The 56,950-nt window shown below is 65.0% G+C and carries 49 protein-coding genes (2 of these 49 running past the window's edge); 19 read left to right on the top strand and 30 right to left on the bottom strand.

The genetic code is table 11. The annotated features are described in order from the left end of the window. Positions 1 to 1,023, bottom strand: the 5' portion of a protein-coding gene (locus tag ACVI1L_RS16455) for an acyl-CoA dehydrogenase family protein (RefSeq protein ID WP_229193342.1). Its footprint begins 759 nt before the window's first position; only the first 1,023 of its 1,782 coding nucleotides appear in the window; its start codon is at positions 1,021 to 1,023; the stop codon falls past the left edge of the window. Positions 1,024 to 1,094: 71 nt separating this feature from the next. Between ACVI1L_RS16455 and ACVI1L_RS16450 the strand changes: the two genes are divergently transcribed. Continuing rightward, positions 1,095 to 1,796 (top strand): SDR family NAD(P)-dependent oxidoreductase, encoded by a 702-nt coding sequence (locus tag ACVI1L_RS16450; RefSeq protein WP_316397494.1) that lies wholly within the window; start codon positions 1,095 to 1,097, stop codon positions 1,794 to 1,796. A 237-nt stretch (positions 1,797 to 2,033) separates the two neighbouring features. Beyond that, positions 2,034 to 2,864 carry an enoyl-CoA hydratase gene (locus ACVI1L_RS16445; protein WP_057020172.1) on the top strand — a complete coding sequence of 277 codons (831 nt, stop codon included), beginning with the start codon at positions 2,034 to 2,036 and terminating at the stop codon, positions 2,862 to 2,864. Between the two features lie 172 nt (positions 2,865 to 3,036). On the opposite strand, the gene ACVI1L_RS16440 is transcribed toward ACVI1L_RS16445, so the two are convergent. After that, the gene (locus tag ACVI1L_RS16440) at positions 3,037 to 3,660 is read right to left on the bottom strand and encodes a GNAT family N-acetyltransferase (RefSeq protein ID WP_253625125.1); all 624 of its coding nucleotides are present in this window, start codon (positions 3,658 to 3,660) and stop codon (positions 3,037 to 3,039) included. 70 nt (positions 3,661 to 3,730) lie between these two features. Beyond that, positions 3,731 to 3,925, bottom strand: coding sequence for a DUF1127 domain-containing protein (locus tag ACVI1L_RS16435; RefSeq protein ID WP_092085443.1), 195 nt, complete (start codon positions 3,923 to 3,925; stop codon positions 3,731 to 3,733). A gap of 142 nt (positions 3,926 to 4,067) precedes the next feature. Between ACVI1L_RS16435 and ACVI1L_RS16430 the strand changes: the two genes are divergently transcribed. From ACVI1L_RS16430 to tcuB, 4 genes are all read left to right on the top strand, one after another. After that, the gene (locus ACVI1L_RS16430; protein WP_028336584.1) at positions 4,068 to 4,967 is read left to right on the top strand and encodes a transcriptional regulator GcvA; all 900 of its coding nucleotides are present in this window, start codon (positions 4,068 to 4,070) and stop codon (positions 4,965 to 4,967) included. 278 nt (positions 4,968 to 5,245) lie between these two features. Beyond that, positions 5,246 to 6,556: an MFS transporter gene (gene tcuC, locus ACVI1L_RS16425; RefSeq protein ID WP_076832572.1), complete on the top strand. Its 1,311-nt coding sequence runs from the start codon at positions 5,246 to 5,248 to the stop codon at positions 6,554 to 6,556. Positions 6,557 to 6,684: 128 nt separating this feature from the next. Continuing rightward, positions 6,685 to 8,085, top strand: coding sequence for an FAD-dependent tricarballylate dehydrogenase TcuA (gene tcuA, locus ACVI1L_RS16420; protein WP_456783305.1), 1,401 nt, complete (start codon positions 6,685 to 6,687; stop codon positions 8,083 to 8,085). Between the two features lie 16 nt (positions 8,086 to 8,101). Then, the gene (gene tcuB, locus ACVI1L_RS16415; RefSeq protein ID WP_456783304.1) at positions 8,102 to 9,205 is read left to right on the top strand and encodes a tricarballylate utilization 4Fe-4S protein TcuB; all 1,104 of its coding nucleotides are present in this window, start codon (positions 8,102 to 8,104) and stop codon (positions 9,203 to 9,205) included. Positions 9,206 to 9,244: 39 nt separating this feature from the next. Here tcuB and ACVI1L_RS16410 read toward each other — a convergent pair whose 3' ends face one another. From ACVI1L_RS16410 to ACVI1L_RS16395, 4 genes are read right to left on the bottom strand one after another with little or no spacing between them, the layout of a single operon-like run. After that, on the bottom strand, positions 9,245 to 9,829 hold the full coding sequence (locus ACVI1L_RS16410) for a class I SAM-dependent methyltransferase (RefSeq protein ID WP_210263000.1): 585 nt from the start codon (positions 9,827 to 9,829) through the stop codon (positions 9,245 to 9,247). 42 nt (positions 9,830 to 9,871) lie between these two features. Then, positions 9,872 to 10,285, bottom strand: a complete 414-nt coding sequence (locus ACVI1L_RS16405; RefSeq protein ID WP_076832577.1) for a Rieske (2Fe-2S) protein — start codon at positions 10,283 to 10,285, stop codon at positions 9,872 to 9,874. Positions 10,286 to 10,338: 53 nt separating this feature from the next. After that, a complete protein-coding gene (locus ACVI1L_RS16400) occupies positions 10,339 to 11,448 on the bottom strand; it encodes an amidohydrolase family protein (protein WP_456783303.1) in 1,110 nt (369 codons plus the stop codon). Then, the gene (locus tag ACVI1L_RS16395) at positions 11,445 to 12,521 is read right to left on the bottom strand and encodes an amidohydrolase family protein (RefSeq protein ID WP_076832583.1); all 1,077 of its coding nucleotides are present in this window, start codon (positions 12,519 to 12,521) and stop codon (positions 11,445 to 11,447) included. The genes ACVI1L_RS16400 and ACVI1L_RS16395 overlap by 4 nt, the downstream gene beginning before the upstream one ends. 173 nt (positions 12,522 to 12,694) lie before the next feature. Here ACVI1L_RS16395 and ACVI1L_RS16390 point away from each other — a divergent pair, with 173 nt between their 5' ends. After that, positions 12,695 to 13,177: a CinA family protein gene (locus ACVI1L_RS16390; RefSeq protein ID WP_253604962.1), complete on the top strand. Its 483-nt coding sequence runs from the start codon at positions 12,695 to 12,697 to the stop codon at positions 13,175 to 13,177. Between the two features lie 313 nt (positions 13,178 to 13,490). Here the strand turns inward: ACVI1L_RS16390 and ACVI1L_RS16385 are convergent, their stop codons facing one another. The 3 genes from ACVI1L_RS16385 to ACVI1L_RS16375 form a co-directional block, all read right to left on the bottom strand. Next, positions 13,491 to 14,801: an HlyD family type I secretion periplasmic adaptor subunit gene (locus ACVI1L_RS16385; RefSeq protein ID WP_076832588.1), complete on the bottom strand. Its 1,311-nt coding sequence runs from the start codon at positions 14,799 to 14,801 to the stop codon at positions 13,491 to 13,493. Then, the gene (locus tag ACVI1L_RS16380; RefSeq protein WP_456783302.1) at positions 14,798 to 16,549 is read right to left on the bottom strand and encodes a type I secretion system permease/ATPase; all 1,752 of its coding nucleotides are present in this window, start codon (positions 16,547 to 16,549) and stop codon (positions 14,798 to 14,800) included. The genes ACVI1L_RS16385 and ACVI1L_RS16380 overlap by 4 nt, the downstream gene beginning before the upstream one ends. A gap of 168 nt (positions 16,550 to 16,717) precedes the next feature. Continuing rightward, a complete protein-coding gene (locus ACVI1L_RS16375) occupies positions 16,718 to 17,494 on the bottom strand; it encodes an acyl-CoA thioesterase domain-containing protein (protein WP_456783301.1) in 777 nt (258 codons plus the stop codon). Positions 17,495 to 17,604: 110 nt separating this feature from the next. Here ACVI1L_RS16375 and ACVI1L_RS16370 point away from each other — a divergent pair, with 110 nt between their 5' ends. After that, positions 17,605 to 18,513, top strand: coding sequence for a LysR substrate-binding domain-containing protein (locus ACVI1L_RS16370; protein WP_253625134.1), 909 nt, complete (start codon positions 17,605 to 17,607; stop codon positions 18,511 to 18,513). Here the strand turns inward: ACVI1L_RS16370 and ACVI1L_RS16365 are convergent. The 7 genes from ACVI1L_RS16365 to ACVI1L_RS16335 form a co-directional block, all read right to left on the bottom strand. Next, positions 18,510 to 19,487 carry an ABC transporter ATP-binding protein gene (locus ACVI1L_RS16365; RefSeq protein WP_229190236.1) on the bottom strand — a complete coding sequence of 326 codons (978 nt, stop codon included), beginning with the start codon at positions 19,485 to 19,487 and terminating at the stop codon, positions 18,510 to 18,512. The genes ACVI1L_RS16370 and ACVI1L_RS16365 overlap by 4 nt on opposite strands. Then, positions 19,484 to 20,896, bottom strand: coding sequence for an amidase (locus ACVI1L_RS16360; protein WP_456783300.1), 1,413 nt, complete (start codon positions 20,894 to 20,896; stop codon positions 19,484 to 19,486). Before ACVI1L_RS16360 ends, ACVI1L_RS16365 begins: the two co-directional genes overlap by 4 nt. Then, complete coding sequence (locus ACVI1L_RS16355) at positions 20,893 to 21,102, bottom strand: hypothetical protein (RefSeq protein ID WP_076832604.1); 210 nt, start codon at positions 21,100 to 21,102, stop codon at positions 20,893 to 20,895. The genes ACVI1L_RS16360 and ACVI1L_RS16355 overlap by 4 nt, the downstream gene beginning before the upstream one ends. Beyond that, positions 21,099 to 22,172: an ABC transporter ATP-binding protein gene (locus ACVI1L_RS16350; protein ID WP_057020086.1), complete on the bottom strand. Its 1,074-nt coding sequence runs from the start codon at positions 22,170 to 22,172 to the stop codon at positions 21,099 to 21,101. The genes ACVI1L_RS16355 and ACVI1L_RS16350 overlap by 4 nt, the downstream gene beginning before the upstream one ends. A gap of 3 nt (positions 22,173 to 22,175) precedes the next feature. Further along, entirely contained in the window at positions 22,176 to 23,063 is an 888-nt protein-coding gene (locus ACVI1L_RS16345; RefSeq protein ID WP_156436506.1) for an ABC transporter permease, read from the bottom strand. A 2-nt stretch (positions 23,064 to 23,065) separates the two neighbouring features. Next, on the bottom strand, positions 23,066 to 24,019 hold the full coding sequence (locus ACVI1L_RS16340; RefSeq protein WP_050382524.1) for an ABC transporter permease: 954 nt from the start codon (positions 24,017 to 24,019) through the stop codon (positions 23,066 to 23,068). Positions 24,020 to 24,218: 199 nt separating this feature from the next. Further along, positions 24,219 to 25,871 carry an ABC transporter substrate-binding protein gene (locus ACVI1L_RS16335; RefSeq protein WP_456783299.1) on the bottom strand — a complete coding sequence of 551 codons (1,653 nt, stop codon included), beginning with the start codon at positions 25,869 to 25,871 and terminating at the stop codon, positions 24,219 to 24,221. Positions 25,872 to 26,080: 209 nt separating this feature from the next. Here ACVI1L_RS16335 and ACVI1L_RS16330 point away from each other — a divergent pair, with 209 nt between their 5' ends. Next, entirely contained in the window at positions 26,081 to 27,688 is a 1,608-nt protein-coding gene (locus ACVI1L_RS16330; protein WP_057020088.1) for an ABC transporter substrate-binding protein, read from the top strand. A gap of 162 nt (positions 27,689 to 27,850) precedes the next feature. Here ACVI1L_RS16330 and ACVI1L_RS16325 read toward each other — a convergent pair whose 3' ends face one another. Continuing rightward, a complete protein-coding gene (locus ACVI1L_RS16325; protein ID WP_057020089.1) occupies positions 27,851 to 30,085 on the bottom strand; it encodes a CHASE2 domain-containing protein in 2,235 nt (744 codons plus the stop codon). 100 nt (positions 30,086 to 30,185) lie between these two features. Continuing rightward, the gene (locus ACVI1L_RS16320; protein WP_456783298.1) at positions 30,186 to 34,352 is read right to left on the bottom strand and encodes a VCBS domain-containing protein; all 4,167 of its coding nucleotides are present in this window, start codon (positions 34,350 to 34,352) and stop codon (positions 30,186 to 30,188) included. Positions 34,353 to 34,947: 595 nt separating this feature from the next. Here ACVI1L_RS16320 and ACVI1L_RS16315 point away from each other — a divergent pair. Next, positions 34,948 to 35,700 carry a transglutaminase-like cysteine peptidase gene (locus ACVI1L_RS16315; RefSeq protein ID WP_456783297.1) on the top strand — a complete coding sequence of 251 codons (753 nt, stop codon included), beginning with the start codon at positions 34,948 to 34,950 and terminating at the stop codon, positions 35,698 to 35,700. 126 nt (positions 35,701 to 35,826) lie between these two features. Here the strand turns inward: ACVI1L_RS16315 and ACVI1L_RS16310 are convergent, their stop codons facing one another. The 6 genes from ACVI1L_RS16310 to ACVI1L_RS16285 form a co-directional block, all read right to left on the bottom strand. Beyond that, on the bottom strand, positions 35,827 to 37,026 hold the full coding sequence (locus ACVI1L_RS16310; RefSeq protein ID WP_456783296.1) for an ABC transporter substrate-binding protein: 1,200 nt from the start codon (positions 37,024 to 37,026) through the stop codon (positions 35,827 to 35,829). 79 nt (positions 37,027 to 37,105) lie between these two features. Beyond that, entirely contained in the window at positions 37,106 to 38,944 is a 1,839-nt protein-coding gene (locus tag ACVI1L_RS16305) for an AMP-dependent synthetase/ligase (protein ID WP_057020092.1), read from the bottom strand. A gap of 139 nt (positions 38,945 to 39,083) precedes the next feature. Further along, positions 39,084 to 39,863 (bottom strand): ABC transporter ATP-binding protein, encoded by a 780-nt coding sequence (locus tag ACVI1L_RS16300; protein ID WP_076832616.1) that lies wholly within the window; start codon positions 39,861 to 39,863, stop codon positions 39,084 to 39,086. Between the two features lie 10 nt (positions 39,864 to 39,873). Next, positions 39,874 to 40,632 (bottom strand): ABC transporter ATP-binding protein, encoded by a 759-nt coding sequence (locus ACVI1L_RS16295; protein WP_028336610.1) that lies wholly within the window; start codon positions 40,630 to 40,632, stop codon positions 39,874 to 39,876. Then, a complete protein-coding gene (locus tag ACVI1L_RS16290; protein ID WP_229190245.1) occupies positions 40,629 to 41,780 on the bottom strand; it encodes a branched-chain amino acid ABC transporter permease in 1,152 nt (383 codons plus the stop codon). The genes ACVI1L_RS16295 and ACVI1L_RS16290 overlap by 4 nt, the downstream gene beginning before the upstream one ends. A 10-nt stretch (positions 41,781 to 41,790) precedes the next feature. Continuing rightward, positions 41,791 to 42,666 (bottom strand): branched-chain amino acid ABC transporter permease, encoded by an 876-nt coding sequence (locus ACVI1L_RS16285; protein WP_028336612.1) that lies wholly within the window; start codon positions 42,664 to 42,666, stop codon positions 41,791 to 41,793. A gap of 295 nt (positions 42,667 to 42,961) precedes the next feature. Between ACVI1L_RS16285 and ACVI1L_RS16280 the strand changes: the two genes are divergently transcribed. Further along, the gene (locus tag ACVI1L_RS16280; protein ID WP_456783295.1) at positions 42,962 to 43,714 is read left to right on the top strand and encodes an ABC transporter ATP-binding protein; all 753 of its coding nucleotides are present in this window, start codon (positions 42,962 to 42,964) and stop codon (positions 43,712 to 43,714) included. Continuing rightward, positions 43,711 to 45,228: a permease gene (locus tag ACVI1L_RS16275; protein WP_456783294.1), complete on the top strand. Its 1,518-nt coding sequence runs from the start codon at positions 43,711 to 43,713 to the stop codon at positions 45,226 to 45,228. The genes ACVI1L_RS16280 and ACVI1L_RS16275 overlap by 4 nt, the downstream gene beginning before the upstream one ends. Here the strand turns inward: ACVI1L_RS16275 and ACVI1L_RS16270 are convergent. Next, positions 45,212 to 46,162, bottom strand: coding sequence for an alpha/beta fold hydrolase (locus tag ACVI1L_RS16270; protein WP_057020095.1), 951 nt, complete (start codon positions 46,160 to 46,162; stop codon positions 45,212 to 45,214). The two genes, ACVI1L_RS16275 and ACVI1L_RS16270, sit on opposite strands and share 17 nt — an antisense overlap. A 174-nt stretch (positions 46,163 to 46,336) precedes the next feature. Between ACVI1L_RS16270 and ACVI1L_RS16265 the strand changes: the two genes are divergently transcribed. Then, a complete protein-coding gene (locus tag ACVI1L_RS16265) occupies positions 46,337 to 47,164 on the top strand; it encodes an MBL fold metallo-hydrolase (RefSeq protein WP_456783293.1) in 828 nt (275 codons plus the stop codon). A 12-nt stretch (positions 47,165 to 47,176) separates the two neighbouring features. Here the strand turns inward: ACVI1L_RS16265 and ACVI1L_RS16260 are convergent, their stop codons facing one another. After that, a complete protein-coding gene (locus ACVI1L_RS16260; RefSeq protein WP_456783292.1) occupies positions 47,177 to 47,800 on the bottom strand; it encodes a CGNR zinc finger domain-containing protein in 624 nt (207 codons plus the stop codon). Between the two features lie 90 nt (positions 47,801 to 47,890). On the opposite strand from ACVI1L_RS16260, the gene ACVI1L_RS16255 reads away from it, so the two are divergent. The 3 genes from ACVI1L_RS16255 to ACVI1L_RS16245 all read left to right on the top strand — a co-directional run bounded on the left by ACVI1L_RS16255 (position 47,891) and on the right by ACVI1L_RS16245 (position 50,962). Further along, positions 47,891 to 48,835: an EamA family transporter gene (locus ACVI1L_RS16255; RefSeq protein WP_456783291.1), complete on the top strand. Its 945-nt coding sequence runs from the start codon at positions 47,891 to 47,893 to the stop codon at positions 48,833 to 48,835. A gap of 133 nt (positions 48,836 to 48,968) precedes the next feature. After that, positions 48,969 to 50,018, top strand: coding sequence for an amidohydrolase family protein (locus ACVI1L_RS16250; RefSeq protein ID WP_456783290.1), 1,050 nt, complete (start codon positions 48,969 to 48,971; stop codon positions 50,016 to 50,018). An 11-nt stretch (positions 50,019 to 50,029) separates the two neighbouring features. Beyond that, positions 50,030 to 50,962, top strand: coding sequence for a GNAT family N-acetyltransferase (locus tag ACVI1L_RS16245; RefSeq protein WP_168858229.1), 933 nt, complete (start codon positions 50,030 to 50,032; stop codon positions 50,960 to 50,962). A gap of 211 nt (positions 50,963 to 51,173) precedes the next feature. Here the strand turns inward: ACVI1L_RS16245 and ACVI1L_RS16240 are convergent, their stop codons facing one another. The 3 genes from ACVI1L_RS16240 to ACVI1L_RS16230 all read right to left on the bottom strand — a co-directional run bounded on the left by ACVI1L_RS16240 (position 51,174) and on the right by ACVI1L_RS16230 (position 54,356). Continuing rightward, a complete protein-coding gene (locus ACVI1L_RS16240; RefSeq protein ID WP_253625146.1) occupies positions 51,174 to 52,430 on the bottom strand; it encodes an aminopeptidase in 1,257 nt (418 codons plus the stop codon). 114 nt (positions 52,431 to 52,544) lie between these two features. Then, positions 52,545 to 53,906 (bottom strand): class-II fumarase/aspartase family protein, encoded by a 1,362-nt coding sequence (locus ACVI1L_RS16235; protein ID WP_456783289.1) that lies wholly within the window; start codon positions 53,904 to 53,906, stop codon positions 52,545 to 52,547. A 60-nt stretch (positions 53,907 to 53,966) separates the two neighbouring features. After that, positions 53,967 to 54,356 carry a carboxymuconolactone decarboxylase family protein gene (locus ACVI1L_RS16230; protein WP_057020100.1) on the bottom strand — a complete coding sequence of 130 codons (390 nt, stop codon included), beginning with the start codon at positions 54,354 to 54,356 and terminating at the stop codon, positions 53,967 to 53,969. 136 nt (positions 54,357 to 54,492) lie between these two features. Between ACVI1L_RS16230 and ACVI1L_RS16225 the strand changes: the two genes are divergently transcribed. The 3 genes in view from ACVI1L_RS16225 to ACVI1L_RS16215 are tightly spaced (at most 19 nt apart) and all read left to right on the top strand, a layout consistent with a single transcriptional unit that may run on beyond the window. Then, positions 54,493 to 55,449, top strand: a complete 957-nt coding sequence (locus ACVI1L_RS16225) for a Bug family tripartite tricarboxylate transporter substrate binding protein (RefSeq protein WP_456783288.1) — start codon at positions 54,493 to 54,495, stop codon at positions 55,447 to 55,449. Between the two features lie 19 nt (positions 55,450 to 55,468). Next, positions 55,469 to 56,356: an NAD(P)-dependent oxidoreductase gene (locus tag ACVI1L_RS16220; protein ID WP_456783287.1), complete on the top strand. Its 888-nt coding sequence runs from the start codon at positions 55,469 to 55,471 to the stop codon at positions 56,354 to 56,356. Next, positions 56,353 to 56,950: the 5' portion of a Gfo/Idh/MocA family protein gene (locus tag ACVI1L_RS16215; protein ID WP_456783286.1), read on the top strand. The gene runs 383 nt beyond the window's last position; the window shows 598 of its 981 coding nt (coding positions 1–598); the start codon lies at positions 56,353 to 56,355; its stop codon lies off the right edge, out of view. Before ACVI1L_RS16220 ends, ACVI1L_RS16215 begins: the two co-directional genes overlap by 4 nt.

Here is a 56,950-nt window from a genome sequence, read left to right as displayed (position 1 = left end):
GCCGAACACCACGCGGCCACGCGCCACTGTCATCGCGTCGTGCCAGGCGCGGCGCATCAGCGCAGTCGATTTCACGCCGTTGGAGAGCCGCGACGAGTTCACCATCTCGGCCATCTGCACGAAGCCGCGGTCGAGCTTGCCGACGGCGTAGGCGATCGCGCCGTCGAACTTGATCTCGCCCGAGGCCATCGAGCGGGTGCCGAGCTTGTCCTTCAACCGCACGATCCGGTAATGGTTCTGCGAACCGTCGTCGAGGAAACGCGGCATCAGGAACAGGCCGACGCCGCGGGTGCCCGGCCCGGCGCCTTCCGGCCGCGCCAGCAGCATCACCACCTTGGCATCGGCGTTGGAGCAGAACCACTTCTCGCCATAGAGCCGCCAGTGGTCGCCCTCCTGCACGGCGCGCGTGGTCAGCGTGCCGACATCGGAGCCGCCCTCCTTCTCGGTCATGAACTGGCCGCCCTGCGTCAGCTTGCTCATGTCGGTCTGGGTCAGGCCGTCGAGATATTTCGCCTTCAATGCCTCGCTGCCGAAATTTGCCAGCAGCTTGGCGCACCCGTCGGTGACGTTGATCGGGCAGCCCATGCCGAATTCGGTCTGGTTGAACAGGAAGGTGAAGGCGTGCTTGGCGACGACAGGATACTTGTCGGGCCAGCCCATGATGCCCTTGCGGAGCGACAGCGCGTGAATGCCGAACTCGCCGAACGCGGCCTTCTCGATCTCGCGATAGGCCGGATGATATTCGATGTGCTGCACGTCGCGGCCGAACTTGTCGCGCTGGTGCAACACCGGCGTATGCCGGTCGGCAAGCCGCGCGCATTCGTCGAGATAGCCTCCGGCCAATCCACCGAGGCGGTCGAGATGCGGCTCGATATGGCGGAACAATGCATCGGGCAAATGCAGCTTCAGAAGATCGGTCAGCGCCGGATCGGCCCGGTAGAAATTCATTCCCGTCGTGTCGGGCGCCAGCAGGCCCGGCTGGCTGGCGGCTGACGTTTTCGGATCCTGCTTGTGCGGCTGCATTGAATTCCCGGCTTCGGTGCTCATTTGTTTGGGCACGACTATCCTCCTCCGGCCGAGCAAAGGAAAGCCCAATGGATATTCCAAAATACAAGATCGCCCTGATCGTCGGCGCCGGCGAGGGCCTCAGCGCCTCGCTGACGCGGCTATTTTCGCGGGAGGGAATTCGTGTGGCACTCGGCGCCCGCAGCATCGAGAAGCTCGGCGCGCTCTGCACCGAAACAGGCGCGCGGGCCTACGCCTGCGACGCCACCAAGGCCGAGGATGTCGAACGTCTTTTTGGTCTGGTCGAGCGCGAGATCGGAACGCCTGATCTCGTGGTCTACAACGCCTCCGGCCGCTCGCGCGGGCCCTTCGTCGAACTGGTCCCTTCAGAGGTCGAACAGGCGATCGCGGTCTCGGCGTTCGGCGGATTCCTGGTGGCGCAGGAGGCGGCGAAGCGCATGCTGCCCAACAAGAAGGGCGCAATCCTGTTCACCGGCGCCTCCGCCAGCGTGAAGGGCTATGCGCAATCGGCGCCGTTCGCGATGGGCAAGTTCGCCTTGCGCGGCCTCGCGCAGAGCATGGCGCGCGAACTGTCGCCGCAGGGTATTCACGTCGCGCATTTCGTGATCGACGGCGGCATCCGCAGCGCTGCCCGCGCCGAGCCCGCCGACCGGCCGGACTCGATGCTCGATCCCGACGCGATTGCACTGAGCTACTGGAGCGTGCTGCAGCAGCCGCGCAGTGCCTGGACCTGGGAGCTGGAATTGCGGCCCTGGGTTGAGAAGTTTTGAGATGACGAAGATCATGTAAGCAGCGTAGGCTGGACGAAACGCCAACGTGATCAAGATCGCGAGCAAGCTGTGAGGCGGTGCGCACGAGGCTTGGCGCCTTTTGCTCACCGCGTGAAGTAACTTTCACCGTCATTCCGGGATGGTGCGCTATCACCAGACCCGGAATCTCGAGATTCCGGTCTGGTGCTAGCGCACCATCCCGGAATGACGAAACAAACAGACATGGGGAGCGACGACATGACCGCTGAAATCAAGATCGAGACCGGCACCGACGAACTGCTCTGCGTGATCCGCGATCGCGTCGCCGTCATCACGCTGAATCGCCCGGACGCCCGCAACTCGCTGTCGGACACACTGACGCCGGCGCTGCGCACGATGATCAAGACCTGCGGCGAGAACCCCGAGGTCGGCGTGCTGCTCGTCACCGGCGCCGGCAAGGCGTTCTGCGCCGGCGGCAACGTCAAGGGCATGGGCGCGCATCGCGACAAAAAGAAGCTCGAAATGTCCTATGAGGACAAGGTCGCGGATTTGCAGGAGCGCCAGCGCCTGCTCACCGGCTCGCTGGCCTCGGTGCGCAAGCCGACCATTGCTGCCCTTCCCGGTCCCGCGGTCGGCGCCGGCCTTGCGATCGCGATGGCCTGCGACATCCGGATCGCGGCGCAATCCGCCTTCATCTCGACCGGTTACTTGCGCGTGGCGCTGAGCGGCGATTACGGCATGGCATGGCTGTTGACGCGGCTGGTCGGCACCTCGCGCGCCCGCGAGCTGATGTTCACCTCGGAGAAGGTCGACGCCACGAGATGCGAGCAGATCGGTCTCGTCAATCGCGTGGTGCCGGACGAAACGCTGCAGGACGACGCCTTTGCGCTGGCGAAGTCCATCGCCGAAGGCCCGACGCTGGCGCTGCGCTACATGAAGGACAATCTCGACGAGGCGCTGCAGTTCGACTTCGCCACCGCACGCGACCACGAGGCCGAGCGGCTAATCCGCCTCACCACGACTGCCGATCACAAGGAGGCGGTGCAGGCCTTCATCGAGAAGCGCAAGCCGGTGTTTCGGGGGAGTTGATCCCAGTTCGGTGTCCCGTCATTGCCGGGCCTGACCCGGCAATCCATCGAAAGAAACGCTTTCGCTCAATGGATGCGCGGGTCAAGCCCGCGCATGACGAGTAGCAGTCGCGGCACCGGTTGGGAAAAGAAAAGGGCCCGGTTCTGGAGGGGCCAGAACCGGGCCTAGTCAGTCAAACCGCAAGCGAGGACATCGCGGCCAAGCGGGAAGTGGCGGCAAGCCGCCAGCTGGCACAGGGAATGTCTTGCGGTTCGACGTGGATCTCTTTCACGAAGCGTACCAGCTTCCAGTCGCCGGGGCTCTGGGTGAAGGCGTAGCCCGACTTGCGGGCGAGGCCGATCATCGTCGCATTGGAACGCAGCGTGTCGCCGAAGATGCGTTCGGCTCCGAAGGACGCCGCACGGCATTCGAGATTCCTGAGCAGCGCCTTGCCAATGCCGTGGCCCTGCCACCGATCATCGATCGACAGGCCGAACTCGACGCTCGACGTATCGGCATGGAAGGCGTAGCGGGCTTCGCCGACGATGGTCTCAAAGCCATCGACCGGCATCGTCGCGACCACCGTGAACCGGTCAGCCTCGCCGACATGGATGAAACGTTCGAGCTCCGTCTTCGGCAGCTCGCTCAACGCGCCCAGGAAGCGGTTGTAACGGGACACCGCGGAGAGCGAGCGGATGTAGCTCTGCAGCTCTTCGCGGTCGCGCGGCTCGACGAAGCGCACCTTGACCTCGCTGCCGTTCTTGGCGCGCAGCACGTCAGAGTATTGCTTGAGATCGTCGAGATGCAGCGCAACCATGACACGCTCCTCGGGTGAAGAAATTAGCCGGCGTCCCTCGATCGAGGCGACGCCAGCGGTGGCGTCCTTCTCAGGCCCGCCAGAACGGCTTCTCGGTCTCGAACACGATGTCGCTGCGGGACATGCCGATGTCGTGCAGGTCGCGCTCGGTCCACTGCGACAGCTCGCGGCGGCGCTCGTAGCGCTCCCACCAGACATGCAGCGTCTCGCCGACCTGGTTCAGCAGGCCCGATGCGTGATGATTTGGCGTATGATGATTTGTCATCGGTTCATGGGTGAAAATGGACATCTGCGGCTCCTGTCGGTAACCTGTTGGCGGTAATATCGGGGCTATTCGGCCCGCTCACAAACGACACTTTGTACCGTTTCGCATGAATTAAAGTCATGTATTTGGAGACGCCCCAGAGATGACCAGCCGCCTGCCTTCGCTGAATGGCCTGAGGGCGTTCGAGGCCGCCGCGCGGCATATGAGCTTCACGCTGGCGGCGTCCGAACTGAACGTGACGCAGACCGCGATCAGCCATCAGATCCGGCGGCTTGAGGAGGAGCTCGGCGTCCGCCTGTTCGTCCGCCAAAACCGCTCGCTGAGCCTGACGCCGGAGGCTGCCGAATACCTTCCCGGCGTCCGGGCCGCCTTCAACGACCTCAGGCTCGCCACCGATCGCCTGCTACGCCGGGACGACGATCACGTGCTGACGGTCTCGACGCTGGCATCGCTTGCCGCCAAATGGCTACTGCCGCGGCTGTCGGCCTTCCAGGAGGCGCATTCCGGCATCGACGTTCGCATCACCACCTCGACCAGCCTGGTCGACTTCCAGCGCGACAAGGTCGACGCGGCGATCCGCTATGGCCGCGGCCAATGGGCGGGCCTGCGTGCCGATTGGTTGATGGCGGATGAGCTGTTTCCGGTGTGCAGCCCGTCGCTGCTGCAGGGAACCAGGCCGCTGAAATGCCCTGAAGACCTCAGGGATCACACGCTCCTGCACACCAGCAACGCCAACAGCGACGACTGGCGGCTGTGGCTGACCGCGGCGGGGCTGCCGACCGATATTTCCAAGCAGCCCGGCGTCACCTTCGACCTGCTGTTCGTGACGATCCAGGCCGCGATCGACGGCATCGGCATCGCGATGGGCCGCACCTCCTATGTGCAGGACGACATCGCCAAGGGTCGCCTCGTGGTTCCCTTCAAGATCGCGCTACCGGCCGACGCCGGCTTCTACCTGGTTTCGCCGCAGGGACGCGCCGATACGCCAAAGCTCTCCGCGTTCCGGAGCTGGCTCGGCACAACGGCGCACGCCGCGCCTTGATGCGGCGCACGCGCCGGCCGGAGCTTCGGTTCTGATTGAACCTGGGCTGAAGCGCCAGATCGTTGTTTTGACGAGGTTTCTTCGCGCGAACCGGTATCCCCTTCGCTCGAAAAGCTCCCTGCGATTTCCACCTACGGCTTTTTTCCCATAGCCCCCCGCGTGATTCCGGGTTGGTCGCGCCGGACAGCCGTGCCAAATTGCCGCACATGGCAGTTAACTGCTTTGGCCGGCGAGACAATTTGCGCCGGCCGTTTTTGTCACGGGGAGGAAAGGGCGTTATGTCGCAGTCGAGTTCATCGCAAGTCCCGCAGATCAAATCGCGTCTTGGAGCCATCCTGCGCGCGACCAGCGGCAATTTCCTCGAGCAGTTCGACTTCTTCCTGTTCGGCTTCTATGCCCAGGCGATTGCGAAGGCCTTCTTCCCCTCCGAGAACGAGACCGCGGCGCTGCTCAACGCGTTCGGCGTGTTCTGGCTCGGCGCCCTGATGCGCCCGGTCGGCGCCGTCGTGCTCGGCGCGTATATCGACCGCATCGGCCGCCGCAAGGGCCTGATCGTGACGCTGTCGATCATGGCTATCGGCACCGTGGTGATCGCGCTCTGCCCGAGCTATTCGACCATCGGCATTGCGGCGCCGATCATCGTGCTGATCGCGCGCCTGCTGCAGGGCTTCTCCGCAGGCGTCGAGCTCGGCGGCGTCTCGGTCTATCTCGCGGAGATCGCCACGCCCGGCAATCGCGGCTTCTACACCTCGTTCCAGTCGGCGAGCCAGCAGGTCGCGATCTTCGTCGCCTCGATCCTCGGCTTCGTCCTCAGCGAGAGCATGCCGGCCGCGACCGTGGCCTCCTGGGGCTGGCGCATCCCGTTCTTCGTCGGCTGCCTGATCATCCCGGTGATCTTCTTCCTGCGCCGGACGCTGGAGGAGACCCCGGCGTTCCTCGCGATGAAGAAGCATCCGACCGCAAGCGAGGTGTTCGCCTCGGCGATCGCGAACTGGCGCATCGTCGTGCTCGGCATGATGATCGCGGTGCTGACCACCACCACCTTTTACTTCGTCACCGTCTATACGCCGACCTTCGGCAAGACCGTGCTGAAGCTCTCGACCCAGGATGCGCTGCTGGTGACGCTGCTGGTTGCGGTGACCAATTTCATCTGGAATCCGGTCGGCGGCGCGGTGTCCGACCGGATCGGCCGCAAGCCGGTGCTGCTGGCGATCGCCGGCCTGTCCCTCATCACGGCCTATCCGGCGTTGCACTGGCTGGTGACCAATCCCTCGTTCGGCAAGATGCTGGCGGTCGAGATGATGTTCTCGTTCTATTTCGGCGTCTACAGCGGCACCATGCTGGGCTGCTTGGTCGAGATCGTGCCGGCGCATGTCCGCACCACCTGCTTCTCGCTGGCCTTTGCATTGGCGGCCGGGCTGTTCGGCACCTTCACGCCGTTCGCCTCGACCTGGCTGATCCAGCAAACTGGCGACAAGGCTTCGCCCGGCTACTGGCTGATGTGCGCCGCAGCTCTCGGCATCGTCGCCGCGCTGATCGTCTATCGTGGCGGCCAGACCATCGAGCAGCGCGAGACGGTTGCGGCCTGATATTCCACTTCGCGGCCGGGCGGGCTCGCTGGGCATGACTTCCCCGGAAAATCGCGACACGCTTTTCCGGATCATGCTCATGCGTCCGGCCGTGTTGCTTTCCATGCCAACAACGATAACAAGAGCGCATGGTTGATCTGACGCGCAGGTTCGACGTGCTGGTGATCGGCGGCGGCAACGCCGCGCTCTGCGCTGCGATCAGCGCACGGCGCGCCAGCGCTTCCGTCCTGGTGCTGGAAGGCGCCCCGAAATTCTATCGCGGCGGCAACACCCGCCACACCCGCAACATGCGCTGCGCCCATGACGCGGCGACCGAGATCCTCACCGGTCCCTACACCGAGGAGGAGTTCTGGAAGGATTTGCTGCTGGTGACCGGCGGCCAGACCGACGAGGAACTGGCCCGCTTCATGATCCACGAGTCCAAGGACATCCTGAACTGGATCGTCGAGCAGGGCGTGCGCTGGCAGCCGTCGCTCGGCGGCACGCTGAGCCTTGGCCGCACCAACTCGTTCTTCCTCGGCGGCGGCCGCGCGATGCTGAACGCGCTCTATCGCACCGCCGAGGAGCTCGGCGTCGACATCCTCTACGATGCCGAGGTCATCGATCTCATGGTCGAGGACGGCATGTTCCTTTCGGCGCAGCTGAAGCAGCCGGTCGGCGGCAAGACCGAAGTCCGCGCCTCGACCCTGGTTGCGGCCGCCGGCGGCTTCGAGGCCAACATCGAATGGCTGAAGGAATCCTGGGGCGATGCGGCCGACAATTTCCTGATCCGCGGCACGCCCTATAATAGCGGCGCGATCCTCAAGATGCTGCTCGCGAAGGGCGTTCAGGAGATCGGCGATCCGACGCAATGCCATGCGGTGGCGATCGACGCCCGCGCACCGAAATTCGACGGCGGCATCATCACCCGTCACGATTCGGTCGTGTTCGGCATCGTCGTCAACAGGCATGCCGAGCGCTTCTACGACGAGGGCGAGGACATCTGGCCCAAGCGCTATGCGATCTGGGGCCGGCTGGTCGCCGCGCAGCCGGACCAGATCGCCTACATCATCTTCGACTCGACCGTGGTGACGAGCTTCATGCCGACGCTGTTTCCGCCGATCGCGGGTGCGACGATTGCCGAGCTCGCCGGCAAGCTCGAGCTCGACGCGGCCGCGCTGGAAAAGACCATCACCGAGTTCAACGCCGCGGTGCAGCCCGGCACCTTCGACCACACCATCCTCGACGACTGCGCTACCCAAGGCATCACGCCGCCGAAGACGCATTGGGCGCGCCGGATCGAGACGCCGCCCTATCTCGCCTATCCGGTGCGGCCCGGCATCACCTTCACCTATCTCGGCACCCGCGTGAACAGGGAGGCGCGGATACTGATGAAGGACGGCAAGCCGTCCGCCAACATGTTCGCCGCCGGCGAGATCATGGCCGGCAACGTGCTCGGCAAGGGCTATGCCGCCGGCATCGGCATGACCATCGGCAGCGTGTTCGGCCGCGTCGCCGGCCGGGAAGCAGCCAAGAATGCGCGGAACTGAAGGCGGGACTGACGCGATGCACGGGACGAGTATCTTGCAGGAAGCCGACCGTCTGATGACGGTGTGCAATTCCTGCCGCTATTGCGAGGGCCTGTGCGCGGTGTTTCCCGCGATGGAGATGCGCCGCGCCTTCTCCGACGGCGATCTCAACTACCTCGCCAACCTCTGCCATAGCTGCGGCGCCTGCTACACCGACTGCCAGTTCTCGCCGCCGCACGAATTCAACGTCAATGTGCCGAAGACGCTGGCGGTCGCGCGCGCCGAATCCTATGCCGCCTATGCCTGGCCGCGCGCCTTTGCCGGCGCATTCGCGCGCAACGGCCTCGTCATCAGCCTGATCGCAGCGCTCAGCGTCGCCGCCTTCATCTTCGGCTTCGCCGCGGTCAATGATCGCGGCGTCCTCACCGGCATCCACACCGGTCCCGGCGCGTTCTACAAACTGATGCCGCACAATGCGATGGCGCTGCTGTTCGGCGCCGCCCTGCTCTACGCGATCCTGGCGCTGGTGATGGGCGTGCGCGCCTTCTGGCGCGACATCGGCGAGCCGGTCGGCATGACGACGGATGCGAAGGCGCTGTTGCAGGCGGTCCGCGACGCCGGCGAGCTGCGCTATCTCGACGGCGGCGGTGTCGGCTGCTTCAACGAGGACGACCAGCCGACCGACCGCCGCAAGCTGTATCACCACTTCACCTTCTATGGCTTCGCGCTGTGCTTCGCCGCGACCTGCGTCGGCACGCTGTATCACTACCTCCTGGCGCGCGAGGCACCCTATGCGTGGTGGGACCTGCCCGTCGTGCTCGGCACGCTGGGCGGCATTGGGCTCGTGGTCGGCCCGCTCGGCCTGCTCGGCGAGAAATGGAAGCGCGACCGCGTGCTGGTCGACGAGCAGCGCATGGGCATGGACACCGCGTTCATCCTGATGCTGTTCCTGACCAGCATCACCGGCCTCGCCTTGCTGCTGTGGCGCGAGACCGCCGCGATGGGCCCGCTGCTGGCGCTGCATCTGGGCGTGGTGTTCGCGCTGTTCATCACCATGCCCTACGGCAAATTCGTGCACGGTATCTACCGCTTTGTCGCGCTGGTGCGCTATGCGCGCGAACGGCAGATGATGGCGGAATGAATGGTGGTGGGTTAGCGCAGCGTAGCCCGGCTTACGAACTCATCTTGCATCGGGCTTTGTCGCCAGCGCACAGAACCACTCATTTGTCTCGACCAGCTGAGCCTGCGTGAAGCCGGCCGCTGCCAGCTTTTCCGTCACCCCTTCCTTGGGCTGTCCGGAGTAGCGCGTAAAGCCGAGTGCGATCCTGCCGCTCGGCTTCATCACGCGACGGACCTCACGTAGCCCGGCGACGGCATCCGGCCAGACCTGCATCGAGTTGATCGCCAGCGCCGCGTCGAAGCTATTCGCATCGAATGGCATGCGTTCCACGGAGCCAAGCCGAAGCTCGACACGACCATCCTCGATCGCGGCCGCGTTCCGGGCGCGAGCTTGCCCGACCATCTCCTGCGACGGATCAATGCCCGCGATGCGTCCGACCGGCACCAATGTCGACAGGCGATGAATGACGGCGCCCGGACCAAACCCGACTTCGAGCACGCTGTCATCAGGTCCTACCTCTAGGCGATCTGCGACCCACGCGCCGCAATCTGCATTGGTGCGCGCCATGATCATGCCGCCGAGCCTCCCCAGCAGGCCCCGGGGGCGGCCAAACGCACGCAAGAGGATGCTTTGCACGACGCTCACCGATTGCCATCTCCGGTGAACAGGATTTCGGGACGGTCGCGGCTACAAATCCACCACCACGTAGTCACTCTCCACCGCGACCTTGATGGTCTCGGCGACATACGGTCCCTTCACCACATTGGTGCCCGGCTCGACGCTGACCGGATAGGCGCGCACGCGGAAGCGGCGCGGGTCGCAATAGGACTGCCCGGTGCGGATGTCGAACTCCCAGCCGTGCCAGGGGCAGCGCAGGATCTCGCCGAGCTTGGTGTATTCGATTTCGCCGGGGTCCGACGACGACGCGAGCCCGATCAGCGGCCCCTCACACAGCGCCGCGCCCTGATGCGGGCAGCGGTTCAGCAGGCCGAAGAACTCGCCCTTGACGTTGAAGACCGCGATCGGCCGTCCGTCGATCTCGAGAAATTTTCGCGAACCCGGCGGCAGCTCGTCCACCGGGGCTATCACATGCCGCGTCATCAATCGTTCTCACGCATGATCTGATTCGAAAAACCGGTTCCCACTTTTTCGGATCATGCGATACCGTACAGCTGCTTGGCGTTGTCGAGATAGAACGCCTGGCGATTGGCATCGCTGACGCCGGCCGGCAGCACGCGCGACGGCTCGTCGTAATCCCAATGCGGGTAATCGGTCGCGAACAGCAGCCTGTCCCAGCCGATCCACTCGATGGTCTGGAACAGATGGTCGCGGCTCTCCGGATCCTCCATCGGCTGCGTCGTCCACCAGATGTGGTCGCGGATATATTCCGACGGCTTGCGCTTCAGATGCGGCACCTCGGCATGCAGCCGCGAAAACACCTTGTCGAGCCGCCAGGCCAGCGACGGCGCCCAACCGAAGCCGGCCTCGACCATCACCATCTTCAGTTTCGGGAAGCGCTCGAACACGCCCTCGAGCACGAGGCTCGCCAGCGCGGTCTGCTGGCACTGCGAATGCCCGACCATCTCCTCGATATAGTAGCTCGGCCAGCCCGACGCGGTGATCGGGTTGCCGCCGAAGCCGAATGCGTGCACGCCGATCGGAAGGCCGGCTTCCTGTGCCGCCTCATAGATCGGCCAGTAGCGGCGCTGGCCGAGCGGCTCGACATTGCGGCTCAGCAGCAGCACCTGGACGAAATTTGTGTCGCCTGCGCGCTTGCGGATTTCGGCGGCGGCCGACATGCCATCCTCATTGGCGACGACGACCGAGCCTTTCAGCCGGGTATCCTTGCTGGTCCATTTCTCGATTTGCCAGTCGTTGATTGCCGAACAGATCGCGCCGGCGAGATCCTGATTGCGGATACCTTGCCCGGTGTTGAGCGGGTTGAGCACGCCAAGCGCGACATTGTTGGGATCGAGATGCTGCCTCTGCATGAAGGACAGCGACGAGCCCTGCGGGCCGCCTTCCGGCGGATAGGCATCGCGGCGCGACGCATTCGGCTGCGCCTTCGGATAGGGCGGGCCTCCCATCATGCCCTGATAGGCATGGACGCCGAAGGTCTCGAGATGCGCATGCCAGCGCTTTTCGAGATAAGGATACAATTCATCCTTGGTGGCGCGGGCCGGATGGATGTCGCAGTCGGCGATCGCGGTCTTGATGCTGGTCGGCAATGCGGTTTCGGGACGCTCGCGGAGCTGGATGTTCATGGCGTCTTCTCCTTCACCTTGAGCCGGCCATAGGTCGCATGCGGATTATCGATCATGATCTTGCGTACCAGATCCTGCGACAACCCGTGCGGCAGCACCTCGTCACCGTCGAACTGCCAATGCGGATAATCTGACGAGAATAGGATCAATTCGTCCGACTGCATATGGTCGAACAGGCGGTTCAGCGTGTCTCCGTCCGGCGGCGCATCGACCGGCTGCAGCGAGAAGCGGATGTTGCTGCGCACAATCTCCAGCGGCGCGCGGTCGACCCACGGGGTCTCCATGCGCACGCCGCGCCAGAACTTGTGCAGCCGCCACAGGAATGGCGGCAGCCAGGTGAAGCCGGACTCCAGCATCACCATTTTCAGGTTCGGATGGCGCGCGAACACGCCCTCGACGATCAGGCTGGTGAGCTGGGTCTGGAACGCCTGCGCCTGCGCAACATAATCCTCGATGTGATAGGAGCCCCAGCCGACCGAGGTCGGCGGATTGTGATAGGCGCTGCCGGCATGGATGCCGACCGGCAGGCCGAGCCGTTCCGCCGCGGCGTAGATCGGCCAGTAGTGCCGCTTGCCAAGCGGCATGTCGCCCATCACCAGCATCAACACCTGCACGAAGCGCTTGTCCTGCGCACAGCGCTCGATCTCGGCGACCGCCTTCTCGATGCTCTGCACCGGGATCACGATCGAGCCGCGCAGGCGATCGTCCTTGTCGAGCCATTCCTTGACCAGCCAGTCGTTCAGCGCGCGGCAGAACGCATCGGCCATGTCCTCGGAGAACACCATCTGCACGCCGTAGAGCGGATTGCAGATGCCGTAGGCCGTGCCGAACTGGTCGAGCGCCTGCCGCTGCATGTCCGCAAGGCTCGAGCCCGGCTTGCCTTGCGCTGGACGCCAGTCCGGCCGCGACGAGATCGGCGAATTGGTCGGATAGGATTGCGAGATCAGGTCGGTCATGCCGCGCGTCGTCACCTGGTCGCGCCAGTAGTCGTTCATGTACGGCAGCAGGCTGGTGAGGTGAGGCACGGCGGGATGCAGATCGCAATCCACGCCGCCCGCGATCGGCGACGTCATGATGTTTCCTCCGCGCACGCTCTCACGACAAGCTTGTCGGGCGGCGCCTGGTTCTTGTCTTGCATTCAATCAGGCCATGCCGCGGCCTGCAACTCGGCAAAGGGCTGCGTGGTGTGCTAGGAGGGCAGGACGCCCCACGGGATTTTCATGGCAAGCAACGAGAAAGAAGGCCGATGAACGCGCTCACATCCATCGCCGAACAGGTCGCCGCAAAACTGATCGCGAACAAGCAGACGATTGCGGTCGCGGAATCCTCAACCGGCGGACTGATCTCCGCATCGCTGCTCGCGGTTCCCGGCGCGTCGGCCTATTTCCTCGGCGGCGGCGTGATCTACACCCGCGACGCGCGGCGCGCGCTGATGGACATTCCCGACGACGCCATGCGTGGGCTCCGCTCGGCGTCGGAACCTTACGCGCAATTGCTGGCGCGGCAGATCCGCGAGCGCCTCGCGACCGACTGGGGATTGTCGGAGACCGGTGCCGCCGGCCCGACCGGCAACCGCTACGGCGATGCCGCCGGCCACAGCTGCATGGCGGTCGCAGGCCCCCACCAGCAGGTGATCACGCTGGAGACCGCGAGCGGCGACCGGCAGGCGAACATGCAGGCATTTGCGAAGGCGGCGCTGGAGCTGTTGTTGAAGAATCTGGAACGGTAATTTTTCCCTGTCGTCCCGGGCAAGCGACTTGTCTCACCGAAGCTCGAAGAGCGGAGGCGGAAGCGCGACCCGGGACCCATAATCACCGATGGCAATTGACGATGGTCCGCTGGAGCCACAGCCTGCTTCAACAACTCGATCCTGTGGTTATGGGTCCTGGTTTCGCAGGGACGACTTGGGGAAAGAGCCTGCAATCTAACGAGGACTGCGTAGACCGGATGAAGCGAAGCGCAATCCGGGACGACTTCATCCGCTGAGCGACTGTTCCCGGATTTCGCTGCGCTTCATCCGGGCTACAAGAGCAGCGCGCGGCTCACTTCTCGCGGAACGAGCGCATGAACTGGTCGCTCATCGGCTTCATCAGATAGGACAGCATGGTGCGGTCGCCGGTCTGGACGAAGGCTTCCACCGGCATGCCCGGGATGATCTTCACCTCGCTGCCGAGGCGCGCCACTTCTTCCGGCGGCATCGAGACGCGGATGGTGTAATAGCTCTGCCCGGTGCGCTGGTCGGTGGTGACGTCGGCGGAGACGCGGGTGACGACGCCGTTCAGCTCCGGCGTGGTGCGCTGGTTGAAGGCGGAGAGCCGCAGCACTGTCTTCTGTCCGACCTGCAGCTTGTCGATGTCCTGCGGATTGACCTTGGCCTCGACCGACAGATCGTCGGCCTTCGGCACGATCATCATGATGGCATCGCCCGCGGTAATGACGCCGCCGACGGTGTGCACGGTCGATTGCAGCACGACGCCGTCCTGCGGCGCGCGGATGTCGATGCGGCGGAGCTGGTCCTCTGCGGTGACCTTGCGCTCGACGAACTCGCCGATCTTGTCGTTGGTCTCGCGCAGGTCCTTCGAGACCTCCGCCAGCATGTCCTTGTCGACCTGGATGATCTGCAGCTCGGTCTCGGTGATCTTGCCCTTGGCCTGCGCGCGCGAGGCGATGTACTGCGCGCGCTCGCCGGAGAGCCGCGCCGCGTCGCGCTCGAGCGTGGTCAGGCGCGTCAGCTGCACCAGATGCTGCTCATAGAGCTGGCGGACGCCGACCAGCTCCTGCTGCACCAGCGCGATCTCCTTGTCCTTGGCGCTCTCCTGCGCCTGCAGGCCGGAGATCTCCTCGTTGAGCTGGGTGACGCGCTCGCGCAGCTGCGCCTTCTGGCCGGTGCGGCCGTTGACGCGAACCTCGAACAGCTTGGTTTCGCTCGCCATGATGTCGCGAACGTCCGGATCCTTGGCCTGCTCGAGCAGCTGCGGCGGGAAGGTGATCTTGTCGCGGCCCTGCTGCTCGGCCTCGAGCCGGGCCGCGCGCGCATAAAGACCGTTCAGCGTCTTGACCACGATCGCAAGGCTGGCCTTCACGACGGTCTCGTCGAGGCGCACGACGATGTCGCCCGCCTTGACCACGTCGCCGTCGCGCACCCGCACCTCGCCGACCACGCCGCCGGTCGGATGCTGCACCTTCTTGACGTTGGATTCGACCACCACCGAGCCCGGCGCGATCAGCGCACCCGAGATCGGCACCGTTGCGGCCCAGCCGCCGACGCCCCCGCCGAGAACCAGAACCACGGCGAGGCCGACGATCAGATGCTTGCGGATCGAGCGATGTGCGTTGCGCGGTTGATCGGTCATGACTTTGCGGCTCCCGCATCCGCGACGATCTTGATCGGCGTCGGCACCGGCGGCGCGGCACGCTGCAGCACCTGCGCGAGCACAGCCTCCTTCGGCCCGAAGGTCTGCATGCGGCCGTCCTTCAGCACCAGCAGATGGTCGACGCCCTCGATGCCGATCGGCCGGTGCGCAACCACGACGACGACCGCGCCGCGCTCGCGGGCGCCGCGCACCGCGCGGGTCAGCGCCTCGTCGCCTTCGCTGTCGAGATTGGAGTTCGGCTCATCCAGCACGATCAGGAACGGGTTGCCGTACAGCGCCCGCGCCAGCGCCACGCGCTGCGCCTGGCCCGCGGAGAGCGCGGTGCCCTGCTCGCCGACCTGGGTGTCGTAGCCCTCGCGCATCTTGATGATCATCTCATGCACGCCGGCCTCCTTGGCCGCCGCGATGATGCCGTCGGACTTGGCGTCGGGATCGAACCGGCAGATGTTCTGGGCGACCGTACCGGCAAACAGTTCGACGTCCTGCGGCAAATAGCCGACGTGGCGCCCCAGTTGGTCGGACGACCATTGGTCGAGCGCGGCGCCGTCGAGCCGTACCTTGCCCCGCGCCGGCATCCAGACGCCGACCAGCGCCCGGATCAGCGACGACTTGCCGGAGCCGCTCGGGCCGATCACGCCGACGCCGCTGCCGGCTTCGACGGCGAAGGTGATGTCCTGCACGATGGCGCGCTGGTCGCCCGGCGCGACCATAGTCACGGCCTCGACCGAAAGCTTCTTCTCCGGCGCCTGCAACAGCGTCTGCTCGGGGCGCGCCGGCATCTGCTGCAGCAGGCGGTTGAGCCGCTGCCAGCTCTGCCGCGCGGCGACGAAGCCCTTCCAATGCGCGATCGCGAGATCGACCGGCGCCAGTGCCCGCGCGCTCAGGATCGAGCCGGCGATGATGATGCCGCCGGTGGCCTCCTGATGGATCACGAGATAGGCGCCGACCGCGAGCACGGCGGACTGCAGCATCATGCGCAGCACCTTGGCGACCGCGCCGAGCCCGCCGGTGACGTCGCTCGCACGCTGGTTGCCGGACAGATATTCCTCGTTGGCCTCGTTCCAGCGCCTGTTCATGCGGCCGGCCATGCCCATCGCCACCAGCACCTCGGCGTTGCGGCGGCTGGAGGCGGCAAGATCGTTGCGCCGCGCCGCGAGCGTCATCGCTTCCTTGGCCGGCGTGCGCGACAAGTATTCGGTGATCAGCGTCAGCGTCACCAGGATGATCGCGCCGACCAGCGCCGTGACGCCAAGCAGCCAATGGAAGGCAAAGCAGATCACCATGTAGAACGGCAGCCATGGCAGATCGAAGAACGCGCCGGGACCCATGCTGCCGAGGAAGGAGCGCACATTGTCGAGGTCGCGCAGCGGCTGCAGGCCTTCGCTGCGATTGCCGGCCATCAGCGGCAGCCGAACGACGGTGTCGAACACCCGCGCATTGAGCGCTTCGTCGAGCGAGGTGCCGACGCGGCCGAGGATCCGTCCGCGCAGCAGGTCGAGCACGCCCTGAGCCATGTAGAGGACCGCGGCGATGACCACGAGGCCGACCAGGGTCGGAACGCTGCGGCTCGGCAGCACCCGGTCGTAGACTTGCAGCATGAACATCGAACCTGTCAGGTAGAGCAGGTTGATCATGCAACTGATGAGGCCGACGCCGATAAAGGCGCTGCGGCAAGCGCGCAGCGCCTCAGCCAGTTCGGAACGCCGGACAGCGGGCGCGGCTGCCATAAAAACTGATCTCTGCAAAACAAAAGAGTTACGTGATCACCACGTTGTATAGACGTTTGCGACCACCGTCCATTTTAAGTCGCGTGAACCAAAGCATGGTTCGCGGCCTCATTTTGTGATCGCACCGACAGTTGACGGAATAAATCAGGGTTAACCGGCGGCGGAACCCTAGCCTCGCGCGGGCGCGCTTCCCGGAAGCGGCACGAGAATGACCGACATCGAGACCCGGCCGATCTCGCCATCCACATCGAGCAACACCCCGCTGCCGACACCGAGCCCCGCCTCCGGGCGCCAGCGCGCATCGGCGCGAACGCCGATCCAGGCGCCCCGCGGCGACCGGAACAGCTGCACCGCAAGGTTCGGATTGGGGTCTGCCACCACGTTCTGGACCGGCCGCGCGATGCCGTGGGTCCAGTCAGCCGGGCCGAGCACCCGCGCCAATGGGCCGGCGTCCGCAATGACGGCGTGATGCAAGCGAAACCAGGCGGTATCGCCGCCGGCACGGGCTTCCATCGCATCCATGAACCAGCTGCGGCCATGGACGGCGTGTAGGTTGCGCAACGGAAATGCCGTGGGATCCACCGGATCGGCTGCGCTCCCGTAAAACCCCGGGACCTCGACGGCACGCTCGCGCGACAGCGTCACGCGCACCGTCGCGCAGGGTCGCTCCTCACCGGCCGGCCAGAGCGTGTTGTCGACGACGCTGACCCGGCCGCCTTCGGTCACCACGGTAACGTGCGTGCGCAGTTCCGCCATTGGCGTCGGCCGCAGGAACCAGGCCGTCGCCGAGATCGCGGTGCCCCAATTGCGCGCACCGGCCATGGCCTCGACCTCGCCGGTCAGCAGGCTTGCGACCGCCCCGCCCTGAAGGCCGGTGAACGGCCCGGCCGCCAGCGCCGCGGGCTCCCAGTGATGGGGCGTGGCGAGCGGTTCGAAGATGGCCAAGGCGAATGGTCCCTTGAGATGAACAGGATTGAGCGTTCAGCCAATCTGATCCAAGAATAGCGGCCATGACAAAAGGCCATTCATCACTTCAGGTGAGCAAGATTCACCCATTGGATGCCCCCGATCCGCGGGTGATTCCGCCGCTGCCGGCGCTGCTCGCCTTCGAGCGCGCGGCCACCCAACTCAGCTTCCGGCGCGCCGCGCGAGACCTGTCGCTGAGCCCGTCGGCGATCAGCCACCAGATCCGCGGGCTGGAAGAGCAGTTCGGCACCAAACTGTTCGTCCGCGGCGCGCGCCAGGTGCGGTTGACCGACGACGGCGAGCGCTACCTTGCAAAAGTGTCGGCCGCGCTGGCGACGCTGCAGGAGGCGAGCCGTGACATGCTGCGGCGACGCGGTGAGGCCGGCAGCGAGCTCTGGATCAGCTCATTGCCGTTCTTCACCAGTGCCGTGCTGCTGCCGGCGCTGCCGGATTTCAAGCGGCGCCATCCGCAACTGACGCTGCGGATCGAGGCCACCCACCAATATGCCGACTTCAACGGATCACGCGTCGATGTCGCGATCCGTTACGGGCGGGAACATGCCACCGGGCTGAAAGTCGAGCCGCTGGTACAGGTCAAAGGATTGCCGGTCTGTACGCCGGCGCTGGTCAAGGCAGGTCTTCGGACCCCAGCGGACCTGTCGCGCGAGGTGCTGATCCATGTCACGACGCAGCCGCGGGCGTGGCCGGCCTGGCTGAGGGAGGCCGGGCTGCCGAATCTCGCTCCGCGCGGACATCTGTGGCTCGACAGCGTGCCGGCGATGCTGGAGGCCGCCGAACACGGACTCGGCGTCGCGATTGCGATCGCGCCGCTGATCAAGGCGCGGCCTGGCTTCGGCAAGCGGCTCGTGGCGCCGTTTGCGTTCGAGGCGGCGCACAGCGAGACGATCTACCTGGTCTCCCGCACCGAGCAGGCGCGGGACCGCCGCATCGCGGCGGTGCGGCGCTGGATCACGGACGCCGTCGCGCGGGCGAGCTAGGCCGTGGCGGGCGCCGGCTCGGCCAGGATGCACCGTGCCAAACGGCCGGGAGCGACCTGCACGACCGGCGGCAAGCGCTCGCTGCAGCGCGGCTCGGCGAACTTGCAACGCGGTGCAAAGGAGCAACTGGCCGGCGCATGATCGAGCGAGGGCGGGGTGCCCGGAATGGTTTCCAGCCGCTGGCCGCGCATCGCGCCGTGAATGGTCGAGGCCAGCAGGCCCTTGGCATAGGGATGCACCGGTGAGCGCACGATATCGCGCAAGGCGCCCTGCTCCACGATCTGGCCGGCATACATCACCGCAACGCGGTCGCAGATCTCGATCGCGACACCGATGTCGTGAGTGACGAAGATGACCGACATGCCGAACTCGCGCTGCAATTCGCGCAGCAGCAGCAGGATCTGGATCTGCACGGTGGCATCGAGCGCCGTGGTCGGCTCGTCCGCGAGCAGGATCTTCGGCTTGCAGGCCAGCGCCAGCGCGATCATCGCACGCTGGCGCATGCCGCCCGACATTTCGTGCGGATAGGAGTCCAGCCGCCGCTTCGCGGAGGGGATCCGCACCACCTCGAGCATTTCAAGCGCACGCGCGGTAGCCTCGCGCTCGCTCTTGCCCTCGTGGCGCATCACCGTCTCCGCGATCTGGCGGCCGATGGTGTAGACCGGATCGAGCGCCAGCGCCGGCTCCTGGAAGATCATCGAGACGGTCTGGCCGCGGAACGCGGACAGCGCCTCATCGTCCATCGCCAGCACCTCTTGTCCCAGCACCTTGACGCTGCCGGAGATCTGCGTGCGTTTCTTCGGCAACAGCCGCATCAACGCGCGCAGCGTCACGCTCTTGCCCGAGCCGGACTCGCCGAGCAGCCCCAACACCTCGCCCTCGCCGAGCTGCAGGCTGAGATCGTTCACGGCATGGACCGTGCGATCGCCGGTGAAGCGGATATTGAGGTTGTTGATCTCGACGAGGTTGGTCATGCGAGCTTGGGCACCCTGGCGTGGAAATCGGTGGCACGCTGGAACGCGGCGCCGATCCGGAGCAGAACCGCTTCCTCGAAGGAGCGACCAATCAGCTGCATGCCGACCGGTAGACCCGTCTTGGTGAAGCCGGAGGGAATCGAGAGCGACGGCAGGCCGAGATAGTTGACCGGGCGGGTGAACCGCGTCAGCCGCTGCAGCACCGCGTCGGCGCCCGGACCATTGCCGACATCACTCTCGGCAATCGTGGGCGCCGGCACCGGCGACGACGGTGCGATCACCGCATCGACCCCGTTGACCGCCGCGTTGTGCGCGGCGAGCGCGGGGCCACGCCAGCGCATCGCCTCGAGATAGGTGACCGCCGGAATGGTCAGGCCGTTCTGCAGCCGCATCAGGACCTGCGCGCCGTAATCCTGCGGCCGCTCGATCATCCAGCGCTTGTGGAAGGCGGCAGCCTCGACCGCGAGCACCAGCTGCGATGCCGAGGAGAGCTGGCGCTGATCGGGCAGCTCGACCTTGACGATCTCGGCGCCCTCTTTCTTCAAGGTGGCGATAGTCTCGTCGAGGATACGCGCCACCTCAGGGTCGAGGTCGTCGACATAGAACGCCGTCGGCACGCCGATCTTCAGGCCCTTCAGCGACTGTTTGGTCGCGGCCATATAGTCCGGGACCGGCTGCGTCGACGCTGTCAGGTCCTCCGGGTCCGCCCCGGCCATCAGGCCGAGCAGCAGCGCGCAGTCCTCCGCGGTCTGCGCCAGTGGGCCGACCGTATCGAGCGACTGCGACAGCGGCATCGCACCGGCGCGGCTGACGCGGCCGACCGTCGTCTTCAGGCCGGTGACGCCACAGAAATGCGCCGGCATGCGCACCGAGCCGCCGGTGTCGGAGCCGAGCGCCGCGAAGGTGAGCCGCGCGGCGACCGCCGAGCCCGAGCCCGACGACGAGCCGCCGGTGATGTGCTCGGTGTTCCAGGGATTGCGCACCGCGCCGTAATGCACGTTGTGGCCGGTCGGCCCATAGGCGAACTCGACCATTTGCAACGAGCCGAGGCGGACCTGTCCGGCATCCTTCAGCCGCTGCAGGGCGGTCGCGGTCGTCTTCGGCGCGAAGTCGCGGCGAATCAGCGAGCCGCAGGTCACGACCTTGCCGGCATCATAATACATGTCCTTGTGCGCCAGCGGCACGCCGTGCAGCGCACCGCGACTATTGCCCCTGGCAAGCGCGGTATCGGCCTCGGTGGCGGCGGCCAGCGCCTGCTCGGATTCGACCGCCATATAGGCGTTGAGGCGCGGCTGCCATTCCGCAACGCGATGCAGCACGGCGCGCGTCACCTCATGCGAGGAAACTTTCTTGTCGGCAATCGCCTTGGCGACCGCGGTCAGCGTCATCAGGGCCGGATCAGAACTCATTTCGACACCTTCTCGATCTTCTGCGCGATCTGCGCCAGCAGGAAGCTCGCGGGTTCGAGATCGAAGGGCAGCGTACCGGAGATCGGTGCAAAGCCGTCGAATGCCGGCCCGATCGAATTGGCGATCCGGGTGGCGACTTCGTCGTCGGCGGGCACGTCAGCGACGTGCGCGATCACCTTGACATCCTTGGGTGTGGGTCTAGTCATGCCGCGTTTTCTCCTTTTGCTTTTGCCGGCGCGCGGCTGTGCCCCGAGCCAGGAATGGCCATGTAGCACGCCGCTTGATGGCCCATTGTATCGAGATCGCTGAGTTTTGGCGTGTCGTTTGCGCAGAGCGGCTCCGCAAACGGACAACGGGTGTGAAACCGGCAGCCCGATGGCGGATCGATCGGATTGGGCGGATCGCCCGAGATCGGCGGCACCTCGGTGCGCCTGTCGGGATCGGATGACGGCATCGCCGCCAGCAGTGCGCGGGTATAGGGATGCGCCGGCGCGTCCCAGACCGCATCGACCGGGCCGAGTTCGACGACCTCGCCGAGATACATCACCAGCACGCGGTCGGAGATGTAGCGGACGACGTTGAGATCGTGGCTGATGAACAGATAGGTCAGGCCGAATTCCCGCTTCAGGTCGGCGAGCAGATTGAGCACCTGCGCCTCGACCGATTTGTCGAGCGCGGACACCGCTTCATCGAGGATCACGAGCCGCGGCGACAGCGCGAGCGCACGCGCGATATTGACGCGTTGACGTTGGCCGCCGGACACTTCGTGCGGATAGCGGTTGGCGAAAATCTCCGGCCGCAAGCCGACCTTACCGAGCAATTCGCGCGCCAGCGTCCGCGCCGTGTCGTCGGCCATGCCGTGGACCTTTGGCCCGAAGGCGATCGATTCCTCGATGGTGAGGCGCGGATTGAGCGAGGCGTAGCTGTCCTGGAACACCATCTGCACGCCGCGCCGCAAATCGCGCAGCGAGAGCGACGGGCCGACCTGCCTTCCGTCATAGATGATATCGCCGGCATCGCGTGCCATCAGGTGCATCAACAGCCGCGCGGTGGTCGATTTGCCGCAGCCGGATTCGCCGACAATGCCGACGGTCTCGCCCTTCATGACCGCGAAGGTGACGTCGTCGACGGCGCGCACGGTCTTGCGCGGACTGAACAGGCCGCCGCGCACCGGGAAGTGCTTGGTCAGTCCCTTGACCTGCAGCAGCGGCTGCGCGGCGCCGCCGATGTCGGCGACCGGCTCCAGCATATCGACGGAGAGATTGGCGTCGCTCATGCTCTAATTCCTGATGTCCATGGCGCTGCGCATGCCGTCGCTCAGCAGATTGAAGCAGATCGAGACCGCGAAGATCATCGCGCCCGGCAGCGCCGCGACCCACGGATTGACGTAGATCGCAGTACGCAGCGTGTTCAGCATCAAGCCCCACTCCGGCTCCGGCGGCTTGGTGCCGAGCCCGAGGAACGACAGACCGGCGGCGAGGATCATCGACACCGAGATAAGGCCAGTGGCGTAGACGAAGATCGGGCCGAGCACATTGCCGAGCATGTGGACGCGCATGATGGTGAAGGGCCCGGCGCCGGACGCGCGCGCCGCCTCGACGAAATCCATGTTGCGCACGCCCGTGGTGACGCTTTCGGCGACGCGGGTGATCTGCGGCACGAACACGATGGTCAGCGACACGATCGAATTGGTGATGCCGGCGCCGAGCGCTCCCGAGATCGCGATCGCCAGCAGCACCGACGGGAAGGCGTAGAACACGTCGACCGTGCGCATGATCGCGGTGTTGAGCTTGCCGCCGACATAGCCGGCGACGAGGCCGAGCGAGGTGCCGATCACGAAGGCGAAGATCACCGGCAGAATGCCGATGACCAGCGACAGCCGTCCGCCATAGATCAGCCGCGCCAGCATGTCGCGGCCGAGCTCGTCGGTGCCGAGCGGATAGCCCGGCGTGCCGATATGGCGGAGACGGCGGATCATCGAGCCCTGATAGGGATCGGCAAGATGCAGCCATGGTGCCAGCAGCGCCGAGGCAAAGATCAGCACCAGGATGATGGCGCAAGCCATGCTGACCTTGTCGCGCCTGATGCGGCGGCCAACCGTCGCCCAATAGCCACGCGCCTTGGTCGCGGGGACGGCCTGCAATGCGGTATCCAACATCGCACTCATGGCTAGCTCCGCTTGATGCGCGGATCGATCGCGGCCTGCGCGATGTCGACCAGGAGGTTGAGCAGCACGAAGAACAGCGCCAGCACCAGGATCGTGCCCTGCAGCAGCGGCAGATCGCGCTGGAAGATCGCCGAGTTCAACAGCAGGCCCGAACCCGGCCAGGAGAACACGGTCTCGATCAGGATCGAGCCGCCCAGCATGTAGCCGAGCTGCAGGCCCATCACCGCGAGCGCGGTCGGCGCCGCATTCTTGATGACGTGGCGAAACACCTCGGTCTCGCGCAGGCCTTTTGCGCGCAGCGCCTCGACGAAATCCTGGCTCAGGATGTCGCCGGTCAGCGCGCGCACCGTGCGGGTGACGATGCCCATCGGGATCACCGAGGTGGTGATCGCCGGCAGCACCAGATAACGCAGATGCTCCCAGTCCCACGCCCAGGCGCCGGAGCCGCCGGGACCTGCGCCGACCGCGGGCAGCCAGTTGAGCTGCACCGAGAAGATGATGACCAGCACCATGCCGAGCCAGTAATGCGGCAGCGACACGCCGGCTATCGCAACCGAGGTCGCGACCTTGTCGACCCAGGTGTCGCGGAAATAGCCGGCGATCAGGCCGAACAGCAGGCCGAGCGTAAAGCCGATCATCGCGGCCGCGATCGCCAGCATCACGGTGTTGCCGACGGCACGCATCACCTCGGTCAGGACGGGCCGCCCGGTCGCGATCGAATTGCCGAGATCGCCATGGATCGCGCGCCACAGCCACAGGCCGAATTGCACCGGCAATGGGCGATCGAAGCCGTAGGCCGTGCGCAATTGCGCGGCGAGCTCCTGCGAGGCATCGGCGGGCAGCACCGCGACCAAGGGGTCGCCGGGCGTGATGTGCACCAAGAGGAAGCACACCAGCGCCACGCTGAGCACGATCGGAATGACGTAGACGATCCGTCTGGACGTATAGGCGAACACGTTGCGTTCTTTCTTCCTTCTCACCTTGTGGGAGAAGGTGGCGCGCCGAGCGCGCCGGATGAGGGGTTTCTATCCGCGGATACAGTCATTTCAGATCGGAGAGGAGCGCCCGCGGAGACAACCCCTCACCCGGCTTCGCTTTCGCGAAGCCACCCTCTCCCACAAGGGGAGAGGGTACACCTATTGCGCGGCTAGCGCCTCACGGCGCGACCGTGACCGGCGAGAAGTCGACGAACCAGCTCTTCGGCTGCACAAATCCCTTGATCTTCGGGCTCATCGCGCGCGGTGCGACGTCGTGGGCGACATAGAGGAAGGCCGCGTCGTCGACCGAGGCCGCATGCAGCTCGGCCAGCGCGGCGTCGCGCGCCGCCGGCTCGAAGGTCTGGCGGGCCTTCTTCACCAGCTCGTCGAACTTCGGGTTGTTGTTGAAGCCCCAATTGTTCGACACCGGCGGCGCCATGCCCGACTGCAGGAAGCGCACCAGCGCGAAGAACGGATCCATCGCCGCATAGGTGACGTTGATGGCGTTCGAGCCGTTGGCGGTCGGATCCTTGGTGCCGCGCCGCCAATTGGTGAACAGCGTGTTCCACTCGATGACGTCGAGCTGCACATCGAAGTAGCATTCGGCCAACGCCTGTTGCAGATACTCGTTCATCGGCAGCGGCAGCATCTGGCCCGAGCCCGATGCCGAGGTCTGGATCTTGACCGTCAGCTTCTTGTTCGGACCGAAGCCCGCCTCCTGCATCAGCTTCTGCGCGGCCGGCTTGTCGTACTTGATCTGGAAGGTCGGGTTGCCGCGCCAGGGATGGCCGGGCTCGAACGTGCCGGTCGCCGGCACCATCAGGCCGGCAAGCAGGCCGTCACGCAGCCCTTCGCGATCGATGCAGAGATTGGCCGCCTTGCGGACGCGGATATCATTCCACGGCGAGCCCTCGACGCGCGAGAACTGCCACGGCCAGACGTGCGGCTCCTCGTTGGAATAGAGGTTGAAGCCACGCTGCTTGATCTCGGGCAGCGCGTCCGGCGCCGGCGCCTCGATCCAGTTGACCTGCCCCGACAGCAGCGCCGCCGTCCGGGCATTGGCTTCCGGCATCGGCAACAGCACCATCTTGTCAGCCTTGGGCACGCGCGCCTTGTCCCAGTAGTTCTCGTTCTTCACCAGCTCGAGCCGCTCGCGCGGGGTGAAGCTCGACATCTTCCAGGGGCCGGTGCCCGACGCGTCCTTGGCGAATGCGGCCCACGCGGCCTGCGACTTCGCCTTGGCGTCGGCGCCTTCGGCCTTTTCGTAGAATTTCTGCCACTTGGCCGGGCTCGCCATGAACAAATTGGTGAGGTTGATCGGCAGGAAGCTGTCCGGCTCCTTGGTGGTCAGCTCCACCGTCATGTCGTCAATCTTGCGCGCCGAGACCAGCGTCGGCATGCGCGAGGCGGTGACGCCGACCTGGCTCGCATCGTATTGCGGCGCGTCCTGCTTCAAGACCTTGTCGACGTTCCAGACTACGGCGTCGGCATTGAACGGCGAGCCGTCATGAAAGGTGACGCCGGAGCGCAGCTTGAAAATCCACTTGGTCTTGTCGGCATCGTCGACCTTCCACTCTGTCGCAAGGCCGGGGATCATCGCGCTCGCCTTGTCCGACGACGACAGGTCCCACATCGTCAGCGCGTCATACATCGTAAGCCCAGTGAAGCGATTGCCCTCAAAGCCCTGGTCGGGCTGACCGAGCGTGCGCGGAATATCGGCAGCGGTCATGCCAATGCGCAGCACAGTCTCGGCGCTGGCGATCGCCGGCACGCCTGTGGCTATCGCAAGCGCCAGCATGATCGCCGTCGCATTGGTTTTCCTGTTACGCATCTGAGCAGCCCCTTCGAGTCTGGTGACGTTTTGGTGATTATTTCTTGGGCAAGCGTATGCAATGCCTGTGCCAAGGGGAATAGTTCATCAGCAAATAACCGCCGGGCGCGTCATTTCTTCCCACCTCGGGCCTGAACGGAGCGAAGATGCCTATTCTGGCATCATGCTTGCAGGATTTGGCTCCAACGTCTTTCCAACGGAGCCTTCATATGCGTGCGCGCAATTCGATCCTGATGGCGGCAATGGCGCTTGCCTTGACCGCGGGCTGGCCGGCCATGTCGGCGCAAGCCGAGTCCATTGTGCGCTACGGCATTTCGATGGCCGACATTCCGCTGACCACCGGCCAGCCCGATCGCGGCGCGGGCGCCTATCAGTTCACCGCCTACACGATCTACGATCCGCTGGTTGCCTGGGAGATGGATGTTGCCGACCGGCCGGGCAAGCTGGTGCCCGGGCTTGCGACCGAATGGAAGGTCGACGACAACGACAAGACCAAATGGCGCTTCACGCTGCGCAAGGGCGTCAAATTCCACGACGGCAGCGACTTCAATGCCGACGCGGTGATCTGGAATCTCGACAAGGTGCTGAACGACAAGGCACCGCAATTCGACAAGCGGCAGAGCGCGCAGGTCAAGACCCGCCTGCCTTCGGTTGCGAGCTACGCCAAGGTCGACGATTTCACCATCGAGATCACCACCAAGACGGTCGACTCCTTCTTCCCCTATCAGATGCTCTGGTTCCTGGTCTCCAGCCCCGCGCAATATGAAAAGCTCGGCAAGGACTGGGACAAGTTCGCCAGTCAGCCCTCCGGCACCGGTCCGTTCAAGTTGACCAAGCTGGTGCCGCGTGAGCTCGCCGAACTGACGAAGAACCCGGACTATTGGGACAAGAAGCGGCTTGCGAAGGTCGACAAGATGATCCTGATTCCGATGCCGGAGGCGCTGACCCGGACCAACGCGCTGCTGGCCGGCCAGGTCGACCTGATCGAAACGCCGGCGCCCGACGCCGTGCCGCAGCTCAAGGCCGCCGGCATGCGGATCGTCGACAACGTGACGCCGCATGTCTGGAACTATCACTTGAGCGTGCTGCCGGGCTCGCCATGGACCGACATCCGCCTGCGCAAGGCGCTCAACCTCGCGATCGACCGCGACGCGGTGGTTGGACTGATGAACGGCCTCGCCAAGCCCGCCAAGGGCCAGGTCGATCCGTCGAGCCCGTGGTTCGGCAAGCCGACGTTCGAACTGAAATACGACCTCGCGGCCGCGAAGAAGCTGGTGGAGGAAGCCGGCTATTCGAAGGATAAGCCGCTGAAGACGACGTTCATCATCGCCCAGGGCGGCACCGGGCAGATGCTGTCGCTGCCGATGAACGAGTTCCTGCAGCAGAGCTTCAAGGAGATCGGCATCGACATCGACTTCAAGGTGGTCGAGCTCGAGACATTATATACGCACTGGCGCAAGGGCGCGGCGGACGAGATGAATGCCGGCATCACCGCCAACAACATCGCCTATGTCACGTCGGATCCGCTCTACGCCATCGTGCGGTTCTTCCACTCCGGCCAGGTGGCGCCGGTCGGCGTCAACTGGGGCGGCTACAAGAACCCGAAGGTCGATGCGCTGATCGACGAGGCCAAGCAGACCTTCGATTCCGCCAAACAGGATGCGCTGCTGGCGCAGGCGCACGCGCTGATCGTCGACGATGCCGCGCTGGTGTGGGTGGTGCACGACACCAATCCGCACGCGCTGTCGCCGAAGGTGAAGACCTTCGTGCAGGCGCAGCACTGGTTCCAGGATCTGACCCAGATCGGGCTGGAATAGACATTCCATCGTCGTCCCGGCCTAGTGCGCAATTGCGCACGGGAGCCGGGACCCATACGCCGCGGCCGCCGCAATGGGCACGCGGCGAGACGATCTTCCGTCAACGACCATTCGTGGTTATGGGTCCCGGCCTTCGCCGGGACGACAGCGGGCTTGCGGCGTCTATTTCGTCGTCAACGCGAATGCGCCGTTCCAGTCGTCGGGCGGCGGCTCCTTCTGGAAGGCGTGGATGCGCGCCTCGTAGAGGCGGTAGAGATGTTGCAGCGTCTGCGCCTCGTCGGTCTTGCGGCCGCGTTCGATCGCGCCGAGCGCGCCGTCCCAATCGCGGCCGCGGTAGCACGCGAGCATCTCGATGGTCAGGTTGCGCAGCCGCTGGAAACGGCCGGAGCTCGCGACATCCTCGCGGCCGGCAATCGCATAGATCACCTCGGGCTCCTTCTTGCCCTTGACCATGATGAAATCGAGCTCGAGGATCGCAAACTTCTCCTTCACCGCAAGCGCAGTCTTCGATCCCACGATGATCGGGAAGCCGTATTCCTTGGACTGTCCCTCGAGCCGCGAGGCCAGATTGACGCTGTCGCCGAACACCGAATAGTCGAAGCGCACATCGGAGCCCATATTACCGACCACGCAGGAGCCGGTGTTGAGACCGACACCGATGTTGAGCGGCACATAGACGTGGCCGCCGTCCTTCGCTTCCTGCTCGCGCTCACGGTTGAGGTCGTCGACGCGCTCCAGCATGTCGAGCGCCGCATCGCAGGCGTTGAGCTGGTGCTGCTTGTCATCGAGCGGCGCGTTCCAGAACGCCATGATGGCGTCGCCCATATATTTGTCGATGGTGCCCTTGCGGGCGAGGATCGCGTTGGAAAGCGGAGTAAGGAAGCGGTTCATCAGCGCCGTGAGGCCCTGCGGATTGCTCTTGTAGGTTTCCGAGATCGAGGTGAAGCCGCGCATGTCCGAGAACATGATGGTCATCTCGCGTTCCTCGCCGCCGAGCACCAGCCGCTCTGGCGACTGCGCCAGCTGCTCGACCAGCGCCGGCGACATGTACTGCACGAATTGCGACCTGATCTGTCGACGCTGCTGCTGCTCGCGCACGAAGGCGGAGAAGATCAGCGTGAGATAGATCGCCGTGGTCGACATCAGCGGATAGGTGAAGTCGATCAGCAGCCGGTGCTGGGAATAGAAATACCAGGAGGTGCCGATCAGCACTGAGGCAAACATTCCGCCGACGGCGACCAACGTGATCGGACCGAACTTCGGCGCGAAGGCGATGACAAGGAGCCCCATGATCAGCGCGGCGAAGAACTCGATGCCGATGCCGTAATTCGGCTGCGAAACGACATCGCCGGTCAGCGCGCTCTCCAGCACCTGGGCGTGAACCTCGACACCGGGCATCGCCGGCGTCACCGGCGTCGTCTTGATGTCGTTCAGCCCGGTTGCTGAGGTGCCGATCACGATCAGCTTGCCGGCAATTCGGTCCGGTGAGACGCGCCCGTCCAGCACATCGACCGCCGAGACATAGATCGAGGGATCGCGACGGGCGTAGTGGATCCAGAGTTGGCCGTGGAGATCGGTCGGGATCGCAAAGCCCTTGAGACCCAGGCTCTTGATACCGGCCTTGTCGGCCTTGATCAGGATCGTGCCGGAGCCGCTCGCCACCCGCAGCATCTCGAAGCTCAGCGACGGCATGGTGATGCCCTGCGCCACCATGATCATCGGCACGCGCCTGACGATGCCGTCGCGCTCCGGCCTGATCGTGAACAGGCCGCGCCCGGCAGCAGCCTCCTCGAGCACCGGCACGTTGCGCAGCAACCCCGGGAACATGTACATGAAAGGCTGCGGCTCCTCACCGAGCATCGCAAGTCCGGTGACCGGAAGCTTTTCGTTGAGGTCGGCGCGCACGTTGGGCCCGCCGGATTCGCCGAGCACCACCCGCGAGTTCTTGATGGCTTCGGCCATGATGCTGTCGTTGCTCGGCAGCTGCCGCAGCCTGGCGCGCATCTCCTCATCGAGGCTGCTGAACGTATCGGCGGCGATATCGGGGTTGAGACGATCCGGCTCGGAGAACACCGCGTCGAACGCGATCACCACGGCGCCGAGCCGGGTGAGATTGGTGACGATGTCGGCGAGCCGGGTCCGCGGCCACGGCCACTGTCCGAGCCGGGGATCGGCGAGGCTCTTTTCATCGATGTCGACAATGGTGACCGGCCGCGCCGTCTTCTGGCGCGGTTGCAGCGCCTGGAATGTGTCAAACGTCCTGACGCGAAGCTCCTGGACTGGAGCCGGATCCACGATCCGCAGCGCAGCAATGCCGATCAACAGCGCCACGCAGACCAGCCGCGCATAGCCGAAGCGCCGTGCGAACCACCTGCGTATCGCCTTCAGCCGTTTCATGCCATCTGGATATCACGCGCGCAGAATTGTTCCAATCGAGCAAGCATGCGCAGTGCACAATCAGCCGGACCGGCCCCCCGGCGGCACGGCCGGGCGTCCGTCACGTAAAATGAATAATGAAGTCGTTCTGGGACAGGCTCGCCTTCGCGACATTGTGCAATGTGATCGTGTCTGCGCTGTCGATCGTGATCAGCGTGTCCTCTGAATTGGTCGGCGATGTCGCAACATGCTGATCGAACCAGGTGCTGAAGGTGCTTGCCGAGACGACCGTGGACAGGTCGATCTGGTCCTGGCCTGGCGTGAAGTTCAGGATCGTGTCGTGGTTGAAGTTCGGCGCAAACACGAACTTGTCCTGATAACCCGACCCGAAGAACACGTCCTTGTCGCTGGTCCCGGTCAGCATCACGGGCTCGGGCCGATCCTGTTGGACGTTGAAGATCAGGTTGACCGTATCGGTTGCGCCATGGCCGTCGGTCACGGAAAGCGCGATCGTGTCGGTCGCTGGAGCTGTCTGGCCGGGGTTGTAAACGAGGCCCGACGATCCAAGCGCGGTGTTGATGCTGGAGAGAAGCCCCTCCTGCGACGAAGGCGCAACGCTGCTGCCCGCACCGGGCGTCGTCGCCGCGGCCATGGTGAAGGTCTCGTCGGCCGTCACATCGGCGTCCGTCACGGTCAGGCCGGAGATCGTCTCGGTCCCGTTGGGATGTTCGGTGATACTGACGTTGTCGGTGTGGATCACGGGCGCGTCGTTGGCGCCGATCACGTCGATCGTCAGCTTCGCGGTCCCGACGGCGCCATGCGCGTCGATCGTCTCCACATCGAACGTGTCGGCATAGGTGCCCTTGCCCAAGGCGTTGATCGCGGCAGCATCGGGAACATAGCTGTAGGTGCCGTCCGGGTTGACGGTCAGCGAGCCGTAGAGGCCCGCGATCTGCGTGACCGCAGTGTGGTCCGAATTGAGCGCGGCATAAGTCAGCGTCGCGGTTTCGCCATGGTCGACGTCGTTGCCATGGAGCGTGCCGGTCAGCGTGCCGAAAGTGTCGTTATCGGCGGTATCGGTGAGCGTGCCGGCATTGACGTCGGCGAGTATCGGCGCGTCGTTGGCGCCGTTGATCGTGATCGTCACAGGCTCGTTGATGACGCCGCCATGGTGGTCGTCGATCTGGATCGTGTAGGTCAGCGTCAGCGTCTCGCCGAGGGCGAGATAGTCGAAATTCTGGTCCGCGGCCGAGAACGTCCAGGTCGACGATCCGGTTGAACCGCCGGTCGCGTCCGTCAACGTCCCCAGCGACAGCCAGTTCAGGATCGTGGCCTCGTCGGGCAGGCCCGTGGTCGCCCCGGATTCGGCGACGCCGGTGATGGTCATGGTGTGGGTGTCGCTGAGATCCACATCGGTGAAGGTCACGGTGCCGGATGCGCTGTCCAGCGTCGATGAACCGGTCGTATCGGGTTGTTCGGGGATGATGGCCGCCTGAGGCGCCGACGTGACGATCGGCGCGTCATTGCTGCCGGTAATCGTGATCGTCACCGGTTGGCTGATCACGCCGCCATGATGGTCATTGACCTCGACCGTATAGGTCAGCGTCAGTGCCTCACCGTCGGCAAGAAAATCGAAATTGCGGTCGGCGGCCGAGAAGGTCCAGGCCTGGGATCCGGCAACCCCGCCGGTCGAATCGGTCAGCGTCCCCAGCGAGAGCCAGTTCAGAATCGTGGACTCGTCCTCAGGCAGGCCTGTGGTCGTTCCGGATTCCGCGACGCCGGTGATGGACACGATGTGGGTGTCGCCGAGATCGACGTCGGCAAATGTCACCGCGCCCTGGGCCACGTCGAGCTTGATCGATCCGGTCTCGCCGATCATCTCGGGGACCGTGGCGGTCGGCGGCTCCGACGTGAACGTCGGCACGTCGTTGGTGCCCGTGATGGTGATGGTGACGGGCTGGGTGACGACACCGCCGTGGTGGTCGTCGACCTGGATCAGGTAAGTCAGCGTCAACGTCTCGCCGACAGCGAGATAGTCGAAATTCCTGTCGGCGGCCGAGAAAGTCCAGGCGCGCGATCCGGTTACGCCGCCGGTCGAATCCGTCAGCGTGCCGAGCGACATCCAGCCCAGTATCGTCGCCTGATCGGGAAGCCCCGTGGTCACGCCCGTTTCGGTGACGCCGGCAACGGTGACGCTGTGGGTGTCGCTGAGATCGACATCGACGAAGGTCACGGTACCGGATGCGGTATCCGGCACGACCGAGCCGGTCGTCTCCTCGGCTTCAGTGATGGCGGCCGCCTGGGTCGGCGAGGTGATCACCGGCCTGTCGTCGGTGCCGACGATCGTGATGGTGACCGGCAGCGTGACGACGCCGCCCTGATGGTCGTCGATCTCGACCGTGTAGGTCAGCGTCAGCGTCTCGCCGGTGGCGAGATAGTCGAAGCTCCTGTCGGCGGCCGAGAACGTCCAGGAGCGCAATCCCGTCACGCCATCGGTCGAATCCGTCAGCGCGCCCAACGACAGCCAGCTCAGCACGGTGGCATGGCTGGCAAGTCCGGTGGTGACGCCGGCCTCGGTGACGCCGGTGATGGTGACCGTATGCGTGTCGGTCAGATCCGCATCGGTAAATGTCAGCGTGCCGTGCGCCGTATCAGGCTGGGCGGAATTCGTCGTTGCTGGGAGTTCGGTGATCGAACCGGCCTGCGCCGAGGACGTCACCACCGGGGAGTCGTTGGTGCCGGTGATCGTGATCGTGAAGGTCTTGAACGTGGTCTCGTTGTTCGGTGCGAAATTGTTATCGACGCGCGCGACATAGGCCAGCGTCAGCGTTTCTCCGGCAGCCAGGAAGTCGAACGCGCTGTCGGCAAGGTTGTAGGTCCAGGTCGCCGAACCGGCATTCTTGTTGTTCGGATCGGGCTCGAGCAGCAACGGGATCTCGACGGTCTTGATGGCCGCAAGCTGCGCTGCCGTCAGCGATGAGGTCACGTCGCTGCCGTTGGCGTCCCGGTAGCTGAACGCGGAATAGTCGACCTTCGCACTCGGTATGTCACCGACATTGAGGTCCAGCCATTTGATCTGGCCCGTCGCGGTGTCGAACAGCCCGCTTTGGGTCAGCCCCGGCCGCTCGGTAAACGCCGCGTCCTGGGTCACGACCTGCGGCGGCCCCGGGATGTGCTCGATCCTGCTGTTGGGAACGCCGCCGGCCTGAGGGCCGGTCGTGTTGACGAAGGTCAGCAGAATGATGATCGGCGCGCCACTGTCGCTGCTGGTGAGCTTGAAGCTGCTCGAGACCGGGACGACGCTGTCCGTGAAGTTGGTGGTGAGCTTGGTGTTGGGATTGTTGTTGTCCGTGAACTTCAGCGCAAAGACGTCGGAGATCAGCTTCTGCGCATCGGTCGACAGTTGCGCCGACGAGACGAAGCTGACGCTGCCCTGGCCGTTGACAATGGTCTGGGTGCCGGCCTGATCGACGGTCGCGATCGGATTGAGCGTCGTCTTGTCGAACAGGATGTAGGAGCCGGTGCTGCCATCGGGCTCGACCAGCACCTGGAATTTGGCCGGCGGCACGCCGCCGGTGCCCTGCACGTCGAAATCGATCTCGACCAGCACCGCGGTGCCGCGGATGCCCATGGTCGCGACCGGCGTATCGACCTTCATGTCGCCGTGCTTGGCGGTCGCGCCGGCCACGAAGGAGATCGTGCCCGAGACCAGACTCATCAGCGACGTATTGCTCGACCCGTTCGGGTCGTAGATCATTTCGTTCAGCACCATCTTGGCGTTCGGGCCGAGACCGAACACGGTGCCGTCGATGAAGGTGATGCCGAGCGTCGAGTCGCCGCCGGATTGCACCACGTCACCCTTGTTGACGTTATCGCCCTGGTTCAGGACGATCGCGACGCCGTTGCGGATGGCCGTCGCGTTCCCGGTCAGCTTGGTGACATGGCCGATGACCTTGGCCGGCTCCGCCGCGCCGCCGGCCTGGGCATATTGAGTATAGCCGGTGAGTGCGCTGACGAGATCGCCGGTGAGATGCGCGCCGTCAGGCGACGCCAGCGGCGCGCGCTTCTCGCCCTTGAAATAGTCGTGCAGGACGAGTTCCCGATCGTCCTTCGCGATGACGAGGTCGAGCCCGGCCCGCTTGAAGTCGCCGGTGAACAGCAATTGCCCGTCGTCGACGATGATCGCGCCGGGCGGAGCATGCGTGGAAACGCTGTCGACGTGCACGTATCCACGGGCATAAGCGTCCGTGTTCGGCAACAGGCCGTCGAATTTCTCGACAAAGTTCACTGCGGATCACCGCACGAGAGTTAATATTGTTAAAATATCCGAATGATTATGTCTGCATATCATCGGATAAAGCTTGGCGAAACCACTCTGTGCTTGCGCAAGGTGGCCCTGTTGTGCGGTTTGACTGGATGTGACTTGGCTCACGCTGTGAAGAGCCGTGTAGTTCGGATTCGTTTGACGGTACCATAAGGTGGGATTCAAGCCAAGATACGTACTGAGCCACGTATTCGTGGTATTGATTGGCATTTCTGTACTTGCCTCTATTTCCCCTTAGCCCAGAGCGGGCATTTGACCCCAATTTCCCGGCCAAAGCTGTGACTTAGCTTACAAATCACAGCAGTCCCGTGCGCGGACCGGCCGGGTTAACCAGAGGGCAAGGATGAGTTGCAAAGCAGTGGAAAAAGGTTCGCCGCTTCCTTTCACAAACCGGTAAAGTTTTCGGAACCCCAAGCAGGCGCCCTTTAGCCTCTTCCCCTGATTCCCCACATCTTAAGTCGATTCGAAGGGATCGTTCGCCATGCTGCCCGGCATGAAACGATCCGGTCGCGTGCGCGGCGCAATGTCCACCCGCCGAAGAGCGGATAGGGGGTGTCAGATGAGATTCTCGCTTCGCCCGCTTGCGCTGCGCGCCGTCATGCTGGGCTTCGGCCTGGCCCTGGCCGCGCCGGTTGCCGAGCTCAATGCCGCTTCGCTGCTTTCGCCCGGTCCGGCGACGCTGATCAGAAAATCGACCGAGCCGTTCGGCCTGACGACCAGCCTGCTTGCCGACGGCGGCCTGCACGACAAATGGCTCGGCGTGCAGCGCCAGCTCGCCGACGAATTGGAGCAACTGGCAGCCTGCGAGAGCGACCGCGCCGGCTGCGCGTCGCCGGCGGCGCTGCGATTCCTGGCGATCATCGATGCCGGACGGGCGCGTCAGGGTCGCGCCCGGCTCGGCGAGATCAACCGCGCGATCAACCTTGCGATCCGTCCGGGCAGCGATCTTGCGGCCTATGGCGAGCCCGACGTCTGGGCGACGCCGCTCGCCACCTTCGCCCGCGGCAGCGGCGACTGCGAGGACTATGCGATCGCGAAACTCGTGGCGCTGCGCAAGGCCGGCGTGGCGCCGGAAGATCTGCGGATCGTCGTCCTGCATGACCTCGTCGGCGGCGAAGACCATGCGGTGCTCGCCGCGCGGCTCGACGGCCGCTGGCTGACGCTCGACAACCGCCGCATGGCGATGATCGAGGACAGCGACATCAGGAGTTTTCGGCCGACCTTCGTGATCGACCAGCACGGCGTCAGCCGCTATGTCGATGCCCCGCTCGTCGCCGAGGCCGCTTGGCGGCCGGCGGCGCGTACGAACTAAGAGCCGGCCAGACATACTTTCCGTCATTGCGAGCGAAGCGAAGCAATCCATCCCTCCGCGGAAAGATGGATTGCTTCGTCGCTCGCTCCTCGCAATGACGAGTGAATCCAGATGAGCGACTACCCTTCAGAACATCAGATTATCCTTCACCAGCACCCAGCGGCCGCCCTTGACCTGCTGCACCTGGGTGATGGTGTTGGCGAGATGATCCGTCTTGGAGAACTTGGTCGGCGGCGAGCTGAAGATGTCGAGGAATTTGTCGCCTGACTCCAGCGAGTCCAGCATCTTCTGGCCGGAGAGATCCTTGCCCGCCTTCTGGGCGTAGAAGGCGAAGGTCATCACCGCGTTGTAGCCGATGATCGCCTGGGTGTTGGCGTCGGTGTTGAACATCTTCTTGTAGTTCACCAGCCAGTCCTTCACCTTGCCCTTGGCCGTGTCCTCGTAGGGAATCTCGAAGCCCGAGGCCGCATAGAGCCCTTCGACGGCTTCCTTGCCGAGCGCCGGCACTTCGAGCACGTTGGTCGGGGTGGCGCCGAGGAAGGTCACGTCCCAGCCGAGCTTCTTGGCCTCGTTCATCGCGCCGATGGTCTCGCGGATCACGGTGCCGAGCACCACGAGGTCGCAGCCGTCGGCCTTCATCTTGGCGACCTGCGCCGAGAAGTCGGAGGCGCCGCGCTTGTAGCTCGTGACCGAGGCCGGCTGCACCTTCATCGCGCCAAGCTGCTGGGTAAAGCCTTCGAGCACGTTTTTGCCGTACTCGTCATCCTGATGCATGATGCAGGGCTTCTTGAAGTTCTTCCACTCCATCATGTATTTGAGCGCGGCGCGCGTGCTCTCGACATAGGGCAGGAGGTTGTTGAACTTCAGCCGCTCCTGCGGCTTGGCGGGATCGAACTTGAAGGTGAATTCGGCGGCCGTCAGCGGGAACAGCTGCAGCACGCCGGCGTCGAACAGGACGTCCTGCGCGGCGAGCACGGTCGGCGAGCCCATCGGGCCGATCATCGCGAACACCTTGTCGCGCTCGACCATCTTCTGCGAGGCCAGCACCGCCTTCTTCGGATCGTAGCCGTTGTCCTCCAGGATCATCTTGATCTTGCGGCCGTTGATGCCGCCGCCGGCGTTGATCTCCTCAACCGCCATCTTCATGCCGTTGGACACCGGAACGCCCCAGACCTTGATCGGGCCGGACAAGTCCTGATGCGTTCCGATCACGATCTCGGTCGGCGAGATGCCTTCATTGGTGACCTTGGTCTGGGCTGCGGCCGGCAGACAGGTCAGCGCCAGCGCACTCACCGCAAGGCCCAGCGCCTTCAGCGATTTCGACATTGCAGTCTCCTCCTTACATGGCCCATGTTAAGCGAAGGGTCGGGCCTGCTCGCTCCTTCGCCAATTTCTTTCTCCTCGGCTATGCCACCGCGCGTTCGCCATACATGGCGGCGATCTCGGCCGCGTAGCGCTTGTTCACGAAGCTGCGCTTCAGCTTCATGGTCGGCGTCAGCTCCTCGTCCTCGGGCGTGAGCTGGCGCTCGATCAGATAGAATTTCTTGACGGTCTCGACGCGCGCGAACTTGACGTTGACCGCCTCGACCTCGCGCTGGATCAGATCCTGGATTTCGCGTGCGCGGCACAGGCTCGCGTAATTGGTGAAGGGGATGTCGTGGTCCTGGGCGTATTTCTCGACATTCTCCTGGTCGATCATGATCAGGCAGGTGAGATACGGCCGCTTGTCACCGATCACGACCGCATCCGAGACATAGGGTGAGAACTTGAGCTGGTTCTCGATCTCGGACGGCGTGATGTTCTTGCCGCCGGAGGTGATGATGATGTCCTTCATCCGGTCGGTGATCTTGACATAGCCTTCATTGTCGATCGTCCCCACGTCGCCGGTGTGCAGCCAGCCTTTGGCGTCGATCGTCTCGGCGGTCCTCTCCGGCTGGTTGAGATAGCCCATGAACAGGAAATCGCCCTTGATCAGGATCTCGCCCTTCGGGCAGATCATCACCTCGCCCCAGGGCGCGGCCTTGCCGACCGAGCCGAGCTTGATGCGATCCGCCGGCATCATGGTCGCGACGCCGCAATTCTCGGTCTGGCCGTAGACCTCGCGCATGTCGATGCCGAGCGCGAGATACCAGCGGATCAGATCCGGCGAGATCGGCGCGGCGCCGGTCAGCGCAATCCGGCAGCGGTCGAGCCCGAGCATGCGGCGGATGTTGCGGAACACCAGCCAATAGGCCGCGCGGTTGGCGAGCCGCAGCGACAAGGGCGGCGTCTCGCCCTGCAGCCGACACTCGGTCATCCGGTTGCCGATCGCGAGCGCGCGGGCATACATCCAGTTCTGGAACGGGGTCGCATCCTTCAGCGCGATGGTGATGCCGGAATAGAACTTCTCCCAGATCCGGGGCACCGCGAGGAATGCGGTCGGCTGCACCTCGCGAAGATTGTCCGGCACCGTCTCCGGGCTCTCGGCGAAATTCATCACCGATCCCAGCGCAAGCGAGAGGTAATAGCCGCCGACCCGCTCGGCGACGTGGCAGAGCGGCAGAAACACCAGCCGCTCCTCGCTGTCGGTCGAGGGGTAGAGATCGTTGGCGTGGCGCATCTGGTGCGTCACGCTGCGGTTGGAGTGCATCGCGCCCTTGGGCGGGCCCGTGGTGCCGGAGGTGTAAACCAGGATCGCGAGATCGGAGGCGGTGCGGCTGCCGGTCATCTCGTCCCACAGCGCCGGATTGCCCCAGGCATGATTGCGGCCGAGCGACGTGAATTCCGCGAGCGACAGCACCATCGGATCGGAGAAGCCGGAGAGGCCCTCCATGTCGAACACGACGATCCTCTCCAGCGTCGGACAGCGCGACCGGCAGGTCAGCACCTTGTCGAGCTGCTCCTCATCCTCGACGAAGATCACCCGCGTGCGGGAATCATTGATGAGGTATTCGACCTGCGCGGCCGAATCGGTCGGATAGATGCCGGACGATACGCCGCCGGCGCACAGGATGCCCATGTCGGCGTAGACCCATTCCGGCACCGCGTTGGCGATGATCGAGCCAACGTCGCCGGGACGGAAGCCTGTGGCATGCAGGCCGTAGGAGATGTCCTTGGAGATCTGCAGCCATTCGCGCCAGCTGGTCGGTTGCCAGATGCCGAACTTCTTCTCGCGGATCGCGGGCCTGTCGCCACGCGTTTGAACCGCGAGCAGAAAGCTCCTCGCGATCGTGTCGGCAACCGTCAGCACCGCTGGTCCGGCCATGCGCGCTCCCTCCTCTGCCGCCCGTCTCACGCGCCGGCTTGTGTTGCCGGTCTTGTTGGCGAAGCGGGCCTGAAATCTAGCTCCAACTCTCGTTCAGTGCCAAACCTTCCTCGGCGCCATTGCCAGCGCCCAGTCATTCTCAACGCCACGTCTTCTTCTTTTTCCAGCGCCGCTCGCCGCGCGCACCGGCTTCCTTGGCGCCGAGGTAGAACTCCTGGATATCGGGTGAATTCATCAGCCGCTCGCAGCTGTCGTTCATGACGACGCGGCCGATCTCCAGCACATAGCCGTAATGCGCCGTCTCCAGCGCGATCTTGGCATTCTGCTCGACCAGCAGGATCGACATGCCCTGCTCCTCATTGACGCGGCGGATGATGGTGAAGATCTCCTTCACCAGGATCGGCGACAGCCCGAGCGACGGCTCATCGAGCAACAGCAGCGTCGGCCGGTTCATCAGCGCCCGCCCGATCGCCAGCATCTGCTGCTCGCCGCCCGAAAGCTGCCCGGCCGGCTGGCCGAGCCGCTCCCTTAACCGCGGAAAATAGCCGTAGACGCGCTCGAGGTCCTGCGCCACACCGTCGCGGTCCTTGCGCAGATAGGCGCCCATCATCAGGTTTTCGCGCACCGACAGGAACGGAAACACCTCGCGCCCCTCCGGCACGTGGCTCAGCCCGAGCCTCACGATCCGGTCGGCCTCCATGCGCTGGATCGGCTTGCCGAGGAATTCGATCGAGCCCTTCTGCGGGTCGAGGATGCCGGAGATCGTCTTCAGGACCGTGGTCTTGCCGGCGCCGTTGGCGCCGAGCAGCGTCACGATCCGGCCGCGCGGCACCTCGAGGCTGATGCCGCGGATCGCCATGATCGGCCCGTAATAGCTTTCGATGTTGGAGAGTTTCAGGATGATGTCCGCTGTGCTCATGGCATCATCCTCATGCGCCGAGATACGCTGCGACGACGTCGGGATGGTGCTGCACCTCGGACGGCGAGCCCATCGCCAGCACGCGGCCGTAGTTCAGCGCGATGACGCGGTCGGAGACGCGGTTGACCAGCGTCATGTCGTGCTCGACCATCAGCACGGTGATGCCGAGCTCGCTCTTCATGTCGCGGATCCAGAACGACATGTCGTCGGTCTCCTCGACATTGAGGCCGGAGGACGGTTCGTCGAGCAGGATCAGCTTCGGCTCCGAGCACAGCGCCCGCGCCAGCTCGATCACCTTGCGCACGCCGTAAGGCAGTCCCGAGATCAGCTTGTCGCGGTAGGGCTCGAGATCGAGGAACTCGATCACCTGCTCGACGCGGCGGCGATGCGCCTTCTCGCCGGCACGAACGCTCGGCAGGAACAACAGTTCCTGCCACAGCCGGGTGGTGGAATGGCGATGGCGGCCGACCAGGAGATTGCTCAGCACGGTCGCGTTCTCGAACAGCTCGATGTTCTGGAAGGTGCGGGCGATGCCGAGTTTCGCGATATCGTAGGCCGGCTCCTGGGTGATGTCCTGATCCTCGAAGAAGATCTTGCCGGAGGTCGGCGGATAGATCCGCGAGATCAGGTTGAAGATCGAGCTCTTGCCGGCGCCGTTGGGCCCGATGATCGAGAGGATCTCGCCCTTCTCGACCGCGAAGCTGACCGCATCGACCGCCTTGAGGCCACCGAAGTGCAGCGACAGGTTCTCGGCGCGGAAATAGCTCATCTGTTCCGCTCCGATTTCACGTAGATCTTCTGCCGCTTGAAGGTTGCGCGCTTGTAGAGCGGGAACAGCTGGAAGAAGAGCTTGATCTTGAGCCAGCGGCCGTAGAGTCCGAGCGGTTCAAACAGCACGAACAGCACGATGATGATGCCGTAGATCGCGCCTTTCAGTCCGTTGGCGGAGGCGAAGGCTGCGACCGCGTCCTGGATATGGCCCGCGCGCTCGGTGCCGGCGCCGAGGGTGGCAGCAATGCCGCCGATCACGCCGGGCATATCGTCCTTCAGATAGGTCAGGAACGGATCGATCATGACCAGGAAGATCGCGCCCAGCACCGCACCGTGCAGGCTGAACGTGCCGCCGATCAGGATCACGATGATGAACTCGATCGAAAGCTGCAGCGTGAACATCTCGGGCGAGATGAAGGACAGCTTGTGCGCGAACAGCACGCCGGCAAAGCCGGTGATCGCCGCCGAGATCGCGAACGACTTCACCTTATAGAGCGCGACATTGATGCCCATGCTGCGCGCCGCGGTCTCGCTGTCGCGGATCGCGACAAAGGCGCGCCCGGTCGGCGAGCGCAGCAGATTGAGCGTGCCGACGATGGTCAGCACCAGCACCGCAAGGCAGAGGTAATAGAAGGTCGGGCCGTCGCGCGACACCGTGGTGCCGAGCAGCTGCATGGTCTTGACCCGCATGCCCTCATTGCCGTTGGTGACGCCTTCCCAGCGCGCCAGGATCTCCTCGACGATGAACGCAAAGGAGATCGTCGCGATCACCAGATAGATGCCCTGCAGCCGCAGCGCCGGAAACCCGACCAGCGCGCCGACCACGCCGGTCAACAACCCCGCGGCGAGGAAGTAGACCGGAAACGGCACATTGAACTGCTGCAGATAGGCCGCGGTATAGGCGCCGATCGCAAGAAACGCGGCATGGCCGAGCGAGGCCTGTCCGGTGAAGCCGGTCAGGATCAAGAGCCCGACGCCGACGGTCGCGTAGATGCAGACGAAGACCAGCTGGCTCATCAGATAGCTCGAGAGCACGTAGGGCGCGATCAGCAGCACCGCCAGCAACAGGCCGTAGGAATAGATGTAGCCCGAATGCGGGAACAGCTTGATGTCGTCTTCGTAATCGGTCTTGAAGAGAAACCGCATCCGTTGCTCCTCAGACTTTCTTCCGGACGTGAAGGCCGAACAGGCCCTCGGGCTTGAGCAGCAGCACCGCGAGCAGCACGATGTAGGGCGCGACGTCCTTCCATCCCTGCGGCAGATAGAAGCCGGCCATGCTCTCGATGACGCCGATCAGGACGCCACCGACCACGGCGCCCGGGATCGAGCCGAAGCCGCCGAGCACCGCGGCCGGAAACGCCTTCAGCCCCAGCACCAGGCCGACATTGGAATGAATGAAGGTGATCGGCGCCAGCAGCACGCCGGCGCAGGTCGCGACCGCGGCCGAGATCGCCCAGACGATCGAGACCACCCGCTTGACCGGAATGCCCATGTAATAGGCAGCCAGCATGTTCTCGGAGCTGGCGCGCATCGCGGTGCCGAGCGTGGTCCGGTTGAAGAACAGATAGAGCAGCGCGCACAGGATGATGGTCGCCGCGATCACCGACAGCTTGTCGTAGGCGAGCACCAGGCTGCCGATCCGAAGCACGCCCTGGCTGAACGGCGTCTCGATCTTGAAGTCGTCGGTGCCCCAGATCATGCCGGAGACCGAGCGCAGGAAATAGCCGAGCCCGATCGTCGCCATGATGATGGAGAATTGCGGGTAGCCGAGGATCGGCCGCACCACGAGCCGCTCGGCCAGCATGCCGAACAGCGCCATGCAGATCACCGCGCCGGCGAACCCGACCCAGTAATTCAGCCCGAGCATGCCGATGAAGGTGAAGGCGAAAAAGCCGCCCAGCATCATCAAATCGCCTTGCGCGAAATTGACGACCTCGGTTGCCTTGTAGACCAGCACGAAGCCGAGCGCGATCAGGCCGTAAACGCAGCCGAGCGCGATGCCGCTGACGAGCTGCTGAACAAAGTCCAGCATCGTTCCCTCCCCGATGCCCGGCGATTCTTATCCGATCGCTCGTTGCATCCCGCCTTCACGCCCTTGTGTCTGGAGCGCCGAAAGCCGCCTATGTCCGCCCCGATTGAGCCAAAAGGCCCGATCCCTGTCAACAAACCGCTGTTGTCGCTGTATCATCACATTTGCGGAGATTTGCCGCAGCACGGACTAATACGGATATCACCTTTGATTTGCCCCGTGCGATTCACTGCACCGAAACGGTTTTTGTCCAAGCTTTGCGCAACCGACGAGCGAAATTCCGGATCGCCACCCCGCCATGACACCTGAACTGTCCGCACTCGCCGTGCGAGGGTTAACCAAGCGTTTTGACCGCCCGGCGGTCGACGCGCTCGATCTCACGATCCGTGTCGGTGAGTTCTATGCGCTGCTCGGACCGAACGGCGCCGGCAAGACCACGACGCTGCGCATGGTGGCGGGGCTATTGCGGCCCGATGCCGGCTCGGTGTCGATCCTCGGCATCGACGCGCTGGCCGATCCGGTCGCCGCCAAGCAGATCATGGCCTGGGTGTCCGACGAGCCGATGATCTACGACAAGCTGACGCCGCTGGAATATCTCGAATTCGTCGCCGGCCTGTGGGGCATCGATCCGCGCACGTCGGAGAGCTCGGCGCGCGATCTTTTGGTGTCGCTCGGGCTCGAGCCGCATCTCAACGAGCGCTGCGAAGGCTTCTCCAAGGGCATACGCCAGAAGGTGGCGCTGGCCGGCGCGCTGGTGCACGATCCCCGCCTGATCATTCTCGACGAGCCGCTGACCGGCCTCGACGCGCTGTCGGCGCGTCACGTCAAGGGACTGCTGCAGAAGCGCGTCCGCGCCGGCTGCACCGTGATCATGACGACCCACATTCTCGAAGTCGCCGAGCGGATGGCCGACCGGATCGGCGTGATCGCGGCCGGCAGGCTGATCGCCGAGGGCACGCTGGCCGAGCTGCGCGCGCAGAACGGCCGCAACGACACCACCCTCGAGGACATGTTCATCGCGCTGGTCGATACCGAAGCGGCGGCCGCGTGAGCTCGGTCGCCCACCTCACCTGGTTCGCGCGGCACGAATTCCGCCTGGCGTGGCGCGAATGGCTGGCGATGATGACCGGCGGCCGTCGCCGGCGCAATCGCGCCGTGATCGGCCTTCTGATCTTCGCGGCGATCCTGCATCTGCCGGCTTATGCCGTGGTCAACCGCTATGCCGACCTGCGGTTTCCGCTCGACCCGTCGTCGCTGATCGTGCTGACCGCGACGATCTTCCTGGCCTGGGCGCTGATGCTCTCGCAGGCGATCGAGTCGGTGACGCGCGTGTTTTACGCCCGCGCCGATCTCGATCTGATCATGTCGTCGCCGGCAAAACTCACCAACATCTTCTCGATCCGGATCGCCGCGATCGCGCTGACGGTGAGCAGCATGGCGCTGTTGCTGTCGACGCCGTTCATCGACGTGCTGGTCTATCTCGGCGGCCCGCGGTGGCTCGCCGGATTCGGCGTCGTCCTTGCGATCGGGCTGTCGGCGGCAGCCGCCGCGATCGCCGTCACCGCGTTCCTGTTCCGCCTGATCGGGCCGAGCCGGACGCGGCTGGTGGCGCAGGTCGTCTCCGCCGTGATCGGCGCCGGCTTCGTCATCGCGCTGCAGGTCGTGGCCGTGCTGTCCTACGGCACGTTGTCGCGCTTTGCCTTCCTGACCTCGGAAACCGCGGCGCGAATTGCCCCCGCCCTCGGCAACCTGCTGTGGTGGCCGGCGCGGGCATCGCTTGGCGACCTCGAAATCATGATGCTGCTGCTCGCCGCGGCGCTGGTGATGCTCGGCGGCGTGATGGCGATATTCGCACCGCGGTTTGCCGATACGGTCGCCAGCGTCGCCGCCAATCCAGCTGCGGTGACGCGGGGACGCGCCCGCGCGTTCCGGGCGGGCTCGCGGCAGCAGGCGCTGCGGCGCAAGGAATTCTTGCTGCTGCGTCGCGATCCGTGGCTGCTGTCGCAGACCCTGATGCAGATGCTCTATCTGTTGCCGCCGGCGCTGATGCTGTGGCGCAGCTTCTCCGGCACGTCGACCGCGATCGTGCTGATTACGCCCGTCATCGTAATGGCCGCAGGCCAGCTCGCCGGCGGGCTCGCCTGGCTGACCATCTCCGGCGAGGACGCGCCCGATCTGGTGGCGACCGCGCCGCTGCCGCCGTCACGCGTGACCCGCGCCAAGGTCGAGGTGGTCCTGATCGCAATCGCCGTTATCTTCGCCCCGCTGGTGGCCGCGCTGGCGTTTGCCTCGCCAGGGCAGGCCGCGGTCACGGCGATCGCGATCCTCATCGCGACCGGATCCGCCGCCGCGGTCCAGCTCTGGTTCCGCGCGCAGGCCAAGCGCAGCCAGTTCCGCCGGCGCCAAACCTCCTCCCGTATCGCCACCTTCGCGGAAGCCTTCTCCTCGATCGGCTGGGCCGCAACCGCGGCGTTGGCCCTGACAATCCCGACGGCCGCGCTGGTCAGCGGCATTCTGACGCTGCTGACGCTTGCCATCGCCTGGAAGATCAGCCCGCGGCGCTAGCCTTCATCACCTCGATCACCGCCGCGGCAAACGCCTCGGGCGCTTCCTGCGGCAGATTGTGGCCGGCATGCGGAATCAGGCGATGGGCAAGGCGGCCGGTGTACTTTGCCGCGGTGCGACTGCCGTCGGTCGCGAACGTCACGCCGTCGTCGGCGCCGTCGAGCGAGATGGCGGGGACCCTGATGACAGGCAATGTGTCGAGCCGCCGCTGCAAATCCGCATATTGCGGATCCCCGTCGACAACGCCGTAACGGTGCCGATAACTGTGGATCACGACGTCGACATAATCAGGATTGTCGAACGCAACCGCGGTCCGCTCGAAGCAGGCGTCGTCGAACGCCCAGCTCGGCGACCATTGCGACCACAGGATTTTGGCGATGCCGCGCCGGTTGGCGGCGAGCCCCGCCCGCCCCCGCTCGAGCTGGAAGTAGTACTGATACCAAAGCGGCACCTCGCGATCAGGCGGCGCCGGCACCATCGCATGCGCGATGTCCTGGATCATGTAGCCGTTGGTGCAGACGAGTCCGATGCATCGTTCCGGCCACAGCGCCGCACCGATCGATGCGGCGCGGCCGCCCCAGTCATAGCCGGCGAACACCGCGCGCGCGATGCCGAGCGCGTCCATCAGCGCGATCAAGTCGGCGCCGACCGCCGCCTGCTCGCCCGAGCGCGGCGTCGCCTTGTCGCGGAACGCCGTCGGTCCGTAGCCGCGCAGATAGGGCACGATGACCCGACAGCCTTGCGCCGCCAGCATGGGCGCGACGTCCACATAGGAATGGATGTCGTAGGGGAAGCCATGCATCAGCAGCACGGCCGGCCCAATGGAGGGGCCCGCTTCGTAATAGGCGATGTTGAGCACACCGGCGTCGACATGGCGCAATGGCTCGAGCCGTTTGGTCGAAGGCGCGCGCTGCGAAGAGACGGTATCAGTCACGCAGAACTCCCTGATCTCGATCGTTTGCGCGGCATCCTAGCGTGTCCCGACGCAATAATCGCCCGGCTCGTGTTGCAGCCCGCGCCATGGAGCGATGCACGGGCCTCATCATGACGGCGCGCCAATTGCGCGCTACTCTTCCGTCCGCGGATGCCGCCGCAGACGGAACAGGTCATGCTGAGATTGCTCGCCGCGCTCGTCTTGCTGGGATCATTGACCGGTCACGCCTTCGCGCAGGACGCCCAGCGCAGCGAATGCCTGGCGATGGCAAATGCGCCGCCGCGCGCCGTTCCCGTGAGCTACCGCCGCGTCGCGGACAAGAACGCGACCAAGTCCGACGAAGTCGCGATCACCTATGCCGGCCATGCGACCTACTATATCGACACGCCCGGCGGCATCCGGATCGCGACCGACTATAACGGCGTCTATCGGACCGGGCGGCTGCCCGACGTCGCGACCATGAACCGGGCCCACGCGACCCATTACACGCTGTTTCCCGACCCCAAGATTCCCCACGTGCTGCATGGCTGGGGCGAGAACGGCCAGGCCGCGCATTACGCGATGCGCATCGGCGACGTCTATATCCGCAACGTCACCACCGACATTCGCCGCTACTGGGGCGAAGACCCCGGCGGCGAGATGATCAAGGACGGCAATTCGATCTTCATCTTCGAGGTCGCCGGCCTCTGCATCGGCCATCTCGGCCACCTCCACGTCAAGCTCGACGACAGCCATTTCGCCGCGATCGGCCGGCTCGACATCGTGATGGTGCCGATCGACGGCACCTATACGATGTCGCTCGACGGCATCTCCGAAATCACCAGGCGATTGCGCGCCGCCGTCGTGCTGCCGATGCACCGCTTCGCCACCCCGCTCGACGAGTTCATGCGCCTGATCGGCCAGCAGTTCGAGATCGATCGCCGCGGCGGCGAGCGCACTTTGCGGATTTCACGCGACACTCTGCCGGCGACGCCGACGGTGATCATCCTCGACGGGGTGTGAGGCTCAACGGACTCATTCCTCCGCCGCCTGGCTGCGCCAGTAGTGCCGCCGCGATTTGGCAAGATTGCCGCAATCGCCCATCGAGCACCACCGCCGGTTCTGGGTACGGCTCTCGTCAACGAACAACCAACCGCAACCCCGCTCATCCTGGCACTGCTTCACCCTCAGCGCACGGGGCCCGGTCAGAAGGCTCACCGCCGACCATGCGATCGGCTTGAGCAGCGTCTCGGGCGCAACTTTCCCGGCTGTCGGCAGCCACCGCAGGGTGTCACCGACAGGTCCGAGCGCAACACCGCCCAACGCGGCTTCGAGGTATCGGTTGATATCGGCCAGCGCCGTCGGATCGATCCGGCCGCCTCCGATGCGGGCGATAAAGATCCTGTAGAGCGCCTCGCGCAGACCATGCGCCGCATTCAGAAAGGCATCGGCCTCGTGCGGTGAGGCTTTCCATCGCGCCCTGAGTTGCGCGGCGATCCGGCGATCCGCCAGTTCGGCATCGACCAGCCATTTCAGAATGGAATCCGAAGTCGCGATCCGATCCTCAACCAGGTCGCGGAGACGCCATGCGACCGTATTGACGAACTTGATGCTGAGCTCTTCCCGGGACGACGCCTCAGGCGAAGGAACGCGCGGCATGGTCCAGCAACTCCTCCGGAACGCATAACCCCTTAATGGGTTGGATTTGATAACCCATTAAGGGGTTAGAATCTAGCTCGGGAGCCCCGTATGCCCAAGCGCCTTTTGATTGTCGGCGCGTTCGCCGCCATCTATCTGCTTTGGGGTTCCACCTACTTCGCGATCGCGCTCGGCTTGAAGTCGATCCCGCCGTTCCTGCTGATGGGCCTTCGCTCGCTCGGCGGCGGCCTGATCCTGATCGCGCTGAACGGGGCGGACGTCACGCGTGTTTCGCGGTGGAACTGGCTGACCGCAGCACTTTGCGGCGTGCTGTTCTTCGTCGGCTGCCATGGTGTTCTCGCTTATGCCCAGCAATCGGTTCCGTCCGGCATCGCCGCGATCATGCTGGCTACGATCCCGTTCTGGGTGTTGCTCATCGATTTCCTGTATCCGCAAACCCGGCGTCCCGCGACCATGACGCTCGCCGCATTGCTGCCCGGCCTTACTGGTGTTGCAATCGTGGGCTGGCAATCGGCCGAACAGGGCCATTTCAGTATCCTTCCCATTCTGCTGCTGCTCGCTGCGGCGTTCTCCTGGGCGGTGGGCACGGTGCTGTCGCGTCGGACTTCGGATCATGGTTCGCCAACATTGTCGTCAGGCATGCAACTGTCGATCGGCGGCGCGGTCCTGTTTGCAATCAGTCTTGCGTCGGATGAAGTGGAAGGCTTCTCGCCGCGCGACGTTTCGGCGCCCTCGCTCGCGGCCGTGATCTATCTCGCCATCGCCGGCAGCGTCATCGGCTTCACGGCATTTCGCTGGCTGCTCGACAATGTGTCGACGTTCATGGTCTCGACCTACATCTTCGTCAACCCGATCATCGCCGTGCTGCTCGGCACGCTGATTCTGGGCGAGCCGTTTTCCGTCACGATGTTGTTTGGAGCGCTTCTTGTCATCGCCTCGGTCATCATCACCTGGCGCACCGAGCAGGCATCGCCGGCGTCGGCGAGGCAAGCTCAGTCGATGACATGGTCGCGACCGGCAATACGGTCGGGGTGACCGGCACGCGCAGACGTACGCATGCCTCCTCAGGCAGAGGCCCGGTTTGACGCGCTCCTGCGCGGCTCGTTATCCTCCCCAAAGCCGACATCGTATCGGCGGCCGACAAGAGCAAGAACAGGGAGCATCATCCATGGCCAGCACTCTGCCCGCCTCCGCCAGCGGGCTCTATGCCAATCCGCGCGAAGACTGGCTCGCCCAATACACCGAGGAGATCATCGATCCGGCCCGTCCGATCGTCGATCCGCATCACCATCTCTGGGACCGCGGGGGCTTGCGCTATCTGATCGAGGAGATGCGCGACGACATCGTGTCCGGCCACAACATCGTGGCGACCGTCTATGTCGATTGCCGGTCGATGTACCGCGCCGACGGCCCGGAGGCGTTCCGTCCGGTCGGCGAGGTCGAGTTCGCCAACGGCGTCGCGGCGATGGCGGCGAGCGGCGGCTACGGCAAGGCGGCGATCTGCGCCGGCATCGTCAGCCACGTTAACCTTCTGATCGGCGATCAGGCCAAGGCGGTGCTGGAGGCGGAGATTGCCGCCGGCAACGGCCGGTTCCGCGGCATCCGCCACTCCTCGGCCTGGGATGAAGACCCCAACGTCGCCCACATGTACGCGAACCGACCGAAGGGCATTCTGCTGGACTCCACCTTTCGTAGGGGGTTCGCCTGCCTGGCACCGCTCGGCCTCAGCTTCGATGCCTGGTTGTTCCACCCGCAGATCGGCGAGCTGACCGACCTCGCCCGCACCTTCCCCGACACTCGGATCGTGCTCGATCATTGCGGCGGGCCGGTCGGCACCGGCCGTTTCGCCGGCAAGCGCACGGAGACCTTTCCGGTCTGGCAGGCGTCGATCCAGGAGATCGCCAAATGCCCGAACGTCGTGGTCAAGCTCGGCGGGCTGGCGATGTGCCTGCTCGGCTACGACTTCCACCTCCGCCCCAGGCCGCCCTCGTCGGAGGAACTTGCTGCCGCCTGGCGGCCTTATGTCGAGACCTGCATCGAGGCGTTCGGTCCGGACCGTTGCATGTTCGAGAGCAACTTCCCACCTGATAAGGGGCAATGCAGCTACCAGGTCATCTTCAACACCTTTAAACGGCTTGCATCACAATATAGCGAAGCCGAAAAGACGGCGTTGTTCTTGAAGACGGCAAAGGATGTCTATCGGCTCGATATCGGGTAAGCTCTCGACTCATGGATGACGGCATCACCATCCGGCCGCTTCGAGAGGCTGATGCGGAAGCGGTGGTCGAACTTTACGCAAAGGCAGCCGCGGTGGAACCGCGGCTAGGCCCTGTCACGCTGCCGCAATGGGACCAGTTCCTGAAGCTGCCGCAGAACCGCGGCGGGCGCGACTTTCGCGTAGCCGAGCGCGATGGCGTGCTCGTCGGCCTCGCCGAGTCGTCGTTGCGCGACCAGGGCGCGCATCACACCCGATTCCTCAAGATCGTCGTGGCGCCCGAGATGCGCCGCCGCCGGATTGGCCTCGCGCTGTTCGACGAGGTGCTTGGGATCGACGCCGACGCCGATCTCACCGTTCAGACGCTGGTGAGCAGCGACTGGCCGGCCGGAATGGCCTTCGTGGCCGCCTTCGGCTTTGTTCATGTCGAGTCCGAGATCGGGATGAAGTGCGTCGAGCCGTTGCAGCCGGCGCGCACGCTCGCGGCCGCGCGCGCCACCATCGAGCAGGTCAGCGACGTCACCGCCTGCGCGGGCGAGGTCGCGCGCATCCATAACGCCGCCTATGCGTCGGACGCCGCCTTCCGCCTGTACTCGCGGGAAGAGATGGCGCAGGTCCTGACCGAGAGCGAAGTCTGGATCGCGTCGGAGGATGGACAGATGTCGGGCTTCTGCCTGACTGAACTGGAGCGGAACTCGATGTGGATCGAGTCGGTCGCCGTCGACCCGGTGCGGCAGGGACGCGGGCTCGGCCAGCTGCTGGTTTATCGCGTGCTGGCCGCACACGACGTATCGGTCGAGCACCCGTGCTGGCTCAACGTCTCGAGCCGCAACGCTCCCGCGCTGAAGATCTATCGCCGGCTCGGCTTCCGGCCGCAGCACGAGACCTGCCGCTTCAGCGCGCCACGCGGCGACCTGCTCGCCGCGCGGGGGCGGAGGTTTCAGTAGAGCGCGATGAGATTGAGATTGGGTCGGTAGCGACGGCGACGGGATTGCGCTCCCTCGCCCCGTTCTTACGGGGAGAGGGTTGGGGTGAGGGGCCTCTCCACATATTCGGTGACAGCTGCATTCGCGGAGGCGCCCCCTCACCCGGATCGCATCTGAAGATGCGATCCGACCTCTCCCCGCACGCGGGGCGAGGTGAAGAGCGTCGGCCCCCTTACGCCCACTCGCCCTTGCGGAACACCGGCACGCTGCGACCGTCGGCATGGATGCCGTCGATATCGGTGTGGGCGGAGCCGATCATCCAGTCGATATGGATCAGGCTCTTGTTGCCGCCCTGCTCGGCGATCTGCTGCGGCGTCAGCTTGTCGCCATTAACGAAGCATTTCGAGTAGCACTGGCCGAGCGCGATGTGCGAGGCGGCGTTCTCGTCGAACAGCGTGTTGAAGAACAGCAGTCCGCTCTTCGAGATCGGTGAGGAATGCGGCACCAGCGCGACCTCGCCGAGGCGGCGCGCGCCCTCGTCGGTGTCGAGCACCTTCTTCAGCACTTCCTCGCCGCGCGAGGCCTTGGCCTCGACGATGCGGCCTTCCTCGAACTTGACCGAGATATTGTCGATCAGCGTGCCCTGATAGGACAGCGGCTTGGAGCTGACGACGTGGCCGCTGACGCGGCGGCAGTGCGGGGTGGTGAAGACTTCCTCGGTCGGGATGTTGGCATTGCAGACGATGCCGTTCTTGGCAGTCGACGCACCGCCCTCCCATTCATGACCGTCGGCGAGGCCGATCGTGAGGTCCATGCCGGGTCCGGAATATTTCAGCGCGTGGAAGCGCTGGCCGTTCAGCCATTCGGTGCGCTCGCGGAGCTTCGCATTGTGCTGTGCCCAGGCGGCGACGGCGCCATCCTGATCGACGCGGGAGGCGGAGAAGATCGCATCGGCAAGCTTGGCCACCGCGACGTCCTCGGCATCGTCGGGGAACACCTGCTTGGCCCAGGACGTGCTCGGATAGGCGATGATGTTCCAGTTGGTGTCGAAATTGACGATCTTCTCCAGTGCCGGCTGGTAGGCGATCGAATTGGCCTTGCTGGCGCGCGCCACCTTGACCGGGTCTTCGCCCGACAGCAGCATCGGATTGTCGCCGACGATCGCAAGCCGCGCGGTGTTGGCGCCGAACGCCTTCGCCATGCCCTCATAGAGCCAGCTTGCGGCGCGATCGAAACTCGCATCATTGGCGTAGCGGTAGCGCGCCAGCGTGAGCTCCTCGTCCGAGAAGAATGGCGTCACGAGACCCGCACCGGCCTTGTAGGCATGCTCCACCACCCGCCGGACCAGCGGCATCGCTCCGGCGGGCGCCGTGAGCAGCAGATCCTGCCCCGGCTGCAGCTGCAGGCCGACCTTGATCGCGACTTCGGCGAGCCGGTCGAGCTTCACGGGATCGATCGAGGCGGAAAGGTTGCGTTGATGTGCGGTCATGAAGCGCCGTGTCGTTTGAGGAACCCTCGGGATTCGTAGTCCAATTCGATCCGCATCCGCAAGGTTCCTGCCCGCCGCGCCCGATCACGCGACGGCGAGCAATTGCCTCGAATTTTACCGCTTCACCGAGGCCAGCACCCGGTCGACCATCTGCGGCGCCAGGCCGAGATAGTTTTTCGGCGCGGTGAGGCGGTCGATCGTCGCCCGATCGATCCGGCTGGCAACGCGATCATCCGCCGCTAGCGCCTCGGCCAGCGTCAGGCCCTTGTCGTTGGCGAGGCGGCAGGCGTCATAGACCACGTCATGCGCTTCCTGCCGGCCGATCGACGGCGCGAGGCCCATCATCACGGCTTCGGCCACGATCAGCCCCCGGCTGATGCCGAGATTGTCGGCCATCCGCTGCTCGTCGACGATCAGGCCGCCGAGGACGAACCTCGCCTGGTGCAGCGCGCCCGCGCTCAGCACGAAGCTCTCCGGGATCGCCATCCATTCGGCGTGCCACGGACCGGTAGCGCGCTCGAAATCCTGCACCATCGCATCCAGCATCAGGCCGGCATGCTGGCGCACCGCCTTGGCGGCGGCGAGCATCAGTTCCGACGAGATCGGGTTGCGCTTCTGCGGCATGGTCGAGGACGCGCCGCGCCCCTTGACGAACGGCTCGTAGACCTCGGCGAACTCGGTCGACGCCATGATCATGATGTCGAGCGCGATCTTGCCGAGCGTTCCCGTGAGCAGTGCGAGGAAATTCACCGCTTCCGCCAGAGTGTCGCGGGCGACATGCCAGGTGGAGACGGGCACGCCGAGCCCGAGCTCCTCGCACAGCGCCTGCTGAACCTCGAACCCCTTGTCGCCCAGCGAGGCCAAGGTGCCGGCGGCGCCGGCGAACTGGCCGACCAGCACGCGCGGCTTCAGCTCCACGAGCCGCGCGGCGTGGCGATCGAAGGCGGCGAGCCAGATCGCGGTCTTGTAGCCGAAGGTCACCGGCAGCGCCTGCTGCAGATGGGTGCGGCCAGCCATCGGCGTGTCGCGGTATTTTTTCGAGAGATCGGCGAGGATGCCGCGCAGCGCGTTGATGTCGTCCTCGATGATCTTCAGGCCGTCGCGGAGCTGCAGCACCACGGCGGTGTCCATGATGTCCTGCGTGGTCGCGCCCCAATGGACATAGCGGCCGGCCTCGCCGCATTGCTTCGCCATCTGATGCACCAGCGGCAGGATCGGGTAACCGACGACGTCGGTCTCCTGCCGCAGCAGATCGAAATCGAGCGCCGCGACATTGGTCCGCTTTGCGATCTCCTCGGCGGCTTCCGTCGGGATCACGCCGCAACGTGCTTCGGCCGTTGCCAGCGCGACCTCGACCTCGGTGTAGCGCTCGATCAACCGCAGGTCGGAAAACACCTCGCGCATCTCGCGGGTGCCGAAGGCATCGCGAAACAATACGGAATCGAGCACGGTGGTCGAGGTCGGGAAGGCGGACATGGGCAGATCCTGTTGCCGGTCGCAGTCGGCAACGTCCCTATCACGGCAGAGGCCTGTGCCCTACCCCTCCGGCGGCGCCTCGCCGAACACCTCGGCTGCGATCTTGCTGGTCTCGATCGCCGCCGGAATGCCGCAATACATCGCGACCAGCAGCAGCACGTCCTGCACCTGCGCGGCGGTGCAGCCATTGGCCAGCGCTCCCTTGGCATGCACGCGGAACTCGGCAGGCTTGCTGCTCGCCGCGGTGATGCCGAGCATCACGAGGCTGCGGATCTGGTCGGACAGCCCGCTACGTTCCCAGACGTCGCCATAGACATAGGCGTTGATGATGTTTTGCAACGGCGCGCCGAAATCGCCGGCAGCGGCCATCCGCTTGGCGACGTCGACCTCGCCGAACATCTTCTGGCGCCGGCGCAGTCCGCGCGCATGGAGATCGCTGATGTCCACCATCGTCGTCGGGCTCCCTGAATGGGCTATTTATACGGATAAATATGACACACCTCAACATTCCAGCGGGCCTAACGCTTGCCTTTCTGATGTATTTGTCCGTATAAATTTGCAAAAGCAGACACGGGAGGAGACCGGGATGAAGTTACGGCTGGGGCTGCTCGCAGTCCTGCTTGCGACGCTTTCCATCCTGCCGGCTTTCGCCGCGGACGATTTCCCGCAACGGCCGCTCAAGATCATCGTGCCGTTCCCGGCCGGCGCCGGCCCCGACAACGTTGCGCGGCTGGTCGGCCAGCATCTGCAGGACGCGTTGGGCCAGACCGTGCTGATCGAGAACCGCGCCGGCGCGCTCGGCAGCATCGGCGCCCAGGAGGTCGCCCGCAGCGCGCCCGACGGCTACACGCTGTTGATGGGCACCAACACCACCCATGCCAGCAACGTCGCGACGCTGAAGAGCCTGCCCTACGACCCGGTGAAGGATTTCGCACCTGTCATCCGCACCACCACGGCGATGGTGCTGCTGGTCAATCCCAAGCTCGCGGCCAGGGACCTGCCGCAGTTCCTCAGCTACGCCAAGGCCAATCCCAACCTGACCGCGGGCTACGGTTCCGGCGCATCGCAGATCTCGATCGCCCAGCTGCAATCGCGCGGCGGCCTGTCGCTGGTCGCGGCGTCGTATCGCGGCGTCCCGCAGGCGATGACCGACGTGATGGCGGGGGTGATCGATCTCACCTTCGGCGACTTCTCGGTCGCGATCCCGCAGATGCAGGGCGGCACCTTGCGCGGCATCGCCGTGACGTCGGCGACCCGCAACGAGCTGACGCCCGGCCTGCCCGCGCTCGCCGAAGCGATGCCGGGCTTCGAGGCCACGATCTGGTACGGCCTGTTCGCGCCCGCGGGCACGCCGGAACCCGTGGTCAGCAAGCTCTACGCCGAGTGTGCGAAGTACCTCGCGATGCCGGAGACGCGGAAGAAGCTCGCCGATGTCGGCGTGATGGTGGCGCCGCTCGCGCCGGCCGAGTTCGGCGCCTTCGTCAGGAGCGAGGTCGTGCGCTGGTCGGCGGAGGTCAAGGCGGCCGGCATCCAGCCGCAATAAAGCGAGGCGGCGTCGCATCATGGCTTGCGAGACACCTGTCGGCATGATTGGCCTCGGGCTGATGGGATCGGCGCTCTCCGCGCGGCTGATCGACGCCGGCATCGGGGTGATCGGCTTCGACATCGACGCGGCGAAGACCGATGGCCCGAGAGCCAGCGGCGCCGAGTTCGCAGCGTTCGCCGCCGACGTCGCGGCGCGCTGCCGGACCATCGTCATCGCGGTGTATGACGCGGCCCAGGTCAGGACGCTGCTGCCGGACATCGCCAACGCGACGCCGCCGCCGCGCGTCATCTGCACCACCACCTGCGCGCCGGGTGAGATCGTGGCAATCGCCGAATTCGCCTCCCGCTCTCGCCTCGCCTTCATCGAAGCGCCGATCTCGGGCACCAGTGCCGAGGTCCGGGCGGGCACGGCCACCGCGCTGGTCGCCGGCGATGCCGACATCATCGACGCCGCCGCGACGACGCTCGATATTCTCTGCCCGCAGCGGGTCAATGTCGGCGCGATCGGCAATGCCAGCCGCACCAAGCTCGCCATCAACCTGATCCTGCAGAACAACCGCGCCGCGCTGGCCGAGGGCATCGCCTTTGCCGAAAGCCTCGGCCTCGACGGCGCGGCGTTCCTTGCGACCGCGCGGCAATCGGCGGCATATTCCAAGGTGATGGACAGCAAGGGGCCGAAGATGCTGGCGCGGGATTTCTCGCCGCAATCGCATATCGCGCAGACCTTGAAGGATGCCGAACTGATCCTGCAGGAGGCCGGTCGGCACGGCCTGCCCTTACCGCTAACCTCGGTGCAGGCCGGACTACTGCGCGCGGCGATCGAACTGCAAGGGCCGGACAACGACAGCGCTGCGGTGATCGAGGCGATCCGGGCCGGCCGCGGCCACGGTGAGGGACAATCATGATCAACTGTGCGATCGCAGGCCTCGGTCGATGGGGCCGCGCACTGGTCCGGGCCGCGCGCAACGAGCCGCGGCTCAGGATCGTCCGAGCGGTGGAACCCGACGCCAACGGCGCCGCCGGCTTTTGCGAGGCGCACGGCCTCTCCATCGCGGCGAGCCTGGACGATGTCCTCGCCGACCCTCGCATCGATGCCGTGCTGCTGGCGACGCCGCATTCGCTGCACAAGGGCCAGGTGATCGCGGCAGCCGGCGCCGGTAAGCAGGTGTTTTGCGAGAAGCCGCTGGCGCTTCGGCGCGCCGATGCCGCAGAGATGTTCGCGGCGTGCCGCAGCGCCGGCGTGGTGCTCGCGGTCGGGCATAACCGCCGGTTCTGGCCGTCGATGCAGGCGCTGCGCGCGATCACAGCCAGTGGCGAGCTCGGCACCATCCTGCATGTCGAGGGTCACAACAGCAACGAGAACTCGCGGAGCATCACGCAGGGCTGGCGGCTGTCGCCCGAGGAATCGCCGGGCGGCGGCCTGACCGGCGCGGGGCTGCATGTGCTCCACGGCTTCGTCAGCCTGCTTGGTCCCGCGCGCCAGGTCTATGCCCGGTTGA

Source organism: Bradyrhizobium sp. USDA 4516, assembly GCF_054055915.1.
Note: the sequence above shows the minus strand (reverse complement) of the source record. Positions and strands in the feature narration are given on the sequence as shown.

What these genes read in the sequence shown, in the direction of transcription:
- ACVI1L_RS16230 (WP_057020100.1), bottom strand. Translation starts at nt 54,356, where the DNA reads ATGGTGGACATCAGCGATCTCCATGCGCGCGGACTGCGCCGGCGCCAG.
- ACVI1L_RS16445 (WP_057020172.1), top strand. Translation starts at nt 2,034, where the DNA reads ATGACCGCTGAAATCAAGATCGAGACCGGCACCGACGAACTGCTCTGC.
- ACVI1L_RS16400 (WP_456783303.1), bottom strand. Translation starts at nt 11,448, where the DNA reads ATGAACATCCAGCTCCGCGAGCGTCCCGAAACCGCATTGCCGACCAGC.
- ACVI1L_RS16380 (WP_456783302.1), bottom strand. Translation starts at nt 16,549, where the DNA reads ATGGCAGCCGCGCCCGCTGTCCGGCGTTCCGAACTGGCTGAGGCGCTG.
- ACVI1L_RS16260 (WP_456783292.1), bottom strand. Translation starts at nt 47,800, where the DNA reads ATGCCGCGCGTTCCTTCGCCTGAGGCGTCGTCCCGGGAAGAGCTCAGC.
- ACVI1L_RS16405 (WP_076832577.1), bottom strand. Translation starts at nt 10,285, where the DNA reads ATGACGCGGCATGTGATAGCCCCGGTGGACGAGCTGCCGCCGGGTTCG.
- ACVI1L_RS16220 (WP_456783287.1), top strand. Translation starts at nt 55,469, where the DNA reads ATGGCTTGCGAGACACCTGTCGGCATGATTGGCCTCGGGCTGATGGGA.
- ACVI1L_RS16360 (WP_456783300.1), bottom strand. Translation starts at nt 20,896, where the DNA reads ATGAGTTCTGATCCGGCCCTGATGACGCTGACCGCGGTCGCCAAGGCG.
- ACVI1L_RS16330 (WP_057020088.1), top strand. Translation starts at nt 26,081, where the DNA reads ATGCGTGCGCGCAATTCGATCCTGATGGCGGCAATGGCGCTTGCCTTG.
- tcuA (WP_456783305.1), top strand. Translation starts at nt 6,685, where the DNA reads ATGGTTGATCTGACGCGCAGGTTCGACGTGCTGGTGATCGGCGGCGGC.
- ACVI1L_RS16315 (WP_456783297.1), top strand. Translation starts at nt 34,948, where the DNA reads ATGAGATTCTCGCTTCGCCCGCTTGCGCTGCGCGCCGTCATGCTGGGC.
- ACVI1L_RS16300 (WP_076832616.1), bottom strand. Translation starts at nt 39,863, where the DNA reads ATGAGCACAGCGGACATCATCCTGAAACTCTCCAACATCGAAAGCTAT.
- ACVI1L_RS16305 (WP_057020092.1), bottom strand. Translation starts at nt 38,944, where the DNA reads ATGGCCGGACCAGCGGTGCTGACGGTTGCCGACACGATCGCGAGGAGC.
- ACVI1L_RS16435 (WP_092085443.1), bottom strand. Translation starts at nt 3,925, where the DNA reads ATGACAAATCATCATACGCCAAATCATCACGCATCGGGCCTGCTGAAC.
- ACVI1L_RS16225 (WP_456783288.1), top strand. Translation starts at nt 54,493, where the DNA reads ATGAAGTTACGGCTGGGGCTGCTCGCAGTCCTGCTTGCGACGCTTTCC.
- ACVI1L_RS16240 (WP_253625146.1), bottom strand. Translation starts at nt 52,430, where the DNA reads ATGACCGCACATCAACGCAACCTTTCCGCCTCGATCGATCCCGTGAAG.
- ACVI1L_RS16335 (WP_456783299.1), bottom strand. Translation starts at nt 25,871, where the DNA reads ATGCGTAACAGGAAAACCAATGCGACGGCGATCATGCTGGCGCTTGCG.
- ACVI1L_RS16385 (WP_076832588.1), bottom strand. Translation starts at nt 14,801, where the DNA reads ATGACCGATCAACCGCGCAACGCACATCGCTCGATCCGCAAGCATCTG.
- ACVI1L_RS16345 (WP_156436506.1), bottom strand. Translation starts at nt 23,063, where the DNA reads ATGAGTGCGATGTTGGATACCGCATTGCAGGCCGTCCCCGCGACCAAG.
- ACVI1L_RS16365 (WP_229190236.1), bottom strand. Translation starts at nt 19,487, where the DNA reads ATGACCAACCTCGTCGAGATCAACAACCTCAATATCCGCTTCACCGGC.
- ACVI1L_RS16285 (WP_028336612.1), bottom strand. Translation starts at nt 42,666, where the DNA reads ATGCTGGACTTTGTTCAGCAGCTCGTCAGCGGCATCGCGCTCGGCTGC.
- ACVI1L_RS16390 (WP_253604962.1), top strand. Translation starts at nt 12,695, where the DNA reads ATGAACGCGCTCACATCCATCGCCGAACAGGTCGCCGCAAAACTGATC.
- tcuB (WP_456783304.1), top strand. Translation starts at nt 8,102, where the DNA reads ATGCACGGGACGAGTATCTTGCAGGAAGCCGACCGTCTGATGACGGTG.
- ACVI1L_RS16235 (WP_456783289.1), bottom strand. Translation starts at nt 53,906, where the DNA reads ATGTCCGCCTTCCCGACCTCGACCACCGTGCTCGATTCCGTATTGTTT.
- ACVI1L_RS16250 (WP_456783290.1), top strand. Translation starts at nt 48,969, where the DNA reads ATGGCCAGCACTCTGCCCGCCTCCGCCAGCGGGCTCTATGCCAATCCG.
- ACVI1L_RS16310 (WP_456783296.1), bottom strand. Translation starts at nt 37,026, where the DNA reads ATGTCGAAATCGCTGAAGGCGCTGGGCCTTGCGGTGAGTGCGCTGGCG.
- tcuC (WP_076832572.1), top strand. Translation starts at nt 5,246, where the DNA reads ATGTCGCAGTCGAGTTCATCGCAAGTCCCGCAGATCAAATCGCGTCTT.
- ACVI1L_RS16265 (WP_456783293.1), top strand. Translation starts at nt 46,337, where the DNA reads ATGCTGAGATTGCTCGCCGCGCTCGTCTTGCTGGGATCATTGACCGGT.
- ACVI1L_RS16295 (WP_028336610.1), bottom strand. Translation starts at nt 40,632, where the DNA reads ATGAGCTATTTCCGCGCCGAGAACCTGTCGCTGCACTTCGGTGGCCTC.
- ACVI1L_RS16395 (WP_076832583.1), bottom strand. Translation starts at nt 12,521, where the DNA reads ATGACGTCGCCGATCGCGGGCGGCGTGGATTGCGATCTGCATCCCGCC.
- ACVI1L_RS16355 (WP_076832604.1), bottom strand. Translation starts at nt 21,102, where the DNA reads ATGACTAGACCCACACCCAAGGATGTCAAGGTGATCGCGCACGTCGCT.
- ACVI1L_RS16430 (WP_028336584.1), top strand. Translation starts at nt 4,068, where the DNA reads ATGACCAGCCGCCTGCCTTCGCTGAATGGCCTGAGGGCGTTCGAGGCC.
- ACVI1L_RS16325 (WP_057020089.1), bottom strand. Translation starts at nt 30,085, where the DNA reads ATGAAACGGCTGAAGGCGATACGCAGGTGGTTCGCACGGCGCTTCGGC.
- ACVI1L_RS16440 (WP_253625125.1), bottom strand. Translation starts at nt 3,660, where the DNA reads ATGGTTGCGCTGCATCTCGACGATCTCAAGCAATACTCTGACGTGCTG.
- ACVI1L_RS16350 (WP_057020086.1), bottom strand. Translation starts at nt 22,172, where the DNA reads ATGAGCGACGCCAATCTCTCCGTCGATATGCTGGAGCCGGTCGCCGAC.
- ACVI1L_RS16245 (WP_168858229.1), top strand. Translation starts at nt 50,030, where the DNA reads ATGGATGACGGCATCACCATCCGGCCGCTTCGAGAGGCTGATGCGGAA.
- ACVI1L_RS16290 (WP_229190245.1), bottom strand. Translation starts at nt 41,780, where the DNA reads ATGCGGTTTCTCTTCAAGACCGATTACGAAGACGACATCAAGCTGTTC.
- ACVI1L_RS16450 (WP_316397494.1), top strand. Translation starts at nt 1,095, where the DNA reads ATGGATATTCCAAAATACAAGATCGCCCTGATCGTCGGCGCCGGCGAG.
- ACVI1L_RS16255 (WP_456783291.1), top strand. Translation starts at nt 47,891, where the DNA reads ATGCCCAAGCGCCTTTTGATTGTCGGCGCGTTCGCCGCCATCTATCTG.
- ACVI1L_RS16280 (WP_456783295.1), top strand. Translation starts at nt 42,962, where the DNA reads ATGACACCTGAACTGTCCGCACTCGCCGTGCGAGGGTTAACCAAGCGT.